57 protein-coding genes, 1 tRNA gene and 2 pseudogenes (2 of these 60 cut by a window edge) are annotated in these 56,042 nt (G+C 66.9%); 27 read left to right on the plus strand and 33 right to left on the minus strand.

Features of this window, described 5'->3' with window-relative positions; genetic code table 11:
* Positions 1-122, plus strand: partial view of a trehalose-phosphatase gene (otsB, locus tag AU192_RS20975; RefSeq protein ID WP_064399451.1) — the 3' portion only. 3,622 nt of this gene lie to the left of the window's left edge; only the last 122 of its 3,744 coding nucleotides appear in the window; its start codon lies beyond the left edge, outside the window; it ends in the stop codon at positions 120-122.
* 48 nt (positions 123-170) lie between these two features.
* Here the strand turns inward: otsB and AU192_RS20980 are convergent, their stop codons facing one another.
* Together AU192_RS20980 and AU192_RS20985 are read right to left on the minus strand one after the other, a co-directional pair.
* Positions 171-1,040, minus strand: coding sequence for a 3-oxoacyl-[acyl-carrier-protein] synthase III C-terminal domain-containing protein (locus tag AU192_RS20980; protein ID WP_064399452.1), 870 nt, complete (start codon positions 1,038-1,040; stop codon positions 171-173).
* Positions 1,024-2,130 carry a 3-oxoacyl-ACP synthase III family protein gene (locus AU192_RS20985; RefSeq protein ID WP_174523468.1) on the minus strand — a complete coding sequence of 369 codons (1,107 nt, stop codon included), beginning with the start codon at positions 2,128-2,130 and terminating at the stop codon, positions 1,024-1,026. Before AU192_RS20985 ends, AU192_RS20980 begins: the two co-directional genes overlap by 17 nt.
* 185 nt (positions 2,131-2,315) lie before the next feature.
* Here AU192_RS20985 and AU192_RS20990 point away from each other — a divergent pair, with 185 nt between their 5' ends.
* Positions 2,316-4,028: a GAF domain-containing sensor histidine kinase gene (locus tag AU192_RS20990; protein WP_207544972.1), complete on the plus strand. Its 1,713-nt coding sequence runs from the start codon at positions 2,316-2,318 to the stop codon at positions 4,026-4,028.
* A 36-nt stretch (positions 4,029-4,064) separates the two neighbouring features.
* Here AU192_RS20990 and AU192_RS20995 read toward each other — a convergent pair.
* Positions 4,065-4,137 (minus strand) — tRNA-Arg (locus tag AU192_RS20995).
* A 126-nt stretch (positions 4,138-4,263) separates the two neighbouring features.
* Here AU192_RS20995 and AU192_RS21000 point away from each other — a divergent pair.
* Positions 4,264-6,231: a flavin-containing monooxygenase gene (locus tag AU192_RS21000; RefSeq protein ID WP_064399453.1), complete on the plus strand. Its 1,968-nt coding sequence runs from the start codon at positions 4,264-4,266 to the stop codon at positions 6,229-6,231.
* Here the strand turns inward: AU192_RS21000 and AU192_RS21005 are convergent.
* Positions 6,228-7,046: an LLM class F420-dependent oxidoreductase gene (locus AU192_RS21005; protein WP_064399454.1), complete on the minus strand. Its 819-nt coding sequence runs from the start codon at positions 7,044-7,046 to the stop codon at positions 6,228-6,230. The two genes, AU192_RS21000 and AU192_RS21005, sit on opposite strands and share 4 nt — an antisense overlap.
* A 181-nt stretch (positions 7,047-7,227) precedes the next feature.
* Here AU192_RS21005 and AU192_RS21010 point away from each other — a divergent pair, with 181 nt between their 5' ends.
* Positions 7,228-8,328 carry a glutamate--cysteine ligase 2 gene (locus AU192_RS21010; RefSeq protein WP_064399455.1) on the plus strand — a complete coding sequence of 367 codons (1,101 nt, stop codon included), beginning with the start codon at positions 7,228-7,230 and terminating at the stop codon, positions 8,326-8,328.
* A gap of 88 nt (positions 8,329-8,416) precedes the next feature.
* Here AU192_RS21010 and AU192_RS21015 read toward each other — a convergent pair whose 3' ends face one another.
* From AU192_RS21015 to AU192_RS21080, 14 genes are all read right to left on the minus strand, one after another.
* Complete coding sequence (locus tag AU192_RS21015) at positions 8,417-9,139, minus strand: anti-sigma factor (RefSeq protein ID WP_064399456.1); 723 nt, start codon at positions 9,137-9,139, stop codon at positions 8,417-8,419.
* Entirely contained in the window at positions 9,136-9,717 is a 582-nt protein-coding gene (locus AU192_RS21020; RefSeq protein WP_064399457.1) for a sigma-70 family RNA polymerase sigma factor, read from the minus strand. Before AU192_RS21020 ends, AU192_RS21015 begins: the two co-directional genes overlap by 4 nt.
* Positions 9,714-10,487 (minus strand): DUF1365 domain-containing protein, encoded by a 774-nt coding sequence (locus AU192_RS21025; RefSeq protein WP_066807810.1) that lies wholly within the window; start codon positions 10,485-10,487, stop codon positions 9,714-9,716. The genes AU192_RS21020 and AU192_RS21025 overlap by 4 nt, the downstream gene beginning before the upstream one ends.
* A gap of 53 nt (positions 10,488-10,540) precedes the next feature.
* Positions 10,541-11,626, minus strand: a complete 1,086-nt coding sequence (locus tag AU192_RS21030; RefSeq protein WP_242656989.1) for a serine hydrolase domain-containing protein — start codon at positions 11,624-11,626, stop codon at positions 10,541-10,543.
* Positions 11,626-12,687, minus strand: coding sequence for a poly-gamma-glutamate hydrolase family protein (locus AU192_RS21035; protein ID WP_064399458.1), 1,062 nt, complete (start codon positions 12,685-12,687; stop codon positions 11,626-11,628). The genes AU192_RS21030 and AU192_RS21035 overlap by 1 nt, the downstream gene beginning before the upstream one ends.
* On the minus strand, positions 12,687-13,913 hold the full coding sequence (locus AU192_RS21040; protein ID WP_064399459.1) for an Nramp family divalent metal transporter: 1,227 nt from the start codon (positions 13,911-13,913) through the stop codon (positions 12,687-12,689). Before AU192_RS21040 ends, AU192_RS21035 begins: the two co-directional genes overlap by 1 nt.
* Positions 13,914-13,990: 77 nt before the next feature.
* Positions 13,991-14,224, minus strand: a complete 234-nt coding sequence (locus tag AU192_RS21045; protein ID WP_064399460.1) for a hypothetical protein — start codon at positions 14,222-14,224, stop codon at positions 13,991-13,993.
* A gap of 89 nt (positions 14,225-14,313) precedes the next feature.
* Positions 14,314-14,589, minus strand: coding sequence for a hypothetical protein (locus tag AU192_RS21050; RefSeq protein ID WP_064399461.1), 276 nt, complete (start codon positions 14,587-14,589; stop codon positions 14,314-14,316).
* Between the two features lie 33 nt (positions 14,590-14,622).
* Positions 14,623-15,699 (minus strand): NAD(P)H-dependent amine dehydrogenase family protein, encoded by a 1,077-nt coding sequence (locus AU192_RS21055; protein WP_064399462.1) that lies wholly within the window; start codon positions 15,697-15,699, stop codon positions 14,623-14,625.
* A gap of 10 nt (positions 15,700-15,709) precedes the next feature.
* A complete protein-coding gene (locus tag AU192_RS21060; protein ID WP_064399463.1) occupies positions 15,710-16,501 on the minus strand; it encodes an SDR family oxidoreductase in 792 nt (263 codons plus the stop codon).
* 184 nt (positions 16,502-16,685) lie between these two features.
* The gene (ku, locus tag AU192_RS21065) at positions 16,686-17,642 is read right to left on the minus strand and encodes a non-homologous end joining protein Ku (protein ID WP_064399464.1); all 957 of its coding nucleotides are present in this window, start codon (positions 17,640-17,642) and stop codon (positions 16,686-16,688) included.
* Positions 17,642-18,583, minus strand: a complete 942-nt coding sequence (locus AU192_RS21070) for a carbohydrate kinase family protein (protein ID WP_064399465.1) — start codon at positions 18,581-18,583, stop codon at positions 17,642-17,644. The genes ku and AU192_RS21070 overlap by 1 nt, the downstream gene beginning before the upstream one ends.
* The gene (locus AU192_RS21075) at positions 18,580-20,001 is read right to left on the minus strand and encodes a mannitol dehydrogenase family protein (protein WP_064399466.1); all 1,422 of its coding nucleotides are present in this window, start codon (positions 19,999-20,001) and stop codon (positions 18,580-18,582) included. Before AU192_RS21075 ends, AU192_RS21070 begins: the two co-directional genes overlap by 4 nt.
* Positions 19,998-20,999: an NAD(P)-dependent alcohol dehydrogenase gene (locus AU192_RS21080; protein WP_064399467.1), complete on the minus strand. Its 1,002-nt coding sequence runs from the start codon at positions 20,997-20,999 to the stop codon at positions 19,998-20,000. Before AU192_RS21080 ends, AU192_RS21075 begins: the two co-directional genes overlap by 4 nt.
* Before the next feature lie 106 nt (positions 21,000-21,105).
* On the opposite strand from AU192_RS21080, the gene AU192_RS21085 reads away from it, so the two are divergent.
* Genes AU192_RS21085 through AU192_RS21105 form a run of 5 tightly spaced genes read left to right on the plus strand, consistent with a single transcriptional unit; the run spans position 21,106 to position 26,450 of the window.
* Positions 21,106-22,110 (plus strand): sugar-binding transcriptional regulator, encoded by a 1,005-nt coding sequence (locus AU192_RS21085; RefSeq protein ID WP_064399468.1) that lies wholly within the window; start codon positions 21,106-21,108, stop codon positions 22,108-22,110.
* Between the two features lie 25 nt (positions 22,111-22,135).
* Positions 22,136-23,488: an ABC transporter substrate-binding protein gene (locus AU192_RS21090; RefSeq protein ID WP_082695094.1), complete on the plus strand. Its 1,353-nt coding sequence runs from the start codon at positions 22,136-22,138 to the stop codon at positions 23,486-23,488.
* On the plus strand, positions 23,488-24,462 hold the full coding sequence (locus AU192_RS21095; RefSeq protein WP_064399469.1) for a carbohydrate ABC transporter permease: 975 nt from the start codon (positions 23,488-23,490) through the stop codon (positions 24,460-24,462). The genes AU192_RS21090 and AU192_RS21095 overlap by 1 nt, the downstream gene beginning before the upstream one ends.
* Before the next feature lies 1 nt (position 24,463).
* Positions 24,464-25,333 (plus strand): carbohydrate ABC transporter permease, encoded by an 870-nt coding sequence (locus tag AU192_RS21100; RefSeq protein ID WP_064399470.1) that lies wholly within the window; start codon positions 24,464-24,466, stop codon positions 25,331-25,333.
* 37 nt (positions 25,334-25,370) lie between these two features.
* Positions 25,371-26,450: an ABC transporter ATP-binding protein gene (locus AU192_RS21105; RefSeq protein WP_064399471.1), complete on the plus strand. Its 1,080-nt coding sequence runs from the start codon at positions 25,371-25,373 to the stop codon at positions 26,448-26,450.
* Positions 26,451-26,500: 50 nt separating this feature from the next.
* Here AU192_RS21105 and AU192_RS21110 read toward each other — a convergent pair whose 3' ends face one another.
* Both AU192_RS21110 and AU192_RS21115 read right to left on the minus strand, forming a co-directional pair.
* Positions 26,501-27,367, minus strand: coding sequence for a type IV toxin-antitoxin system AbiEi family antitoxin (locus tag AU192_RS21110; RefSeq protein ID WP_064399472.1), 867 nt, complete (start codon positions 27,365-27,367; stop codon positions 26,501-26,503).
* A 138-nt stretch (positions 27,368-27,505) separates the two neighbouring features.
* On the minus strand, positions 27,506-27,733 hold the full coding sequence (locus AU192_RS21115; protein WP_064399473.1) for a hypothetical protein: 228 nt from the start codon (positions 27,731-27,733) through the stop codon (positions 27,506-27,508).
* A gap of 34 nt (positions 27,734-27,767) precedes the next feature.
* Between AU192_RS21115 and AU192_RS21120 the strand changes: the two genes are divergently transcribed.
* Positions 27,768-30,044: an ATP-dependent DNA ligase gene (locus tag AU192_RS21120; RefSeq protein WP_064399474.1), complete on the plus strand. Its 2,277-nt coding sequence runs from the start codon at positions 27,768-27,770 to the stop codon at positions 30,042-30,044.
* Here the strand turns inward: AU192_RS21120 and rnhA are convergent.
* Together rnhA and AU192_RS21130 are read right to left on the minus strand one after the other, a co-directional pair.
* Positions 30,031-30,489, minus strand: coding sequence for a ribonuclease HI (rnhA, locus tag AU192_RS21125; protein ID WP_064399475.1), 459 nt, complete (start codon positions 30,487-30,489; stop codon positions 30,031-30,033). The genes AU192_RS21120 and rnhA overlap by 14 nt on opposite strands.
* 35 nt (positions 30,490-30,524) lie before the next feature.
* Positions 30,525-31,172 (minus strand): VOC family protein, encoded by a 648-nt coding sequence (locus tag AU192_RS21130; protein WP_064399476.1) that lies wholly within the window; start codon positions 31,170-31,172, stop codon positions 30,525-30,527.
* A 196-nt stretch (positions 31,173-31,368) separates the two neighbouring features.
* Between AU192_RS21130 and AU192_RS21135 the strand changes: the two genes are divergently transcribed.
* On the plus strand, positions 31,369-34,368 hold the full coding sequence (locus AU192_RS21135) for a serine/threonine-protein kinase (protein WP_064399477.1): 3,000 nt from the start codon (positions 31,369-31,371) through the stop codon (positions 34,366-34,368).
* Here AU192_RS21135 and AU192_RS21140 read toward each other — a convergent pair.
* Both AU192_RS21140 and AU192_RS26170 read right to left on the minus strand, forming a co-directional pair.
* Positions 34,361-34,972, minus strand: coding sequence for an FHA domain-containing protein (locus AU192_RS21140; RefSeq protein WP_064399478.1), 612 nt, complete (start codon positions 34,970-34,972; stop codon positions 34,361-34,363). The two genes, AU192_RS21135 and AU192_RS21140, sit on opposite strands and share 8 nt — an antisense overlap.
* 57 nt (positions 34,973-35,029) lie before the next feature.
* On the minus strand, positions 35,030-35,155 hold the full coding sequence (locus AU192_RS26170; protein ID WP_278183973.1) for a hypothetical protein: 126 nt from the start codon (positions 35,153-35,155) through the stop codon (positions 35,030-35,032).
* Positions 35,156-35,396: 241 nt separating this feature from the next.
* Between AU192_RS26170 and AU192_RS21145 the strand changes: the two genes are divergently transcribed.
* Complete coding sequence (locus AU192_RS21145) at positions 35,397-36,398, plus strand: AraC family transcriptional regulator (protein ID WP_242656990.1); 1,002 nt, start codon at positions 35,397-35,399, stop codon at positions 36,396-36,398.
* Positions 36,399-36,459: 61 nt separating this feature from the next.
* Positions 36,460-36,861 (plus strand): hypothetical protein, encoded by a 402-nt coding sequence (locus AU192_RS21150; protein ID WP_064399479.1) that lies wholly within the window; start codon positions 36,460-36,462, stop codon positions 36,859-36,861.
* Here the strand turns inward: AU192_RS21150 and AU192_RS21155 are convergent.
* The 4 genes and pseudogenes from AU192_RS21155 to AU192_RS21170 form a co-directional block, all read right to left on the minus strand.
* Positions 36,858-38,657, minus strand: coding sequence for a CheR family methyltransferase (locus tag AU192_RS21155; protein WP_064399607.1), 1,800 nt, complete (start codon positions 38,655-38,657; stop codon positions 36,858-36,860). The two genes, AU192_RS21150 and AU192_RS21155, sit on opposite strands and share 4 nt — an antisense overlap.
* 89 nt (positions 38,658-38,746) lie before the next feature.
* Positions 38,747-39,466 (minus strand): annotated as a pseudogene (locus tag AU192_RS21160) (sulfate transporter).
* Positions 39,467-39,500: 34 nt separating this feature from the next.
* Positions 39,501-40,520, minus strand: coding sequence for a chemotaxis protein CheB (locus AU192_RS21165; protein WP_064399480.1), 1,020 nt, complete (start codon positions 40,518-40,520; stop codon positions 39,501-39,503).
* Positions 40,521-40,589: 69 nt separating this feature from the next.
* A complete protein-coding gene (locus AU192_RS21170) occupies positions 40,590-41,456 on the minus strand; it encodes an LLM class flavin-dependent oxidoreductase (protein ID WP_064399481.1) in 867 nt (288 codons plus the stop codon).
* Between the two features lie 66 nt (positions 41,457-41,522).
* Here AU192_RS21170 and AU192_RS21175 point away from each other — a divergent pair, with 66 nt between their 5' ends.
* The gene (locus tag AU192_RS21175; RefSeq protein WP_064399482.1) at positions 41,523-41,789 is read left to right on the plus strand and encodes a DUF4235 domain-containing protein; all 267 of its coding nucleotides are present in this window, start codon (positions 41,523-41,525) and stop codon (positions 41,787-41,789) included.
* Between the two features lie 52 nt (positions 41,790-41,841).
* Here the strand turns inward: AU192_RS21175 and AU192_RS21180 are convergent, their stop codons facing one another.
* On the minus strand, positions 41,842-42,114 hold the full coding sequence (locus tag AU192_RS21180) for a DUF4873 domain-containing protein (RefSeq protein WP_242656991.1): 273 nt from the start codon (positions 42,112-42,114) through the stop codon (positions 41,842-41,844).
* Complete coding sequence (locus AU192_RS21185; protein WP_064399484.1) at positions 42,111-43,019, minus strand: AurF N-oxygenase family protein; 909 nt, start codon at positions 43,017-43,019, stop codon at positions 42,111-42,113. The genes AU192_RS21180 and AU192_RS21185 overlap by 4 nt, the downstream gene beginning before the upstream one ends.
* A 103-nt stretch (positions 43,020-43,122) precedes the next feature.
* Here AU192_RS21185 and AU192_RS21190 point away from each other — a divergent pair, with 103 nt between their 5' ends.
* Together AU192_RS21190 and cobF are read left to right on the plus strand one after the other, a co-directional pair.
* Positions 43,123-44,175 carry a YihY/virulence factor BrkB family protein gene (locus AU192_RS21190; protein ID WP_064399485.1) on the plus strand — a complete coding sequence of 351 codons (1,053 nt, stop codon included), beginning with the start codon at positions 43,123-43,125 and terminating at the stop codon, positions 44,173-44,175.
* A gap of 16 nt (positions 44,176-44,191) precedes the next feature.
* On the plus strand, positions 44,192-44,953 hold the full coding sequence (gene cobF, locus AU192_RS21195; protein ID WP_064399486.1) for a precorrin-6A synthase (deacetylating): 762 nt from the start codon (positions 44,192-44,194) through the stop codon (positions 44,951-44,953).
* Between the two features lie 39 nt (positions 44,954-44,992).
* On the opposite strand, the gene AU192_RS21200 is transcribed toward cobF, so the two are convergent.
* The gene (locus AU192_RS21200; RefSeq protein WP_064399487.1) at positions 44,993-45,490 is read right to left on the minus strand and encodes a nucleoside deaminase; all 498 of its coding nucleotides are present in this window, start codon (positions 45,488-45,490) and stop codon (positions 44,993-44,995) included.
* Positions 45,491-45,530: 40 nt separating this feature from the next.
* On the opposite strand from AU192_RS21200, the gene AU192_RS21205 reads away from it, so the two are divergent.
* From AU192_RS21205 to AU192_RS26025, 3 genes and pseudogenes are all read left to right on the plus strand, one after another.
* On the plus strand, positions 45,531-45,923 hold the full coding sequence (locus AU192_RS21205) for a phage holin family protein (RefSeq protein WP_064399488.1): 393 nt from the start codon (positions 45,531-45,533) through the stop codon (positions 45,921-45,923).
* A 16-nt stretch (positions 45,924-45,939) separates the two neighbouring features.
* A pseudogene (locus AU192_RS26020) lies at positions 45,940-46,182 on the plus strand (DNA-formamidopyrimidine glycosylase family protein); the annotation flags it as partial.
* A 162-nt stretch (positions 46,183-46,344) separates the two neighbouring features.
* The gene (locus AU192_RS26025) at positions 46,345-46,803 is read left to right on the plus strand and encodes a zinc finger domain-containing protein (protein ID WP_231984675.1); all 459 of its coding nucleotides are present in this window, start codon (positions 46,345-46,347) and stop codon (positions 46,801-46,803) included.
* Here the strand turns inward: AU192_RS26025 and AU192_RS21215 are convergent.
* Complete coding sequence (locus AU192_RS21215; RefSeq protein ID WP_082695097.1) at positions 46,796-47,362, minus strand: chorismate mutase; 567 nt, start codon at positions 47,360-47,362, stop codon at positions 46,796-46,798. The genes AU192_RS26025 and AU192_RS21215 overlap by 8 nt on opposite strands.
* A 41-nt stretch (positions 47,363-47,403) precedes the next feature.
* Here AU192_RS21215 and AU192_RS21220 point away from each other — a divergent pair, with 41 nt between their 5' ends.
* From AU192_RS21220 to AU192_RS21240, 6 genes are all read left to right on the plus strand, one after another.
* The gene (locus tag AU192_RS21220; protein WP_064399489.1) at positions 47,404-48,153 is read left to right on the plus strand and encodes an SDR family oxidoreductase; all 750 of its coding nucleotides are present in this window, start codon (positions 47,404-47,406) and stop codon (positions 48,151-48,153) included.
* A 62-nt stretch (positions 48,154-48,215) separates the two neighbouring features.
* Positions 48,216-49,205: an NAD-dependent epimerase/dehydratase family protein gene (locus tag AU192_RS21225; RefSeq protein ID WP_064399490.1), complete on the plus strand. Its 990-nt coding sequence runs from the start codon at positions 48,216-48,218 to the stop codon at positions 49,203-49,205.
* A gap of 68 nt (positions 49,206-49,273) precedes the next feature.
* Positions 49,274-49,651 (plus strand): hypothetical protein, encoded by a 378-nt coding sequence (locus AU192_RS25530; protein ID WP_064412136.1) that lies wholly within the window; start codon positions 49,274-49,276, stop codon positions 49,649-49,651.
* A 211-nt stretch (positions 49,652-49,862) separates the two neighbouring features.
* A complete protein-coding gene (locus tag AU192_RS21230) occupies positions 49,863-50,174 on the plus strand; it encodes a helix-turn-helix transcriptional regulator (protein WP_064399491.1) in 312 nt (103 codons plus the stop codon).
* Positions 50,149-50,694 (plus strand): hypothetical protein, encoded by a 546-nt coding sequence (locus tag AU192_RS21235; RefSeq protein WP_064399492.1) that lies wholly within the window; start codon positions 50,149-50,151, stop codon positions 50,692-50,694. The genes AU192_RS21230 and AU192_RS21235 overlap by 26 nt, the downstream gene beginning before the upstream one ends.
* A gap of 60 nt (positions 50,695-50,754) precedes the next feature.
* Positions 50,755-51,120 (plus strand): hypothetical protein, encoded by a 366-nt coding sequence (locus AU192_RS21240; protein ID WP_064399493.1) that lies wholly within the window; start codon positions 50,755-50,757, stop codon positions 51,118-51,120.
* A 1-nt stretch (position 51,121) separates the two neighbouring features.
* On the opposite strand, the gene pgi is transcribed toward AU192_RS21240, so the two are convergent.
* Positions 51,122-52,789 (minus strand): glucose-6-phosphate isomerase, encoded by a 1,668-nt coding sequence (pgi, locus tag AU192_RS21245; RefSeq protein ID WP_064399610.1) that lies wholly within the window; start codon positions 52,787-52,789, stop codon positions 51,122-51,124.
* 48 nt (positions 52,790-52,837) lie between these two features.
* Between pgi and AU192_RS21250 the strand changes: the two genes are divergently transcribed.
* Positions 52,838-54,286, plus strand: a complete 1,449-nt coding sequence (locus AU192_RS21250; RefSeq protein ID WP_064399494.1) for an NAD-dependent succinate-semialdehyde dehydrogenase — start codon at positions 52,838-52,840, stop codon at positions 54,284-54,286.
* Between the two features lie 58 nt (positions 54,287-54,344).
* Positions 54,345-56,042, plus strand: the 5' portion of a protein-coding gene (locus AU192_RS21255) for an acyltransferase family protein (RefSeq protein ID WP_416171896.1). It continues 303 nt past the right edge of the window; the window shows 1,698 of its 2,001 coding nt (coding positions 1-1,698); its start codon is at positions 54,345-54,347; the stop codon falls past the right edge of the window.

Consider the following 56,042-nt stretch of genomic DNA (forward strand, 5'->3'; position numbering starts at 1 on the left):
CCGCACCCGTGCTGGTGGAATGCCACGGCGAGGCGCGCATCCTGCATGCCGGCGGCACTGTCGAATTCGGCGAGAGCTTGGCTGATGGACGGAACTCTGTGCCAGGGCCCGGTTGTGCGTGACGGGTACAGTCACCTCATGCCCGAAGAGCCCGATCGAACCGAGAAGGTTCACACTTGATAGAGGCTCGCGCCTGCAGAGACACCGGCGCCCGCTGCGACAAGCAACAACTGCGCGCCGGGCCGCACCACCCGTAGGGCGTCGGAAAGCGCGGCCACGAGCGACACGGTGTGCAGACGAGTGTCGCCGGAAACGGTTATCCGCTCGGGCTCGACGTTCAGCCTGGCCGCGAGGGCGGTCCGGTATGGAGCGTGCGCGGGAGCAGCGACGATCGCGTCGACGTCGTCGACCGTCATCGACGACGCGCTCAAGCAATGTTCGGCCGCCCTTGCGGCCGCGTCGGCCAACGCCTCGTCCGCCGTCTCCGATACATCGAAACGTAAGACGTTGCGCCGGTCGATCATTCCCACTGTGGCATTGAATGTTTCGCGCGCCTGTGGGAGATTCGCCCAGTGTATGCGACCGAATCCTCGATTGTCGCCAGTCCAGCTGCACAGCAGCGCCCCACCGGCCGGCGCGAACGGGAATCGTTCGCTCAGGCCGTGTCCTGGATCGGCATCACTGGCGACAACGAGCGCACGGTCGATGGCATGTGACCGCAGGAATCCGTCGACAACCTGTAACGCGGTGAGAACACCGCACGAGCCGTTCACGACGTCGAAGGAGAACGTCCCATGAGCGCCGGCGTGAGGAGCCTCCGGGTTGGCGCCGATATCCTGCTGGATCATGGCGGCCAAGGCCGGTTCACCGAGGTTCCGGTCGCGGTAGATCCCCGCGTTGACGAGAAGATCGACATCGTACGCTGGACATTCCGCGTGGTGAAGGCAGTCGCGAGATGCCTTGACCGCAAGGCGAAGTGCGCTGTGTCGATGCCGCCAGAGCCCCTCGGTCAACTCGACGCGGTCAATTACCGTGGCCATATCGACTCACCAGTTCCTCGTCCAAAGTCATCAATACGACGCCGATCTCCAGGCCCGACGCCAACGCGATGAGGGCGATCGTCTCGCCCGGCTCGATGTGCCGCGCCTCCAGCTCTTCGATCAGCGCAACCGTGTGAGTGGTCGATGCGGTATTGCCGTATCGGTCGACGGTGATCACCGCGTCGTGACGCGGGGAGTCTCCGAACACCTCCGACATGCGGGCCATCCCTTTACGGATCGCGCGGGCCGACGTCTGGTGGGTGATGACGTGGTCGATGTCGTGTAACGAGATGCCGGCCGTATCGAGTACTTCTTCTAACAGAATCGGGGTGTTGTCCATCGCCGCCCGATGAATACCCCTGGCATCAGTGAACATTCGCGCACCGGGATCGGCGCCTTTCGGGTAGCCGAGGCACAGTCGGCTGTAGTCCGCGACCGTGGTGAATCCCGCCAAGCTGATGCCGCCGCCTCCGGCAGGTGCCCGCTCCAACAGCAGCGCGGCGCCGGCGTCGCCGAGCGTCAGCGATGCCAGCTCCTTGCTCATGATGGTGCGGATGTGGCGGGCCGCGTTCTTGCCGAGTTGTGAGATGTATTCGCCGCTCACAACCAGCACGCGCTCGAACACTCCCTGGCGAATCCAGTTGTTGGCGACGGTGACTCCCGAGAGCATCCCCGCGCAGGCGTTTGACAGGTCGAAGCTCATCGCAGCATCGGCTCCGACCGCCCGGGCGACAGCACTACTCATCGTCGGCTCGACCCATTGCGTCAGGCCGCCGTGGAACTTGGTGATGCTGCAGCTGATCACCACATCGATCGAAGCGGGATCGCGGTGCGCTTTGCCGAGACAATCAAGTGCAGCGGCGGTCGCCAAACTGTAGGAGTCCTCGTCGCCGACCGACACCCGCCTTTCCCGAATCCCGGTGAGCCGTTCGAGGTTGATGTGGGTGCGGTGACGCGTGCTGGACATCAATGCATCAGTGGGGAGCCGCGTCTGGGGGAGGCGGCGGCCGGCGCCCGCCACGCGGGTGCGATACGGCGGAGCCGTTCCACCCGCCACGGGCTCCATGACCAACCACCGCTTGCGAGCCATACCGTCATCGTGGTTGCAGAGCGGGTGGCGGGGAAGGTGCTTTGGGATCGTTTCGGGGGGACTTTCGTCCCTTCGTCGACCGCTACGCAGTTCCAGCATGCCCGCCAAGTTTGCGTGCGGACCACGCCGGACGCGTAGCATCGGCCCCTGCGGGATGGTGATTGTCGAAGAGGGACGGCAGAGCGGTGACGGACAGAGCCCGATCCGGGGGAGACGCCGGCGAGCGTCCGCTTCGGGATACCTTGTCTCAGTTGCGGCTTCGCGAGTTGCTCTCGGAGGTCCAGGACCGCGTCGAAGAGATCGTCGAAGGACGCGATCGACTCGACGGACTACTTGACGCCATGCTCGTCGTGACATCCGGGTTGGAACTGGACCAGACTCTCAAGACGATCGTTCACACCGCAATCGAGCTGGTCGACGCACGTTATGGGGCGCTGGGCGTGCGGGGTCATGGCCACGACCTCGTCGAGTTCGTCTACGAAGGCATCGATGACGAAACGCGGGCGGCGATCGGCCACTTGCCGGAGGGGCGTGGCGTCCTCGGCCTGCTTCTCGACGATCCGAAGACGATTCGGCTCGACAACATCGCCCACCATTCCGTGTCCGTTGGTTTTCCGCCGAACCATCCGCCGATGGTCACTTTCCTCGGTGTGCCGATCCGCATCCGCGAGGAGGTCTTCGGCAACCTCTATCTGACCGAGAAGGCGGGTGGCCAGCCATTCAGCGAGGACGACGAGGTCCTCGTGCAGGCGCTCGCGGCGGCCGCGGGCATCGCGATCGAGAACGCCCGGCTCTACCAACAGGCCAGGCACCGGCAGTCGTGGATCGAGGCCACCCGCGACATCGGCACCGAACTGCTGTCAGGCACCGATCCGGTGAGGGTGTTCCGGTTGGTCGCCGAGAAGTCACGTCAACTCAGCGGAGCCGCTCTGACCGCGGTGTTCGTTCCGGAGGACGGCGATGCGCCGCCGATGGAAGCGACGGAGCTGGTCGTCACTGCAACCGCGGGGGAAGGAACCGCCCTGGATGTGGACGCGGTTCCCGTCGCGGATAGCCCGATTGGCCACGCGTTCACCCAACGCACGCCGATGCGGTTCGAGGGACTCGGGCTCGGCGTGGATGGGGTCCAGACGGGTCCCGCGCTGTTGCTACCGCTGCGCGTGGGCGACGCCGTCGCCGGTGTCCTGGTTGCGCTTCGGCCGGTCGGCGCGTCGCCGTTCACCGACGAGAACATGGACATGATGGCGGCCTTCGCCGACCAGGCGGCGTTGGCGTGGCAGTTGGCCAGCACCCAGCGCCGGATGCGAGAGCTCGACGTGTTGACCGATCGCGATCGCATCGCGCGCGACCTGCACGATCACGTCATCCAGCGGCTGTTCGCCGTCGGCCTGGCCTTGCAGGGGACGATCCCGCGGGCGCGCACGCCGGAGGTGCAGGAGCGGCTCACCGGATGCGTCGACGACCTTCAAGAGGTCATCCAGGAGATCCGCACCGCAATCTTTGACCTGCACCATGCGCAGCCGGGCGTCACGCTGAGGCAGCGGCTCGACGAGGCGATCGACCAGTTCGCCGATCCGGAAATGCGCACCACAACGAGATTCTCGGGTCCGCTGTCGGTCGTCAGCGACAAACTGGCCGAGCACGCGGAAGCGGTGGTGCGCGAGGCGGTCAGCAACGCCGTGCGGCACGCGAATGCCACCACTTTGCAGATCGGCGTGACCGTCGGGGACGATCTGCATATCGAGGTCGTCGACAACGGTTGTGGCATCGCCGCCGACGTGACGCCCAGCGGGTTGGCCAACCTGCGCGCCCGCGCCGAGGAGGTCGGTGGGCGGTTCATCGTCGAGGACGCCCCGGGCGGCGGAACCACCCTGACGTGGTCCGCCCCGCTGACCTGAGGTCTAATACACCGTCTGAGCTGCGAAAACACGTAGTGCCCCCGGCAGGATTCGAACCTGCGACACCGGCTTTAGGAGAGCCGTGCTCTATCCCCTGAGCTACGAGGGCGGACCGCTGGGAGCTTACCGGCTGGCCGGCCGCTGCGAATCAAACGTCACTGCCGGAGGCCCCGGTCGATTACGCTACTGTAAGTTCCGTAATTGGATGCGGCCGTCCTGGTCAGGAGGAGATGTCGTGCGCAGTCGCTACGCCGGCACGCCGTTCACAACGCCCACCGACGAAATCCAGCGGGCGCTCGAGGACGTCAGCGTCCCGACGCTGTTGCTCAGCCTCGTGCACATCACCGGCGACACCCGCTTCATCCGCGACTACGCCCAGGCCGGGTTGTTCCTCAACGAGGTGCAAGGCTTCATGTCCGAAGAGGACAAGGCTCGGGCGAGGGCCGAGGCGCTCGAGGTGATCACCGCTTACCGCGACCGCGGTTGTCCCGAACCCGCACCGCTGGACGCGTCCGTCGTCAAGCAGATGATGGATTGGGCCGCATGCGAACCCGTCGGCGAGGAGTACCTGCCGCTGCTGACCGAGGAACTCGACCTCGGGGGCGTCGACCCCCGCAAGCCCGAACCCATCGATCCAGACGCAGCGGCAACGCTTCCCGTGCTCGTCATCGGCTGCGGTGAGTCCGGGCTGCTCGCCGCCATCCGCCTCAAGCAGGCCGGGCTGCCATTCACCGTGGTGGAGAAGAACCCCGGACCCGGCGGAACCTGGTGGGAGAACAGCTATCCGGGTGCCCGCGTCGACGTGGCCAACCACTTCTACTGCTACAGCTTTGAACCCAGCAACAAGTGGAGCCACTACTTCGCCGAGCAGCCCGAGCTGCGCCAGTACTTCGTCGACGTGATGGACAAACACGGCATCGGCGAGCACGTGCGCTGGGAGACCGAGGTGGTGTCGGCCGAATGGGACGACGACTCGGGGACCTGGTCCGTCGCCGTCCGCGCGAAGAACGGCCGGGTGTCCAGAATCTCCGTGCGCGCGATCATCAGCGCGGTCGGCCAACTCAACCGCCCTCAGATCCCCGACATCGAAGGGGCTGACACGTTCGCCGGACCGGACTTTCACTCCGCGGCATGGAACCATGGCGTCGACGTCACCGGCCGCCGTGTCGCGCTGATCGGCGCGGGCGCGAGCGGTTTCCAGATCGCGCCCGCGATCGCCGACCGGGTCGAGCATCTCGACGTCTACCAGCGCACCGCCCAGTGGATGTTCCCGAACCCGATGTACCACAAAGAGGTTGGTGACGGCACCCGCTGGGCGATGGAACACCTGCCGTTCTACAGCCGCTGGTACCGGTTCCTGCTGCTGTGGCCGGGCGCCGACAAGGGCTTGGACGCCGCACGTGTGGATCCCGCTTACCAGCAAGGCGATTACGCGGTCAGCGACATGAACGCCGCCGCGCGGATGATGTTCACCGACTGGATCACCACCCAGGTCGAGGGCGACGAACAGTTGCTCGCCAAGGTTCTGCCGGACTATCCCGCGACGGGTAAGCGCACGCTGCAAGACGACGGCACCTGGTTGCGAACTCTTCGCCGGGACAACGTCGACTTGGTCCGCACGCCGATCGAGCGGATCACGCCGACGGGTGTGGTGACCGCCGACGGTCAGGAACGGCGTGCCGATATCATCGTGTACGCCACCGGTTTTCGCGCCACCGAGGTGCTGTGGCCGCTGCGGATCACCGGCCGCGACGGCGACGGTAATCCGATCGACTTGCGCGACGTCTGGGGTGACCGCCCCTACGCCTACCGAGGCATCATGGTTCCGGGCTTCCCGAACTTCTTCCTGACCTATGGCCCTGGCACACATTTGGCGCACGGCGGCAGCCTCATCTTCAACTCCGAGTTGCAGATGCGCTACATCGGCCAGTGTCTGCGCGCCCTGGCCGACGGGGTGCACTCGATCGAGCCGAAGGCCGACTCCACCGACGACTGGCGTCGCCGGTCACAGGAGGCGATCAAGATGACGGTCTGGTCGCACCCGTCGATCGAGCATTCCTACTTCAAGAACGCCCGCGGCGAGATCCACACCGTCAGCCCGTGGAAGCTCTACGAATACCACGACGCGGTGCGCGAACCGGAGTGGTCGGACTTCGTGGTGCGCTCGGTTGAATCCGTTGTCGCACAAGCGCGAAAATCTTAAAGCTCGGCGATCACCTTCGCGAACGGCTCGGCGTGCAGCTGCTGGACGGTGATGTAGCTGATGCCGTACGTCTCGCGGTAGCCGCGCAGCGTGTCGGCGATCTCGCTCGTCGACCCCGACAACACCGCGGGGGTAGCCAGCAGCTCCTCTTCTGACAAGTGGGGGAGGAACCGGCTCGTGATCGACAGGTCGGGCCTGCCGGAATCGTCGGTCGGCATGGCAGTGACGGCGATGTTGAGCTCGAGGTCGTCGAACCGGTCACCGGCCGCTTGGCGCACGAACGCGACGCGGTCTGCGAGCGGATCGGACGTCGCGGTGATCGGGGCGCCGCCGGTCAGCCCGATGATGTCGGCGCGCTGAGCGGCCAGCGTCAACAGCCTGTCGCCGTTGCCCGCGATGAGGATGGGCACATCGGGCGCGTGCTCGGTCATGTGCTCGGTCACGTGGCGCAGCCAGTCCACTCTCTGACCGGCCGAGGGATACGGCAGCTCAGCCTGTTCGAACTCCTCCTTGACATAGCCGGCGCCGAGCCCGAGGTCGAAGCGCCCGCCGCTCAGATCACGCAGCGTGGTCACCTCCCGCGCGAGCAGCGCGGGCCGGTAGAAGCCGGCATTGAGCACGAACGTGCCCACGCGGAGCCGTTCGGTTGCCATCGCCATTGCCGTCATCATCGGGAACGGCGCGGTCGTGTAGAGGTGGTCGGCGACGTGGACGATGTCGTAGCCCATGTCCTCGGCGCGGCGCGCCCAGTCCTGCACCGACTTCTGACGGCGCGCGGCCTGCAGCCCGACGCCGAACCGGAACGGTTTGGTCACGGATCGATCGTAGAAGGGTCGCAGGTCGACAAAAGATGTTTGGCGCCCAGAAGCTTCGGGCAATACATCTGCCGCCGACTTCGAATCACCGGAGTCCCCAGACCTGAAGGATTTGTTGCCCCGATCCGGCCCGTCGTGAATCATCCGACGGGCCGGATCAATATTTCGGCTACCCCAGACTATGGCCACGCATCCCACGATCGGCGTCGAAGAAGAGTTCCTGCTCGTTGACCCCGCGAGCGGGGAACCTGTCGCGCTCAACGAGGCCGTCGCCCGCGAGGCGGTAAAGCGCGGTGTGAAGCTGCAACTCGAACTGACCACCTGCCAGGTCGAAACCACCAGCGAGGTGGTCTCCTCTTCCCGCGAACTGCGCGACCAGCTGCTGCGGCTTCGCCGACTTTCCGCCGAAGCCGCGGGCGCCGCCGGGGCCCAACTGCTGGCCGTCGGGCTGCCGCCCACGCTTCCGCAGGAGTTCCCCATCACCGACACTCCGCGGTACCGGGAGATCGGCGAGAAGTTCGGCATGATCGCGCACGAGCAGGGCATCTGCGGCTGCCACGTGCACGTGGCGGTGCCCAGCCGCGAAGCCGCGATCCGGGTTAGCAACCGGCTGCGGCCCTGGTTGCCCAGCCTGCTGGCGCTGAGCGCGAACTCCGCGATCTACCGCAACTCCGACACCGGCTACGCCAGCTGGCGCAGTGTGCTGTGGGCGCGGTGGCCCAGCGCGGGCCCGCCGCCGCACTTCGACTCCGTCGACGAGTACGACGCCGTCGTGCAGATGATGCAACAGGCGGGCGCGATGCGCGACGACGGCATGGTCTATTGGGATGTGCGGCCGTCGAAGAACTTCCCGACGATCGAGGTGCGCGTCGCCGACGTGCCGGCGACGGCGGCCGAGACCGTCCTGCTGGCCGCGCTGACCCGGGCCGCGGTGATGACGGCGTTGGAGGATGAGCGGCGCGGCGAGCCGACACCGCCGCTCGCCGCGCATGCGCTCAAGGCCGCGTACTGGAAGTCCGCGCGCGACGGCCTCGACGGCGATGCGGTCGACCTGCTGGAAAGCCATCAGCGGGTGCCCGCGCGAGAGCTGCTGGACCGGCTCGTCGAGCACGTACGGCCCGCGCTCGAAGCCGTGGGCGACTACGACCTGGTGTTCGACGAGTTGCGCCGCGTCACCGAACAGGGCAACGGCGCCATCCGGCAGCGGCGGGCGTGGCAGCGCCGCCGGGACGTGGGCGACGTCGTGGCCGAGGCGGCCGAGGCGACGCTGGCGGGAGCGTAGGCCGACCAGCCTGGGGTACGCCGAGATCTGCACCAGGGCTGTGCTTCCGCGGAAATCACGACCGTCTCGCAGAAATCGGTGCAGACCACTAGGCCAGAGGCAGCTCGGCGAACGGTGCGCTGGTCGGCTCCGCCGAACCGCCGGGCGGTTCGATGGTGAAGGCCAGAGTGCTCGAGTCGCCGATGTCGGGCAGCACGGCCGTCGTCGACGGCGCCACCGACTGCGAGTCCATGGTGCCCGCAGGATGCGGACCCTCCGCGTCGACCAGCCACATCTGGTAGACGGTGCCGGGTTGCGGCGGGGTGACGTTGTTCATCACCAGCACCCCGGCATCCTTCTCGCGCGAGAACACCACCGTCGCGGTGCCGCCGCCCGGAATCTCCCCCGAGACGGTGCGCACGTCGGGCGCGGCGAACACCTGCTCGGCGGTCGAGGGTTTGTCGGCCGGTCGCAGCGCCAGACCGACGCCCAGGGCGCCCGCGCCGACCACGACCACGGCGGCAGCGGCCAGCGCGGTCTTCTGCCAACGCGTCGGACGCGGCCGCAACTGGCGTACCGGTTCCGCTCGTCCGTCGCCGATCTCGGCCAGTAGGCGCTCGCGCAGATGCGGAGGCGGTTCGGCGGCGGTGGCGGCCGACACGACCGCCATGGCCTCCCGGACATTGCGCACTTCCTCGGCGAAGGCCTGCGCGACGGCGGGGGGCGCGGCCGCGACGCGGCGGTCGACTTCCTCACGTTCGGAATCGGAGATCGCGTTCAGGGCGTAGGGCGCCGCGAGGGCGCCGAGGTCGCTATCCATGGGCTCGGTCATGCCATCCCCAAGCACTTGCGGAGACCGCGGAGGCCGTCGCGCATCCGCGATTTGATGGTGGCGAGGTTCGCCGACAGCCGTTCGGAGACCTGGGCGTAGGTCAGCCCCTCGTAGTAGGCCAGCTGGATGCACTCACGCTGCACATCCGTCAGCGATCCCAAGCAGTTGGCGACCTGGCGGCGCTCGTCGCGCATGATCACCGAGTCGGCGACGTGATCGGAGGGCAGTTCGACGGTGGCCGCGCCGTAGCGGTCCTCCCGCTGCGTCGCGGCCTGCTCGGACCGCACCCGGTCGACCGCCCGGCGGTGCGCGAGCGTCATCAGCCACGCCAGCGGGGAACCCGCCGAAGGGTCGTAGCTTCCCGCGGTACGCCATACCTGCAGGTAGACATCCTGCGTGGTCTCCTCGCTGTACCCGGGATCGCGCAGCACCCGGGTCACCAGGCCGAACACCCGCGCACGGGTGCGGTCGTAGAAGGTGGCGAAGGCCTCGACATTCTCCTCGGCAACCTGGCGAAGCAACTCGTCGAGGTCCGTGGTCACCAGCGGTAGCCTAGCCACCCGCGTGGACATCGTCATGAATATCGCGATCTGGCGGTATTGCCGACGAAAGCCGCTGTCGGAGCGACGGTTTCGCCGACCGCTTCGGCGCCGCGCACCAGAGGGACACGCCGCAGCCACAGCGTGAGGTGCTGGAGCCGGTACTCCAGCGCCGTCATCAACGGCGCCAGCGGGGCCTTCGCCTGCATCAGCAGCACCTCGGCGACACCCGCGCGCCTGCGTGCGCCACGCACCGTGGCGATGAACGCCGGGCCGTTGCCGCGGTGCAGCGATACGGTCACGTTCACCTCGTCGCCAGGGTGCGGCGCGCGCACCAGATAGTGACCGTCGGTGCCGTTGAACGGCGACACCCGCAGCCTCTTCGGCGCCATCGACGTCCCATCCGGGCTCGGCGGCAGCAGATACGCATGCCGTTCACCGCGGTGGTTGTGCATCTCCATGACGATGTGGCGCACGACGCCCGCCGTGTCATGGCACCAGTACAGCGTCACCGGGTTGAACGCGTAGCCGGCCACCCGCGCCTGCAGCAACGCGGTGACGCGCCCGCCGCCCAGGTCGACACCGCGATCCCACAGGAACGCGTCGATGCGCTGGCGCAGCGAGTCGCCCGGGGCGCCATGAAGGTGGTCGCGGGCGTCGAAGCGCGCGAAGGGGCGCAGCCACCATGGGACCCGCGGTAGCCGGTCGACGTCGACCAGCCAGCTGTATCCATGATGTTCGAAATGGTGGTACACCGGCGCACGACGCAAATGCGCCGTCCGGGTGCGGTACAGGTAGGAACCATCCACATGAGGTATTCGGAGCCGCACGCGCGGCGGATGGGTGCTCAGGTCGGACGGTCTCAGGCGGGACAGTAGAGCGCGGTCAGGACATCTCCGCGCGGATCCTCGGCGGGCGCCGTCGACTCCGGCGACTGCGTCAGCATCACCGAGATGGCAGGCCCGTCGAAGGTCTTGACCGCGAAGCTGTGATACCCGGCGATGTCGCCGCCGTGGCCCCACGCGGTGACGCCGCATGGCAACGACACCCGCCCGAGACCCAGCCCATAGTCGAGCAGACCGTCGGCGTCCGGCATGGGGACGGTCCGCATCATCTCGTCGAGCTGAGGCCGGGGAACCACGCGCCCGTCGAGCAGTGCCGTGATGAACGCCGTGGTGTCCTCGTCCGTCGACACCAACCCGCCCGCCGTCCACGCCGCAGAGGCGTTGAAGTCGGTGACGTCGGTGCGTCTGCCGTCGACCAGTTCGTAGCCGTGGGCGAAGGGCACCCGGAGCCCGCGCTCGCCCGGCCCGGGGAAGTACGTGTCGAACAGGCCCAGTGGTGCGATGATTCGCGCGGTGATCTCGTCGGCCGCGGGCCTGCCGGTCAGGTTCTCGATCAGCAGGCCGGCGACGATGTAGTTGGTGTTGGTGTACTTCATCGTCGCGCCGGGGGCGAACTGCGAGGGCCGGGCCAGTGCCATATCGAGTAGCTGGTCGCCGTTCACGGGCTGGTTCGGGAGTTCGGTCAAGTCGTCGAAGTACTCCGGAAGGCCGCTCTGGTGACGCAACAACTGGCGGACGGTGATCGTCGTGGGGTCGATGTTCTCGCCACGGATGCGGCCGGGCAGGTAGGTCTCGATCGGTGTGTCGAGCCCGACCCGGCCCTCGGCCACCAGCTGTAAAACCGTCGCGGCCACAAAGGTTTTCGTGATGCTGCCGACACGCACGTGGGTGTTCGGTGCGAATGCGGCTTGGGTGTCGAGGTCGGAATACCCGGCGGAGTACCGGGTCAGGTGTGCTCCGTCGCGGATCACGACGATCCCGCCGGCGAGACCTTCCTCCGCGACGGCACGCTCGAGGGTCGCGTCGACGGCGGCGGGCTGGGCATGAACCGGTGCGGCGGCCAGCACAAGGAGAAGCAGGGCCGCGATGGTTGCGATACGCACTAGGCCGAGCGTAGTTCCCACGAATGCGCGGTGGCGACGAGCCCTTGGACCAACGCGGAGGTCGCCGGTGTGAGCCCGTCGTCGCCGGGTAGTTGGCTGCGCGGGCTGATACCGCGCACCCGCGGTGTGAGCTCGAGTTGCGCGCCACCCTCGCGGACGCGGTTGACGGGGTTGTCGTGGTGCAGCCCGCGCAGTTCGCGCGGGATCGCGTCGAGATCGGTGATGACTTGGTAGCCAGGCACTTCGACGTGTTCGGCGAGGTGCTCGGCCAGTGCGCGGTTGCGCCCGCCCGCGAGCAACTGGGTGCTGCGACCGACGCGGCCGTACCCGTGCAGTGACACCGCGACGTCGACGTGGTCGAGGAACTCCGCGAGACGTTCGGACTCTCGCGCCAGGTACAGCGCCGAGGACAGATGGTGTGGATAGTGGTCGGGATGGCGCACCGTGTACAGCGAGGCGCCCGCGGCGTCGGCGGCGCGTTCGGCGATCACGTCGGTCATCTGCTCGAGGCCGCCGCCGTGGATGGCCAGAAAACCGAAGCGGGACCGCAGGATTCGCTCCTCGACGATGCCCGGCTGCGCCAGGAGTTCCGAAAGCGACTGTGGGGCAGGGATATCGGATCGGCCGCAGCGGCCGGGCCAATGCGCCGGATCCCACCGCTTGAGAAAGTCGATCCAGCGGGATGGCAGGCCGTGGTGCAGGGCTCCGTCGATGATGCGCTCGAGGTAGCCCGGTCGTGGCGGACCCGGTTCGACGCGGTGGTCGATGTACACCCACGCCTCTGCGGGTCCGTCGTCGGTGTGCACGGTGAGCCGGTCGCGGCGGTAACGCACCGGAACGCCTTCGGCGCTGTCGAGCACCGCCAGATCGCGGTCGTTGAGCTGCCACAGCACACCGTGCACTTCGGACCCGTGGAACGGTTCGACCGTGGCGACGCCGCGCTCGTTGATCAGCCAGTCATGGTCGGACAGCATCGCCCGCCGGGGGTGCGCCGCGTCGGGGCACCGCAGCGCCATCTGGTGGACGTTGAGGTTCGAGCCGTAGGCGAAGTAGGTGTGCATCAACCCGTCAGCGTCAAATAGATCAACACCACGTTCAAAAGAGTAATCAGGCCCGCGATGACCCACCCGATCGCCGTCGTTACCCGGTGGTTGACGTCGGCGCCCATCAGGGCCCGGTCGCTGGTCAGTCGCACGAGCGGAATCAGCGCGAACGGTATCCCGAACGACAGCACCACCTGCGACAAAACCAGCGCCCGGCTGGGATCCAGGCCAATCGCCAACACTGCCAGCGCGGGCAACAGGGTGATGAGGCGGCGCAACACCAGCGGAATGGAGCGGTGCAGCAGGCCCTGCATGATCATCGCGCCGGCGTACGCGCCGACCGACGACGACGCCAACCCCGAGGCAAGCAGGCCGATTGCGAACAACAGCGCGATCGTCGGCCCCAGGGTCTCGCCGACCGCGGCGTGCGCACCCTCGATCGAGTCGGTGTTTTCCTGACCCCGCAGGTTCGTCGCGGCAACCAACACCATCGACAGGTTGACCGCGCCGGCGATCACCATCGCGATGCCGACATCCCAGCGCGTGATTCGCAGCAGCATCCGCCGCATCGGCCCGGGCTCGGGATGGCCGTGCCGGTCCCGGGCCAGTCCTGAGTGCAGGTACACCGCGTGCGGCATCACGGTCGCGCCCAGCATCGCCGCCGCGATCAACACGCTCTCGGTGCCCGCGAATTTCGGCACCAACCCCGCCGCCGCCTCGTCGAGCGGTGGGGGAGCGACGAACAGGCTGGCCAAGAAGCCGACCGCGATGACCGCCAGCAGTCCGGTGATGACCCGTTCGAACGAGTTCTGGCCGTGGCGGTCCTTGACCATCAGCAACACCAGCGAGACGACGCCGGTGATGATGCCGCCCGTGAGCAACGGTAGGTCGAAGAGCAGATACAGCGCGATAGCGCCGCCCACGACCTCGGCGAGATCGGTTGCCATCGCGACTAATTCGGCCTGCATCCAGTAGGTCAGCCGGGTGCGGCGGCGCATCCGGTTACCGACCGCCTCCGGCAGCGACATGCCGGTCACCAAGCCGAGCTTGGCCGAAAGGTACTGCACGATGCAGGCCATCGCGTTGGCCGCCACGATCACCCAGATCAGCAGGAAACCGAACTGGGCGCCCGCGCTGACGTTGGCGGCGACGTTGCCGGGGTCGACGTAGGCGATGGCCGCGACGAACGCCGGTCCGAGCAGCAGCCAGCTCGGGCGCGCCTTGACGTCGGTGCTCTGGGCCACCCCACCCTCTTTCTATCCGGGGTTGCGAATAGAAAAGTTAGGGTAGCCGAAACCGCCGCCGTCGGGGGTGGGCGGGGTTATTTGTGCCCGCCGCCGAGCCCGATGATGAGGCCGCCGCCCCACGGCCAACCCCAGTAGGGGCTGGTCTGCACCGACGGTGACGTGACGATCTGTGAACTTCCGTTGGTCTGGCACTGCGTGGTGTTGGGGGCGATGTTGGTGCACTGGGGCGCGGCGCCGGCGACGGGTGCTAACGCGCCGATGACGCCGAGCGCGAGAGTCGCTGTGAGATAACGAAATCGGGCCTTCATGGTTGGCCTCCTCGGCCAGGGGCACTTCTGGTCAGCGACCGCGTATACGGCGAGCGCTGCGAATAACGTTGAGCGTCAATCCCGAACGGTCACGGGAAGAAGAAGCCGTCGCCCTCCCACATGCTTCCCCATGGGCCGACGTACTCCTGCTGAGCGGGCGTGGCGTCGATCGAAACGTTGCCCGGCGACGCGCATTCGGTGGTGGACCCGCCGATGGCCTGGGCACCGCCGGTGTCGACGCACTGCGGCAGGGTGGGGTTCGGAGCCGGAGCCGGTTCGGCGGCGGCAGGTGAGGCCGCCGCGAGTGCCGCGGCGATGCCGCCGACGGCGATCAGCGGTGCGAGATAACGAAGGGTGGTCCGCATAGGCACGTCCTCGATTCTGATCGACCCCCGGCTTCAACGCACAGCGTACAACCCTTTTCCGGTGATCAGCGGCAAGTCGAGTGTGGTGCGGATGCCCGGCGGCGCGGCCACGACCGCGGGGATCGCGTTGACGACACGGGCGGCCGTCGCGACGAGTCCGGCGTGGTTGTGGTCACCGTTCGGGCTGCTCAGGCAGAGGTCGACGGTGTACGACGGTTCGCCGGTGATCTCTATGCGGTACGAGCCACCCTCCTGAGCGGGCTGCGGCCAGTCCGGGTGCAGGTCATCGCGCAACCGGGTGACGTGTTCGAGCACGACGGCGACTTTGCCGTCCTTGATGCCCTGGACCTCGAAGCGCAACGCCGCCGCGGTGCCCTTGGCGATGTGGCCCGCTGCGATGTCGAAATCCTCGGGAGCCGGTTCGCGCACATAGGTTTCGGACACCTTGTCGAGTTCGATGCCGAGTCCTGCGGCCAGCTGTCTCACCACCGATCCCCAGGCCAAGCTCAGGACGCCGGGCTGCAACAGCATCGGGATCTCGTCGAGCGGCTTGCCGAAGCCCATCACGTCGAACATCACCGTGGCGCTGTCGTAGGTGTCGTAGTTGATGATCTCCATGCACCGGATCTGCTCGACGCTCTGACAGGTTCCGGCGAGCGCGAGCGGAAGCAGGTCGTTGGCGAAGCCCGGATCGATACCGTTGACGAAGACGCTCGATCCGCCCGTCTGGGTGGCTTCCTCGATCGGCTTGACGAGTTCGTCGGGCAGTACCTCCCACGGGTACTGCAGGAAGACCGCGCTGCTGCCGACGACGTTGACGCCTGCGGCCAGGATGCGGCGGTAGTCCTCGAGCGCCTCGGGCAGCCGGTTGTCGGCCATCGCGGTGTAGACCACGCACTCGGGTCGGGTCACCAGCACCGCGTCGAGGTCCGTCGTGGCGGTGATGCCTGTCGAGACCTGCAGTCCGGCAAGCTCACCCGCATCCTTGCCGGCCTTGGCGTCCGACGACACCAAGACAGCGGTGAGCTCGTACTGCGGATCGTTGATGAGCTGGGTCAGCGCGTGCCTGCCGACGTTGCCGGTGCCGACCGCGGCCACTTTGATCGTCATGGAAGTCCTCTCACAGATCCGGGATGGGCATGTCGAGATTGGGCACCGTCAGACCGCCGTCGACCTCCAGCGTCTTACCGGTCAGATAACTGCCTGCAGGCGAGGCCAGGTACACCGCGGCGGCGGCGATGTCCTGCGGATCGCCGAGCCGGCGCATCGGGGTGGCCTTCTCCATCGGCTTACGCAGCTCGTCGTTGGAGGCCACGATGTCGAGCGCCGACGTGAGGATCGACCCCGGCGCGATCGCGTTGACCCGGATCCGCGGGCACAGGTCGAGCGCGGCCAGGCGGGTGTAGTGGGCGAGTGCGGCCTTGGCCGTTCCGTAGGCCGCGAAACCCCGGCCGGCCAGTCGGCCCATCGTGGAGGTGATGTTGATGATGCTGCCGCCCCCGGAGTGCTCGAGCATCAGCGGAACCGCCGCGGTGGTGAGCGCGTGCGCGGTGGTCACGTTGAAGGTGAACGCGTCGCGCAGGTCCTTGTTGGAGGTGTTCAGTAGCGCGTTCGGCATGGTGCCGCCGACGTTGTTGACGACGACGTCTAGTTTTCCGAACGCCTCGATCGCGGCACCGGCCAACGTGGCGGTGTCGGCGGGGTGGGCCAGGTCGGCGACCACGACGTGCGCCCTGCGGCCGACGCCCTTGATCTGCTCGGCGACTTCCTCGAGTTGCGACTGTGTGCGTGACGCGATCACCACGTCCGCACCGGCTTCCGCGAATGCCAGCGCCATCGCGGCGCCCAGGCCGCGACCGGCGCCCGTGACCACCGCGACCTGATCGTCGAGCCGGAATCTGTCAAGAATCACGTTTCGAGTCCTTCCCTCGCCGGGCGAACCGTAGCAGGGCGCGACGATGCGTGTGAGGGCTTTCTGAAACACGTTCTAATTTTCGCGAGACGTACACCAGGGTCGTGCTTGGACCGGATAGCACGGCCCTGGTGTACGTCTCGCGAACCAGTGGTTCTACGACGCCCCGAGTCCTGGCGGGCGGCTACTTCTTGGCGGCGGTCTTCTTCGCCGTCGACTTCTTGGCCGGCGACTTCTTCGCGGCCTTCTTGGCGGGCGTCTTCTTCGCGGCCTTCTTCGCGGCGCTCTTCTTCGCGGGCGCCTTCTTGGCCGGCTTGTCGTCGTCGGAATCCTTTGCCCCGCCGCGGCCTTCGCGTCGCGCCTTCACGCTGGCTTCGAGTTTGGCCAACAGATCGGAGACATCCTCGGTCTCGTCGAGTTCCTGTGGCTGCTCCTCCGTGGTGAATGCTTCGCCGCCTTCGAGTTTCGCTGCGATCAGCTCGCGCAGCTGTTCCTGGTACTCGTCGTGGTAGCGGTCGGGGTTGAAGTCGTCGGTCATGGAGTCGACGACCTGGGTGGCCATCTTCAGCTCGGCCGGTTTGATGTCGACTTCCTTGTCCAGCACCGGGAAGTCGGGATCGCGGATCTCGTCGGGCCACAACAGCGTCTGGATCACCATGACGTCGCGCTTGCTGAAGTCCTGAACCCGAAGCGCCGCGAGCCGCGTCTTGTTGCGCAATGCGAAGTGCACGATCGCGACCCGGTCGGTTTCCTTGAGCGTCTTGGTCAACAGCACATACGACTTCGACGACTTGCCCTCGGGCTCGAGGAAGTAGCTGCGGTCATACATCATCGGGTCGATGTCGGAGGCGGGAACGAATTCCAGCAACTCGATCTCGCGGCTGCGTTCCTCGGGCAGCGTGGCGATGTCCTCGTCGGTGATGATCACCGTCTGCCCGTCGTCGGATTCGTAAGCCCGGGCGATGTCGCGATACTCGACTTCCTCACCGTCGATCTCGCAGACGCGTCTGTACCGGATGCGCCCGTTGTCCTTCGCGTGCACCTGGTGGAACTTCACGTCGTGGTCCTGCTGCGCGCTGTAGACCTTGACCGGCACGTTCACCAGGCCGAACGCGATCGAACCCTTCCATATAGAACGCATCAACCCAGTATGGCTGATTCCAGCGCCGCATCGCGGCTACCGCGATCGGGCAGGTCGGCGCCGGCGCGGGCGACCGTCAGCGCCGACGACATCGCGGCCGTGCGCAGGACACGCGTCAGGTCGGCCGCGCTGATTCGCGCCAGGTCACGCCGCCGCTGAGCGCCCAGCAGCCCCAACGTCCACAGCGCGTCGATCAGACCGCTCATGTACGCATCACCGGCGCCCACGGTGTCGACGACGTCGACCTCGAACGCCGGCACTCGCACCAGGCCCTGCGCGCACAGCGCGAACGACCCCTGCCCGCCCATCGTCACCGCGACGATCGACGGGCCCAGCGACAACCACGTCTCCGCGATCTGCTCGGGGGTGCGGCCCGGGTCGAGCCACCGCATGTCCTCGTCGCTGGCCTTCACCACGTCGCAGCGCTCGATGAGCCGGTCGATGCGGGTGCGCGCGGCATCGGCGTCCTCGATCAGGGCGGGCCGCACATTTGGATCGAACGTCACGGTGGCCGACGGGTGATACGTGTCGACCAGTGCGGCGGTGGCACGGCAGCCCGGCTCGAGCATCGCCGCGATCGAACCGGTGTGCACGACCGTCGGCGGCCCGACCTCCGGTGTGCCGGTCAGTTGCCATTCGATGTCGAACGCGTACTGCGCCGAACCCTGCTCGTCGAGCGTGGCCAACGCGGTCGGGGTTTTCGCCGCATCCGTACTTCCCGAGACGAGTTGCACCCCGGATGCTTCGGCATGGTCGACGATGCGCCGTCCGCGTTCGTCGTCGCCGATGTGTGTCAGGAAGTCGACGCCGCGGCCCAGCCGGCCCAGCCCGACCGCCACATTGAGTGGGCTGCCGCCGACGTGTTCACCGGTGACCTCCCCGCCACGCTCGACGATGTCGATCAACGCCTCGCCGATCACCAGCGCACGGTCCGCGCTCATGGTTCGTTCCTGTGCATCAACGCTTCCAGCGTTGTGCGCGCGCCGTCGCGGTGCAGCGAGTTCAGCGCCCAGACGTATGCGTCGACGAATCGCTGGTCGGAGGCGAGATCGCCGAAGAGATCGGTGTTTTCGATGAATGCGGTCGGATTGTCGCGCTGAGCCCTGGCCAGCGGCACCAGGACGTCGGCGAGCTGGTCCTGCACGTCGATCGGCTGCCCCTGCTCGTCGACCCCTTCGGCGTAGCGCGCCCAACTGGCGACCGTCGCGGCCGACAACCGGATCGGCGCGCCCGTTCGGAGGTTCTCGCGGACGACGGGCAGCAGCCACTTCGGAATGCGGTCCGATGAGCCGTAACACAGCCGGGCGATGGTGTCCTTGACGCCCGGGTTGGCGAACCGCTCGATCAGCGTGCGCTTGTAGTCGGGCAGGTCGATGCCGGCCACCGGCTTGAGCGTCGGTGTGGCCTCGTCGTCCATGTACGCCAATAAAAAGTCGGCGAACAGCGGGTCGCCCGCGGCGTCGTGCACCAACCGGTAGCCCGCGAGATACGCGAAGTAACAGAGGCTTTGGTGCCCGGCGTTGAGCAACCGCAGCTTCATCAGCTCGTACGGGGTGACGTCGTCGACCATCAGCACGTCCACGTCTTCCAACGGTGGTCGCCCGTCGGTGAAGTCGTCCTCGAGCACCCACGCCGTGAAGGGTTCGGCCACCACCGGCCATTGGTCATCGATACCGAATTCGGTTGCCACGACATCGATCACGTCGGGTGTGGTGACCGGTGTGATGCGGTCCACCATCGAGTTGGGGAACATGGTGTGCGCGCCGATCCACTCGCCGAGCCCGGGATGCACCCGCTCGGCGTAGGTGGTGAACGCGTGGCGGGCGACGTCGCCGTTGCCCTCGATGTTGTCGCACGACACGATCGTCGGGGAGGTGATGCCGCGGTCGCGCCTGCGCGCCAGCGCCGCGGCCACCAGGCCGAAGACGTTCACGCCGTCACCGAGGTTGTCGATGTTGTAGCCGCCCTCGGTGATGGTCAGCGAGACGATCCGCGTGCTCGGCGCGGCCAACAGTTCGATCACCGCTTCCGGGTCATCGGGCGCGTAGCGATAGTCGACGATCGAACCGATCACCCGCGCCTCGCGGGTACCGTCGGGCTTCTCCAGCAGCAGGGTGTACAGGCCGTCCTGGGCGGCCATCACGTCGGCCATCCTGCGGTCGGCAGGCATCACGCCGACGCCGGCGATGCCCCACTCCTTGGCCAGCCCCTTCTCCAGGAGTCGGTCGACGTACATCGCTTGATGCGCCCGGTGAAAGCCGCCGACTCCGAAATGCACTATGCCGACCGATATCTGGGATCGGTCGTAGGTCGGCTTGTCGGTGGAAAGCTGTGCGAGCGTGGAGTTGTCGAGTTTCATGACACCGTCACCACCGACTTCACGCTACCCGGCGTGCGGTCGGAGTCGAGGGCTTCGGCGGTGCGCTCCAAGGGGAAGCGGGCGGTCACCATCGCGTCGAGATCGACCTGGCCAGACTCGACGAGCGCGATCGCCGTCGGCCAGGTGTTGGCGTAGCGGAAGACGCCCGTCAGCACCAGCTCACGGTTCTGGATCAGCTGCGTGGGCAGCTCCATCGACTCCGCACCCGAGCCGACCAACACCACCCGGCCGGCGGGTCGCACCGCGCGAATGCCGTCGGCCACGGCCGTCGGCGCGCCGGAGGCGTCGATATATCCGTCCACCCCGAAATCGCCTATCGGCTGGGTCGTCGGGTCCAGAACCTCGGTGGCCCCGAACGAGATCGCCCGTTGCCGACGGGCCTCGTCGGGATCGCTGACGATGATGTCCGTCGCGCCGTAGGCCCGCGCGAGTTGGATCACCACGATGCCGATCGGGCCCGCGCCGGTGACCAACACCCGCGACCGTCCGTCGACACCCGCCTTGCGGACGGCGGCGATGCCGACGGAAAGGGGCTCGCACAACGCCGCCGCTTCATCGGAGATCGAGTCCGGCACGCGGTGGGCGAATTCCGCGCCGATCGTCACGTACTCACACAGCGCCCCGTCGACCGGCGGGGTCGCGAAGAACCGCATGTGCGGACACAGGTTGTAGTGCCCGCGGCGGGTTTCGTCGCTGTCGGGGTCGGGGCGCTGCGGTTCGATCGACACCCGTTCGCCGATGCGCGATGGGTCGACGTTGTCGCCGACGGCGACGATCGTGCCCGCGGCCTCGTGGCCGAGGATCAACGGCGCCTCGACGACGAATCCGCCCACTCGCCCGTGCCGGTAGTAGTGCGTGTCCGATCCGCAGACTCCCACCGACGAGACCCGTATCAGCGCGTCACCGGGGTCTGGCCGGGGCACAGGGCGTTCCTGCATTTCGATCCGCCCGGGTTCGACGAGCACGGCCGCCCGCATCCGGCTGTCCGGCGAGAGTGTTGTGTGCGTCACACCACCATGTTAACGTGGTGAGCATCTAATCGCACCCCTGAGCAAATGCTCACAGTCCGAGGAGGGCAGGGCGGTGACCGCACCAGCGTCGACCGGTGACCTCGCCGGGGGTGCGGTGCCGACGCAGGACGTCCGCCTGGCCCTGCGCGCGGCGACGATGTACTACCTCGACGGATTGACCCAGGCCGAGATCGCCGCCCGCCTGGGTGTCTCGCGCCCGACTGCGGGTCGACTGATCGCCCGCGCAAAGGCCCGGGGACTGGTGCGCATCGAGATCGCCGTGCCCGCCGGGCTGAGTGAGGACCTGCACGCCGAGGATGAGCGAGAACTCGAGCGGCGCTACGGGCTGACGGAGGTGGTGGTCGCCGGCCACGGCGTCGACATCGGCGCAACCGGACGGCCCGTCGCATACGCCAGCGTTGGCCGGGCCGCGGCGGCGCTGCTGATGCGGCGTCTCACGCCCGGCGACGTCCTCGGGTTCACCTGGGGGCCTGAGCAGGTCGCGGTGGCCAACGCGTTGGTTCCCGGGGTGGCGAGCTGCCGCGCGGTGGTGCAACTCGACGGCGCCATGTCGACCGCGGCCTATCAGACCGGTACCGAGTTTATCTTGAGCCGCTGCGGGGAAACGTTGCGCGCGAGCACGTTACGACTGCCCGCACCCCTGTATGCCGACCCGTCGACGGTGGCGTCGATGCGCAGCGATTCGGTGATCTCCCGCACGTTGGAGGCGGGACGGCACGCGGACATGATGCTCTTCGGTGTCGGCGCCGTATCGACGTCGACCACCCTGTTCGAGGGCAGCTTTCTCGACACCCGCATGCTCGACGAGTTGGAGTCGCTCGGCGCGGTGGGTGAGATCGGCGGCCGGTTCTTCGACGCGGCCGGCGTCCCCGTCGACACCGAACTCCAGCAGCGCGCGGTGTCGGTGCCGCTCGAGGACATCCGCAACTGCGAGAAGACGCTGCTGATCTCCAGCGGCGCCGCGAAATACGACGCCACTCTGGCCGTCCTGCGGGGGAGGCTGGCCCGGCTATTGGTGTGTGACATCGATTGTGCGCGTTGGTTGTTGGCGCAGTGAGGAGACGACGCAGGTGAGACCGACAATGATGAAGCGGTTCGCGGCGGTGGCCGCGGCGTCCGGGGTCGTGCTGGCCTCCGGGTGTTCGGGAGCGGGCAGCTTGGGCGCCTCGGACAACCAGGTCACCATCGCCATGGTGTCGAACTCGCAGATGACCGACGCCAGGGATCTGTCGTCGGAGTTCGAGGCGGCCAACCCCGGCACGAAGCTGAAGTTCGTCACGCTCTCGGAGAACCAGGCCCGCGCCAAGATCACCATGTCGACCGCGATGGGCGGAAGCGAGTTCGACGTCGTGATGATCAGTAACTTCGAGACCCCGCAGTGGGCGAAGGACGGCTGGCTGCAGAACCTCTCCGAATACGCCTCGCAGACGGCGGGGTACGACGAGGAGGACTTCATCTCGTCGCTGCGCGAGTCGCTGTCGTACGAAGGCGACATGTACGCCGTCCCGTTCTACGGCGAGTCGTCGTTTCTGATGTACCGCAAGGACCTGTTCGAACAGGCCGGGATCGAGGTCGACCAGTCACCGGATTACCAGCCGACCTGGCAGGAGGTCGCGCAGTGGGCCGACACCCTGAAATCCGGTGACCGCGCGGGAATCTGCCTTCGCGGAAAGCCGGGATGGGGTGAGGTGCTCGCGCCTCTGAACACCGTGATCAACACGTTCGGCGGGCGGTGGTTCGACGAGCAGTGGAACGCACAGCTCAACAGCCCCGAGGTGCGCAAGGCGGTCAACTTCTACGTCGACCTGGTCAAGCGCTCCGGAGAACTGGGCGCCGCCTCCACCGGTTTCCAGGAATGCGCGAACCTGTTCGGCCAGGGCCAGACCGCCATGTGGTACGACGCCACGTCGGCGGTGTCGGTCCTCGAAGATCCGCAGGAATACCCGGAACTGGTCGGCAAGATCGGATATCTGCCCGCGCCCATCGCCGAGAAGCCGAACTCCGGGTGGCTCTACACCTGGGCGCTGGGTATCCCGAAGTCAGCGAAGAACCCCGACGGCGCATGGAAGTTCATCTCATGGATGACGAGCAAGGACTACATGAAGCTGGTGGGGGAGAAGCTCGGCTGGGCGAGGGTCCCACCGGGCAGCCGAACATCCACCTACACCGAACTGCCGGAGTACGAGAAGATCTCGCGGTCCTACGGACCGCTGACGTTGCGTTCGATCCAGAACGCCAACCCGAACAAGCCCACCGTGCAACCGGTTCCGTACACCGGAATCCAGTTCGTGGCGATACCTGAGTTCCAGGACCTGGGCACCAGGGTCAGCCAACAGATCAGCGCCGCGATCGCCGGTCAGAAGACGGTCAACGAGGCGCTCGACCAAGCGCAGCAGTACGCCGAGGTCGTCGGCAAGACATATCAGGAGAAGTGATGACCGTAACCGCCGATACCACGGCCGGCGCCAGCGAAACGGCGGTGGCAGAACGGGTTCGCAGGATCCGGGAGGCGAAGGAAACCGGGGTGAGCCGCGCCGAAGCCTGGCGCAGGCGGGGTCCGCTGTTGCCGGCGCTGATCTTCATGATCGTCGTGACGCAGGTTCCGTTTCTGTTCACCCTCTACTACTCGACGCTGTCGTGGAACCTGGTTCGCCCCGGCTCCCGTGAGTTCATCGGGTTGCAGAACTACGTCACGGTGGCCAAGGACAGTCAGTTCTGGACCGTCGCGCTCAACACCGTGGTGCTGATCGTCGGGGTGGTGCTGATCTCCGCGTTCTTCGGTCTGCTCCTGGCCTTGCTGCTCGACCGGGCGTTCCTGGGCCGCGGGGTCGTGCGGACGTTGCTGATCACGCCGTTCCTCGTCACACCCGTTGCGGCCGCGCTGATCTGGAAGACGACGATCCTCGACCCGAACAACGGCATCCTGAACTGGTTGCTGTCGCTGGTCGGGATCGAGCGGATGGACTGGATCGGGCAGTTCCCGCTGGCGATGGTGATGGTGATGCTGATCTGGCAGTGGACGCCGTTCATGATGCTGCTGATCCTCGCCGGTCTCCAGTCGATGCCGCGCGACATTCTGGAGGCCGGCCGAGTCGACGGTGCGAACGCCTTTCAGCTTTTCCGGGAGTTGACGCTGCCGCACCTTCGGCGATTCATCGAGTTGGGAGTCGTCCTCGGGGCGATCTTTCTGGTCAACACGTTCGATGCCATCTACATGATGACGCAGGGCGGACCGGGCATCGCGAGCGCGAACCTGCCGTTCTACATCTATCAGCGCGCGTTCCTCGGCTTCGACATCGGCCAGGCGGCGGCCATGGGAGTGGTGGTGGTCGTCTTCACGATCGTCATCGCCAGCTTCGCGCTGCGGTTGATCTTCAAGTCGTTCACCGGGAAGGAAGAGGTGGCCTGACATGACTACCACGGTCGAGAAATCTGCAGCCACACCGCAACCCGTGGCCAAGAAAAAGAAGAAGTCCCGCACGTTCAGTCCGTGGGGGCTGGTGGCGTGGCTCGTCGGGATCGGGTTCTTCTTCCCGGTCTTCTGGATGGTGTTGACGTCGTTCAAGCAGGAGGCCGACGCCGCCACCAGCCCGCCGAAGCTGTTCTTCTCCCCGACGCTCGATCAGTATTCTGCCGTCTTCGACCAGGGCATCGGGCCCGCGATGCTGAATTCGCTGTTCGCAACCGGGATTTCGACGCTGCTCGTGCTCGTGCTTGGGGTCCCCGCCGCATTCGCGTTGTCGCTGCGACCGGTCCGCAAGACCCAGGATGCGCTGTTCTTCTTCATGAGCACCAAGATGCTGCCCGTCGTCGCGGTGATCCTGCCGCTGTATGTGATCGTGTCCAACATCGGGCTGTTGGACAACATCTGGGCGTTGATCGTGCTCTACACGGCGATGAACCTGCCGATCGCGGTGTGGATGATGCGGTCGTTCTTCCTCGAGGTGCCCGGCGAACTGCTGGAGGCGGCCAGCCTGGACGGCGCCAGCCTGTGGCGGTCGGTGCGCGAGGTGATCCTGCCCCTGGTGTCGCCGGGTATCGCTGCGACGGCGTTGATCTGCGTGATCTTCGCCTGGAACGAGTTCTTCTTCGCGGTGAACCTGACCGCGGTGAACGCCCAGACCATGCCCGTGTACCTCGTCGGCTTCATCGCCGGTGAGGGTCAGTACTGGGCCGTGTTGTCGGCGGCCGCGACCATGGCCGCCCTGCCGGTGATCCTGTGCGGGTGGATCGCCCAGAACAAGCTGGTGCGCGGACTGTCGTTCGGCGCGATCAAGTAATCCGTCCGGCCCGATCACGAGAGACACGGAGATACCAATGGCAACAATCACTTACCGCAACGCCTCCTGCGTCTACGAAGGCTCGGACAAGCTCGCGGTCGATTCGCTCGACCTCGACATCTCCGACGGCGAATTCGTTGTGCTGGTCGGGCCGTCCGGGTCGGGCAAGAGCACCGCCCTGCGCATGCTGGCCGGACTGGAGGACATCGACGAGGGCACCATCGAGATCGGCGGCAGGGACATGACCGGTGTGCCGTCCAAGGACCGCGACATCGCGATGGTGTTCCAGAACTACGCGCTGTACCCGAACAAGACCGTCGCGGAGAACATGGGTTTCGCGCTGAAACTGCGTGGGGTCTCGCGCGACGAGCGGCGCAAGAAGGTCGAAGAGGCGGCCAAGATCCTGGACCTCACGGAGTTCCTCGACCGCAAGCCCGCCAAGCTGTCCGGTGGACAGCGGCAGCGCGTCGCGATGGGCCGCGCCATCGTGCGCGAGCCGCAGGTGTTCTGCATGGACGAGCCGCTGTCGAACCTCGACGCGAAGCTGCGCGTGCAGACCCGCACCCAGATCGCCGCGCTGCAGCGACGGCTCGGCACCACGACGGTCTACGTCACCCACGACCAGATCGAGGCGATGACGATGGGGGACAGGGTCGCGGTCCTGCGGTTCGGCAAGCTGCAGCAGTTCGCCGCCCCGAACGAGCTCTACGACAGGCCGGCCAATGCGTTCGTGGCCGGTTTCATCGGCTCACCCGCCATGAATCTGGTGACGCTGCCGATCGCACCCGACGGTGTCCGCATCGGCGACACGACGCTGCCGCTCGAGCGCGAGCGACTTTCGAAGTTGAGCGACGCGGGCCTCTCGGAGGTCACGCTCGGCATCCGGCCCGAACAACTGGAGCTCACCGACTCCGGCGGGGTGGAAGTCGTCGTCGACCTGGTCGAGGACCTCGGCAGCGAGGCCTACCTCTACACGCACGCGGGTTCGGGAGTCGAGCTGGTCGCGCGCTGCAATCCGCGCACGGCGCCCAAACTCGCCGAGACGGTGCGGCTGCGCAGGCATCTGGAAGGGTCCGTGCACCTGTTCCACCCGGAGACCGGCGAACGCATCGACTGATTTAGGCTTTCAGCGCCGCCGAATTCTGCACCAGGGTTGCGATTTTCGCCTCACCGCGACCCTCTTGCAGATTTCGGCGGGGTCCAACCGCGGCGGGAGAACGCGTCGAAGACGCGATGCAAGATGTATCGCCGGCTGTGTTCCTTGAGCACATGGATGTCGATCCAGCCTTGGCGATCGACGAACGCGGCACGACCCACGTCATACACGTATTGCCGTCGGTTCTCGCTGTGGTGAACTCCGTCGTAGTCCAGGCCGACCATCGGATCGTCGTACCCCATGTCGAGAAACGCCTCCTGGTAGCCGTCGCTGAGCCTGATCTGCGTCCGCGGGGTGGGCAATCCGGCGTCGATGAGCAAAAGACGAAGGCGGGTTTCTTCGGGCGATTGCGCGCCTGCATCCATCAAGCGGAGCGCCGTCCGGGCACGACGAACTCCGCGTGCGCCCCGGTATCGATCGCTCAGCGCCAAGGCATCATCGGCGGACACCCCCGTGGCGGCGGCCAGGGCGTCCAGATGCGCGACGGCCTTGTCGCGCGGAAGGTGGCGAGCCAGATCCCACGCGGTCCGAGCGGGGGTCGTCACGGGGATCTCCCCGAAGTAGGTGATCTCATCGGGTGCCAACCGTTCTTCGTGGACGATGACGCCTTCGCGCGGGCGGGTGTGGGCGGTGATCACCTCGATCGGGGTCGACGCATCCACCCACTTTGCGCCGTGGAACGCAGCCGCGGCCCGCCCCGCGATCACGCCTCTGCGACCGGTCCACAGCCACGCAGCGACGGCGTTGGAGTGGATATTGCGTTCAGCGTCGTTTGGGCGGTAGACCCGCGGCAGGACGGCGGAGTGGTTCCAGCGCAGTTGCCCTCGCGTGAGTCGGCCATCGCTGATCGCCTCGCTGCCCAGAAACGGTTGCCACATGTCCGGATCGTGGACGGGACGGCCGACAGAACGCGTACCCCGTCGTCCATTTCTGCGGCAGGGCTGTGGATAACGCGAAATCGCAGCCCTGGCGCAGAAATCGGCGGCGTTAGCAGCCGTGGCACTCGGGGCTAGCCGCTAGTCGACGACCGCCGCGTTCCCTGGGTCAAGGCCGCTGGGCAGATTCGGGTCGAGGCCGCTGGGCGAGTGGGTGAACTCCTGGTGGGCCGGCGGGCGGCAGTTGTCGTCCATCGGCGTCTGGTCACCCGAGCAGTACGGGACGAGATCCTGCGGATCTGCCGCGGCGTGCGGTGCCGCCAACAGGGCAGCCACCGCGACCAGCACCGCCGCGAAGATTCTCGCCACGGATCCAACGTAGCAGCGGGTATACGTTCACACTGTGGATCGATTCGGCCGGGTGAAGCTCACCAACCCGGACAAGGTGCTGTACCCGGCGACGGGCACCACCAAAGCGGAGGTGTTCGACTATTACGTCGGCGTCGCCGAGGCGATGATCCCGCATATCGCGGGCCGCGCCGTGACCCGCAAGCGCTGGCCCAACGGTGTCGAGGAGCCGTCGTTCTTCGAGAAGCAACTCGCCTCGTCGGCGCCGGACTGGTTGGACCGCGCGTCGGTCACGCACCGCTCGGGGATGACGACCTATCCGCTGATCGACACGGCCGAGGGTCTGGCCTGGATCGCGCAGCAGGCCGCGCTCGAAGTGCACGTCCCGCAGTGGCGGTTCGTCAGCAAGGACGACGGGCCACCGACGCCCGGCCCCGCGACCCGCATCGTGTTCGACCTCGACCCCGGCGAGGGGGTGTCCTTTCGCCAGCTCTGCGAGGTCGCCCACGAGGTGCGCGACCTCATCACCGACATCGGGTTGACCACCTTCCCGCTCACCAGCGGTAGCAAGGGGGTGCACCTGTACGTCCCGCTCGAGGAACCGATCAGCTCGCAGGGTGCATCGGTTCTCGCGCGGCGGGTCGCACAACAGCTCGAGAAGACGATGCCCAAACGCGTGACCGCGACCATGACCAAGAGCGTGCGCACCGGCAAGGTCTTCGTCGACTGGAGCCAGAACAACGGCGCCAAGACCACGATCGCGCCGTATTCGCTTCGCGGACGCGAACATCCGACGGTCGCCGCACCACGCACCTGGGACGAGATCGAGGATCCGAAGTTGCGGCACCTCAACTTCGACGAGGTGCTCGACCGGGTGCAGGAGATGGGCGACCTGCTCGCACCGCTCGACGAGGCGGTACCGGTACCGGACCGCCTGACGACGTATCGCAGCATGCGCGACGCATCGAAGACCCCTGAGCCGGTGCCGAACAAGCCGCCGAAGACGGGGAACAACGACAAGTTCGTCATCCAGGAACACCACGCCCGACGGCTGCACTACGACTTGAGGCTCGAACGCGACGGCGTGCTGGTCAGCTGGGCGGTGCCGAAGAACCTGCCCGACACCCCGTCGGTCAACCACCTCGCCGTGCACACCGAGGACCACCCGTTGGAGTACCTCACCTTCCACGGCGAGATCCCCAAGGGCGAGTACGGCGGCGGCAAGATGATCATCTGGGACACCGGCACTTATGAGGCCGAGAAGTTCAACGACGTACCACCCGACAGCGCCGCGGAGGGCGGCGAGGTCATCATCAACCTGCGCGGCAAGAAGGTCGACGGCCGCTATGCGCTGATCCAGACCGACGGCAAGAACTGGCTCGCGCACCGCATGAAGGACCAGAAGCGCCCGCAAGCAGGTGATCTCGCGCCGATGCTGTCGACGGAGGGCTCGGTCGCCAAGCTCAAGGCGAACCAGTGGGCGTTCGAGGGTAAGTGGGACGGCTACCGCGTGATCATCGACGCGGATCGCGGCAGGCTCACAGTGCGCTCCCGGCGTGGCCGAGACGTCACCGCCGAGTTCCCCCAATTCGAGGCGGTGGCAGCCGATCTCGCCGATCACCACGTCATCATCGACGGTGAGGCCGTCGCGCTCGACGAGTCCGGCGTGCCGAGCTTCTCCGAGATGCAGAACCGTGCCCGATCGACCCGCGTGGAGTTCTGGGCGTTCGACATCCTGCACCTCGACGGCCGCTCCCTGTTGCGCGCCAAGTACTCCGACCGTCGCAAGATACTCGAGGCGCTGGCCGAGGGCGGCGGCCTGATCGTGCCGGATCCGTTGCCCGGCGACGGCCCCGAGGCGATGGAGTACGCCCGCAAGAAGCGGTGGGAGGGCGTGGTCGCGAAGAAACGTGACTCGACCTACCAGCCGGGCCGGCGGTCGAAGGCGTGGATCAAGGACAAGGTCTGGAACACACAGGAAGTCGTGATCGCCGGCTGGCGACAGGGGGAGGGTGGACGTTCGAGCGGGATCGGCTCGCTGATGCTCGGGATTCCGGCCGACGGAGGTCTGGAGTTCGTGGGTCGCGTCGGAACCGGTTTCACGGACAAGGCGTTGGCCGAACTCAAGAAGACCCTCAAACCGCTGGAGACCGACGAGAGTCCGTTCAACGAACGACTGCCGCGCCAGGACGCCAAGGGTGTGACGTTCGTGCGGCCCGAACTCGTCGGCGAGGTCCGCTACAGCGAACGCACCTCGGATAACCGTCTGCGCCAACCGAGTTGGCGTGGGTTACGACCCGACAAGGAGCCCGGCGAGGTCACCTGGGAGTAGGCGCCCGCAGCGCTTCCTGCATTCCCCGCGTCGCCAACTGGTCGGCCAACTCGTTGTCGGCGACCCCTGAATGGCCCTTCACCCAGAACCACTCGACTTGATGTGGCGCGCAAGCCAATTGCAGCCTCGTCCAGAGGTCGACGTTCTTCACCGGCTGCTTCGCGGCAGTCAGCCAGCCGTTGCGCTCCCAGCCGAGCACCCACTTGGTGATGCCGTTACGGACATAGGTGCTGTCGGTGTACAGGTGCACCACCACGGGCCGCGTCAACGCCTCCAACGCCATGATCGGCGCGGTGAGCTCCATCCGGTTGTTGCTCGTCTGCGCCTCGCCGCCGCACATCTCCCGCACGTGCGAACGCTGACGCAGCACCGCGCCCCAACCGCCGGGACCCGGATTGGGCCTGCAGCCGCCGTCGGTGTGTATGACGACTGGGTCCTGGCTCACCCGACGAGGATAAGCGTCGAGCCCGAGACGTCGACTCAGCGACGCGCGGACGCCGAGATCAACGCCGTCCGGACCGACATCCCGAACTCCTGATGGCGCAGCGTGGTGATCCGGCGCCCGGGCTGTACCGCGTCCTTGACCGGCCCCGTGCGCCCCCCGAAGAACGCCCCGGTCGCGTCGATGTCGGCAACGACGTAGGTGATCCCCCACAGAGTCGACGGCGCTTCGCTTGTGGTGCCCGGTGAGCCGACGGCCTCGACGATCACCTCGCCGAACCGGAAGAAGATCTGGCGGATCGGCCGGCCGCCCAGTTCACCGTCGCGTTCTCTTCGCGGGGCCACACCGATCGCGGTGAGCGCCTGAACGGTCCGATCCAGATCGGGTGACAGCAGCACGACGTGGTCGATCGCGGTGACGCCGTTCGAGTGCTCAGCGGGCGTCGCACCGGCGGCGCTGGACCTCGACGTCGGGATACCGTCGACGTCGGAGAGCACGGCGTCCGGGGGTAAGCCGCACAACGACCACCCGACGATGCCGCGACCGCGCTCGGGGCCGACAAATCCGACGCGGACGCCGCCGACCCGGCAGACCATCTCGTCGTCGATCGTGAAACCGGCCCGACGCCATGCGTCTGCAGGATCGGCGACCTCGATCTCGTCGATTCTGACGGCGGGTGATGTCACCGCTCGAGTATGGCCTTCGTCCCGGCCGCGGAGCGACGCCACGCGACGAAGCCCACCCACCGCAATCCGAGGGGTATTTGCCGCCCGTACCCCGCAGTATGGACGTCCTTCGGAACCGTGGAATCGCGCGTCCAACGCGCGCTTGCTCGGTACGTTGAGAGCGAACGATCCGCAGTTCACCGGAGGGCGGTGGCACATGGCCGGTGGAATAGCGACTGAATTGGCGGCGGCCGGTTTCACCGACGCCGTCGAGATCGGCCGGGGTGGCGGCGGCGTCGTCTACCGCTGTTATCAACAGTCGCTGGCGCGGAGCGTCGCGATCAAGGTGCTCGCGTCCGATCTCGACGACGACGACCGGGAACGGTTCCTGCGCGAGGGCTACGCCATGGGTGCGCTCTCCGGGCACCCGAACATCGTGAACATCCTGCAAGTCGGCGTGACGGAGAGCAACCGGCCGTTCATCGTGATGCCGTACCACCGCGAGGGATCGCTCGCGGAGCGGTTGCGGCGCGAGGGCCGCATCGCCTGGCCCGAGGCGCTGCGCATCGGCGTGAAGCTCTGCGGCGCACTGGAAACCGCGCACCGTACCGGAACCCTGCACCGCGACATCAAACCCGCCAACGTGCTCTTCAATGACTACGGCGAACCACAGCTGAGCGACTTCGGGACCGCCCGCATCGCCGGCGGGTACAAGACGGTCACCGGCTTCTTCACCGGCACCCTGTCTTACACCGCCCCAGAGGTTCTCGAGGGCAACCCACCGACCGTCGAGGCCGACGTGTACTCGCTTGGCGCCTCGATCTACGCGCTGATCGCGGGCAAGCCGCCGCACGAGCGCAAGAACGACGAGGATCTCATCGCGCACTACCTGCGCATCACCTCGACGCCCATACCGGATCTGCGTCCCCAGGGCATCCCCGCCGATGTGTGTGCGGTGGTGGAGAAGGCGATGGCCCGCGAGCCCGCCGACCGCTACGCCTCTGCTGCCGACTTCGGTCATGAACTGCAGTTGGCGCAGCGGAACAACGGGTTGACCGCCGACGTGATGGCGCTCGGCGAGCCCAGCGCCCCACCGGAGCAGCCGGAGGGCACGCAGGCGGTGCCGATCTCGGAGCTCGTCGAGCCGTCCGTATCCGCGCAACCCGAGCCGCTGGCCCCGCCGCGGCGGCCCGCCGGGTCCGGCGAACCCGCCGGGCCCCTGCCCGAGCCGGGGATGTTCGCCCACACCGCGTCCATCAGTCAGACGAGCCTGCCCTGGCAGACGCCGCCCGGGGTGCGGCCCGAGTCATCCGAGGCCGCGCCGCCAAGACGGCGGAACCGTAAACGGGTCCTGATCGTCTCGGGCGCGATCGTTGGGGTACTGCTGCTGGTGGTCAGCGGAGTCTTCGTGATCGCCTGGACGCGCGACTCCGGTGGCGACCAAACCGCTGCTCCCACACCGCAGGCCGCCGAGGCACAACCGGCCTGGCGGCCGATCGCCGACGCGCGCGCCGCCCGCGACGCGGTGGCCGCCACCGAGGCCGACGGCACCATCTGGGTCTTCGGCGGCCTCGGCGCCGATGGCCGCGTCAGCGGCAGGCACGAGGGCTACGACCCCGCAATCGACAGCTGGAAAAGTGGCGAGGACCTGCCCGTCCCCGTGCAGCGCGCGATGGCGGTGACATGGCGGGAGAACCCGGTCGTGCTCGGCGGATGGCGCACGGAAGGGGCCGACGCGAAGATCGCGACCGATCGGGTGTGGCGCCTCGTCAACAGTCGCTGGACGGAACTGCCGACGCTGCTACAACCGCGGGCCGCCGCGGCCGCCGCCGTGGTCGGTGACCGGATCGTCGTCACCGGCGGAGTGGACGCAGCGGGCAAGCTGCTGAACACCACGGAGGTTTTTGACGGCACCTCCTGGAAGCTCGGGGCACCCATCCGGACCCCGCGTCAGATGTTGAGCGCGGCGTCCGACGACAAACTGGTGTACGCGATCGGCGGCACCACGGGAAGCGCGGACGTGGCGACCGTCGAAGCGTACGACCCCGCCGCCGAAACCTGGACGGCCCTGCCCGAACTTCCCGAAGCGCGAAGCGATTTCGACATCGCGGCCACCGACGACCGGTTGGTCGTGGTGGGCGGCATGTCCGGAGGGCAAGCGCTCAAGAGCGTGCTCGCGTTCGATCTGTCGACGACGACCTGGTCCGGTCTGCCCGACATGGGCACCGCGCGCCACGGTATGGCGGTGGCCGCGGTGGGCAGTCGCGTGTACGCGATCGGCGGCTCGACGGGCGCCGGCGACGGCAAGATCACCTCGTCGGCGGAGTCGCTGAAACTTCCTGCACGCCAACCGCAGCCGGCAGCGCAGTGGCGGGCGCTCCCGGATGCTCCGACGGCGCGGTTGATGATGGCGTGGACGGTGCTCGACGACAAGATCTGGATTGCAGGCGGTATCCGTGAGGGCGAGACCCTCGACACCGTCGAGACTTTCGACGCGCAGACGGAGGATTGGCAGCCCGCCCCGTCGCTGCCGATCGGGCTGCACCACGCGACAGCCGCCACCTACAAGGGGGAGGTCGTCGTCCTCGGAGGCGCCACCGACAACATCGGGGAGCCATCGGACAAGGTGTTCGCACTGCGCGACGGCAAGTGGACCGAACTTCCCGCTCTGCAGCACGGCCGTGCCGGCGCGGCGGCTGCCGTCGTCGGCGACAAGCTGGTGGTCGTCGGCGGGCAGAGCGACAAAGAGCTCGTCGTGCCGACGGAAGTGTTCGACGGTGAATCCTGGACTCAGGCCGCCGACATGCCCACCGCGCGTGAGCATCTGGCCGCGGTATCCGACGACCGCTATGTCTACGCCGTGGGCGGGCGGTCACTGAGCGCTGACGAGAACACCGCCGCCTTCGAGCGGTTCGATCCGTCGTCGGGAGAGTGGGAGAAGCTGACGGACATGCCGTCTGCCCGCGGAAGCTTCGGCGCCGCCTACATCGACGGCCGGATCGTCGCGGTGGGCGGAGAGGAGCCGACGCGCGTGCTGGCGACGGTCGAGATGTACGACATCGCCAACGGCAAGTGGACGACGGTGGCGCCCATCGGGACTCCGGTGCACGGCCAGGTGGTGGCCGCCGTCGGTTCGACGGTGTACTGCATCGGCGGTGCCGACCGGCCGACCCACGAGGGACCCGTCGCCACCGTGGAGGCCCTCGACTTCACGTAGCGCGCAGTTGTGCGAGGGTGACGGCGCCGCGCCGAAGCGCCTCGTTGGCCAGCCGGACCCGACGATCGCCTTCGGCGGGGATGGCGAACTTGTCGTAGAGATTCTGCAGATGCTGTTTGACCGCGGCCTCGGTGACGAACAGTTCGCCCGCCATCCGGCGCACCGACGCGGGTTCGGGGAACGGGTCGTCGGAAACCAGCGGCCGGCACAACACGACGAGCACGTCGAGTTCGCGGCGGGTCAGCCGCGGCGGGGGCTCGACGGCCTGGGCGGTCACCGTCTCCTCGTCGAGCTTGCCGTCCCCGCTGTCCCTCACCTCCCAGAACACCAAACGCGACTTGCCGAGACGCACCTCGTCACCGGACCGCAGCACGCGTTCGGCGCTGATTCGCTCGCCGTTGAGGTAGGTTCCGTTGCGGCTTCCGAGATCCCTTATGGACCAGGCGAATCCGAGGTTCTCGAGGACGGCGTGCAACCGTGAGACGGTCTCGTCGTGCTCGAGTGACACCGCGTTGGTGGAGGCCTTGCCGAGCGTCACGCGCTGACCACTCAGCGGCACCAGCTCCCGCCCCGAGGGTCTCGAGATTTCCAGGTGAGACGACATGGGACCTCCTATCCAGGCAATTCTGGCCCAGACAGGAAGTCCCCGGTCGACGAACGCTCACGGCCGATTCGTGAACTTCTTGTAGGCGCGGATGACCCGCTTGGCCTGGGCCGACTCGAACAGCGGCGGCCAGGGCCATTCGCTGCGTTGGCGTCCCCGCGGCGCCGGCGCGACCGGTGCCATCAGCCTCGCCCACGTCCGCTTTGGGGGGTGGTCGCACCTCTCGGATCGCTGTGACCACTGCGGATCGATGGTCGAGATCGCGTCGACGCAGGAGAATGGCCGCCACGCCAGATCTCGGCCGTCCCAAGACAGATCTTGTCCTGAAGGCAAGCGTGCCGAGGTGTCGAACGCGCAGCCAGTGGGTAGCCTCGGAGCAATGGGGGCTGAGCAGGCAGCTCTTTCCAAACTCACCTTGGACGAGGTGAGCACGATCAGCACTCAAACCGTTCAACTACACCGACCCGAACGAACACAGGTCGAGATCGACGACGCCGCGGATGCCGGCGAGTTCTTGGAGGATGCCTACGGCGTCTGCCTGCGGCTGACCAACAAGCCGACCGTGCACCGGGAAGTGCCGCTGCTGACCCATCGTCGTACCACCGTCGGCCCACTGACAATCGACAAGCTGTCCATCGCGGGTCATGTCGAATTCGGGCCGGACCCCCTGAACAAGGTGGCCGTGATCTGGCCGGACAGCGGGCGCGTCGCGACGACGTCCGACGGATTGGTCAGCGAGGCCGGAGCCGGCGACGTGGCGGTGCTGAGTCAACCCCACCTGCCCTTCCGCGCAAGTGGGGACGGGCTTCGGGGGACTGCGGTGTTGCTGGACCCGGCGACGGTGTCGGGGGTGGCGACCGGTCTGCCTGCCAGCCAGGCTCCGCTGCCGATCCGCTTCCGGAGTTTCGCGCCGCTCGATGCCGCCGCCGCCGAACTGTGGAAGAACACCGTCACCTACATCAGCGACGGAGTGCTCGCCCACGACAGTACGGCCACTCCTTTGGTTCTCGGATCTGTCAGCCGGCTGCTGGCGTCGATCACACTCGCGACGTTTCCCAACAGCGCGGTGGCCGACCCGGAACCCGACGACGACACGGCGCACAAGCCGGTCATGCTGCGTCGCGCGATGGAGTACATGGACGCCCACGTCTCCCACGACATCGCGCTGGCCGATATCGCTGAGGCCGTTCACCTCACCCCGCGCGCCGTGCAGTACATGTTCCGCAAGCATCTAGAGACCACGCCGCTGCAGTACCTACGCCGCCTACGGCTGCACTACGCGCACCAGGAACTGGTCGCCGGCGACCGGTCGCACTCCACGGTCACCGAGATCGCCGCCCGCTGGGGCTTCGCCCACACCGGGCGGTTCGCGGTGCTGTACCGCCAAACCTACGGCCAGAGCCCGCACACGACCTTGCGCGGCTGAGTGCCTCATCGACCCGGCGACGTATCGTTGTTAGCGACGTTGACCTGCTGCGGGAGGGGCGATGAGCACCACGAATCCGAACGAATCGGTCCCCTACTCGGCCGAGGAACGTGCCGGTTTGGCCCGTACCCGCGCGGAGGAGCTGCGACGGCGCCGTGCCGACCTGGAGCACGGCGTCTCCGTCGACTCACAGGCGGTTGCGCAGGCCCGTAAGCGGGCGGAGCAGTCCCTCGACCGGGCCCGACGCGCCCATCGTGCCGCCGCCGATCGGCACCGGGAGGCCGAACGCGCCCACATGCGCGCCGCCGCCGCCCACGAGCAGGCGGCTCTGCTGGCCGGGGACGGCAACGGGGAGGCCCATCAGGACGCCGCCGAACACCACCGCGAGGAAGCCCGCCGCCATGAAGCCGCTCGTCTGTCCGAACTCGAACGCGAAGAAGAGGATTTCCGAAGGGAGTCCTAGCGCTGTTGTGGTTCCATCAACAGCAAGGCGCCGTTCACCGCGTCCTCATCGGACCGAAAGGCCGCGCAGGAAAGGCGAATCCGCGTGGCCCGGCCGCGACGGTTGACGGCATCCACCACGGCATCGGCGGTGACGTCGGCGTCGACGAACGCCTTCCCGATCAGTGGCTTGATCTCCTCGGTGGGCAGGCCGATGTCCAGCGATCCCAGCAGCTTTCCCTTCGTCTCGTCCGCTCGCAGGCCCCAGAGCTCCTCACAACCGCGGTTCCACACCAGCACCCGCATCTCGCGATCCACCACCACCATGCCGAGATGGATGGAGTTGATCAGCGCGTCGAGGAACGCCTTGGCGTCGTTGAGCTCGACGCCGCGCTCGCGCAGCGTGTCGTTGATCGTGTGCAGTTCGTCATTGGTCGACTGCAGCTCCTCGTTCATGGTCTCGAGTTCTTCGTTGGTGGACTGGAGTTCCTCGTTGGTGGTCTCCAGTTCCTCGACCGTCGACTGCAGTTCCTCGTTGGTGGTCTCCAACTCTTCGTTGGTCGACTGCAGCTCCTCGTACGCAGACTCGAGCTGGCGGTTGGTCTGCATCAATTTGTCGAACAACCCTTTGGTCGTGGTCACGTCGAAAAACACGATCGACACGCCGAGCAACCCGTTCTCGCCATCGACCAGCGGGTTGACATGGATCTCGAACCAGACGGTCTCTGCCCCTGGACGCTGCCACTGCACGTCGGGTATGCGCGCCGATCGCCGTTCGACCTTGGCCTGCTCGAGGTAAGCCCGAAGTTCGACGGGCCGATAGGACACCTCGAGGTCGCGCAGAAGACGGCCGATGTCGCGTGCCGACAGACCGAACGTCGTCTCGGCCTGCTGGTTGATCATGGCGACGGTGTCGTCGCCAGTGACGACGATCTGGGCGACGGGGCTTGCGCGGAACGCCAGTTCGCGGACCGGATCCAGGCCGGGAAGCTCACCGTGTCGGTCGTACATCGCCCCACCGTTGTCATAGCGGTCGTTGCCGACGTGTGAGCCGGCGGCCTTGCGGAAGATCCGGTACTTCAGGTCGACCGGTGTGAAGCGATCACTGTGGGTCAGCAGCATCTCGGCGTGCCCGAGGAACATCGTGCCCTGCGGCGCGAGCGCATAGTGCAAGCGGCTCAACACGTTTCGCTGGGTTTCGGCGTTGAGGTACATCAGCGTGTTGCGACACACCAGCAGATCGATCCGCGAGATCGGCGCATCCTTGACCAGATCGTTGCGGCCGAAGATCACCGCCCTACGCAGGTCCTTGCGGAAGACGTAGCGCCCATTGACCGACTCGAAGTAGCGATCCAGCAGTTCCGGAGGCACGGACTCGACGGCTTTGGCGTCGTAAGTGCCCGCACGGGCTTCGGTCAGCGCCTGCTCGTCGATGTCGGTGGCGTAGATCTTGACCCGCTGCCGGAAGTTGTCTGGGCCCATGGCTTCCGACAAGACCATCGCCAGCGTGTACGCCTCCTGCCCCGATGCGCAACCGGCGCTCCACACCCGCACCGGATCGCTGGGACCCCGCTCGGCCAGAATCGAGGGCACGACTTCGGCTTGCAGGAACTCCCACGCGGGGGGATCGCGGAAGAAGGCGGTCACGTTGATCAGGATCGTGTTGAAAAGCGCGGCGAATTCGTCGGAGCTGGCCTGCAGGAAGTCCAGATACTCCTCGAACGTCTGAAAGCCGGTTTGATCCATTCGGTGGCGGACGCGCCGCATCAGCGACGCCCGCTTGTACCCGGTGAAGTCGAACCCTCGGGCATCGCGCATGTGGCGAAGAAGCGATTCGAAGGCCTCTTCTGACTTCTCGTTCAACCGAATCCCGTCCGCCGAGTGTCAACCGCTTCCGAACATACCCACTACAGGACGTTCTCCGGACCGATCACCGCCCACACAGTTTTCCCCGATGTCGTCGGCGCGTTACCCCAGGCCCGGCAGAGCGAGGTGAGGATTCGCAGACCGGAAGGCGGCCCCTGGGCCGCCGGGCGTTCGCGCACCCCGGCGGGACGGTTGCTGGCGTCCTCGACGGCGACGGTGACTTTGGCGCCGTCGAACTCCATCCGCAGGCCGGGTTCGCTCTCGGTGTGGCGTAACACGTTCTCGACGAGCGCGGTGACGACCACTTTCGCCACCGGGATCATCTCGGGGTGCGACCACGCCGACAGCCATTCGCCGACCAGTTGGCGCGAGCGCTGCAAACTGGCCGACGAGGCGGGTAACTGCGCGCGGGCGCGGCGTCGCAGAGTGGGTGGACCGGACCGCGCCAGGTCTCCCAGCGCCGCCTAGACCGTGGGGTAGACGGAGACGTAGCGTGTCACGCCGTTGCGGGCGATCACTGAGCGGCCTGCGAGGTGTTCGCAGACCAACATGATCGGCACCGACGGCCAGCGGTCGACGTGCCACCGTGCGCTGGTGAACACCACCCACGCCGATTCGGCCGGCACCTGAAGATCGGTGACGTCGACGATGACCGCGCGAGGTTCGTCCACGGCCGCCTTGATGATCCGGTCGCGTAGCGGCCGATAGGTGCTGCTGTCGAGGACGCCGCGCGGCGTCAGTACCGCCGCAGCACGCACCATGCTCGTCGAGACGCTCAGAACGTCGGAGTGGTCATCATGCACCGGGTCCACCCGTGGAGGTTCTCGCCTCTGAAAGCCGCTTGCCGAGCACCTCCATCGCGTGCTCGGCCTCGTCGGCCCATTCGTTGTAACGGTCGGCGATCATGCCCGGCCCGGCGTTGTCGGCCATCCGGCGTGACAGCTTCGCCTTCTCCTGCAGGCTTCGCAGGGCGACCCACAGCGCGCCGTCGATCTCCTCGTCGCGCGCGCTGAGCAGGGCGTCGGCGGTCCAGGCGTGGCCGACCTGGCACCGGAAACTCTGCTCGCCCATCGCGGACAGCGAGCCGTTGCAGTCGGGGCACGTGTAGCCCGACGGGGGGCCGAGCGCCTCGGAATCAAAGGATGTGGAGAACTTGGTACCCATGGCGATTCGGTTCTCCAGTTCCATAGAAGAATCGGGTTCCATATCCCGCTCCTGGATATCTCTTTCGGACAGTCGGGAGAGCAAGGCGCCGATTTCCCTGGCTGGGGCGCGGTGGTCGACTGCGCCCGCCCGCAACGCGTTGTGCGGCATACCCGGAAACAGCGCGTCGTCGGGGTCCTGCACGACGGTGATGCCGCCGCGGGAGCGGATCGCCGCCGCGCCGAGCACCCCGTCGTCCAGTACACCGGACAGCACGACGCCGATCGAACGCGGTCCGTAGTGCAGGGCCGCCGAGCGGAACAACGCGTTGATCGCGGGACGGTGACCGTTCTCGGTCGGTCCCTCCGAGAGCATCACGCGGTGGTCGTAGACCAAAAGATGCCTGTCGGGGACGGCGACGTGGATTTGGCCCGGCTTGAGCGCTTCGCCGTCGGTGGCGGTCATTGCCGACAGCGGCCCGGCGCGGTCGATGATCCTGGCGAGGACGCTGGGCGCTGACGCGGGCATGTGCAACGTGACGAGGACGGCGTACGGAAGGTCTTCAGGCAGGTTGGCGGCGAGCTGGGTCAGCGCTTCGACGCCGCCGGCCGATGCGCCGACCACCACCACACCGTGGGGTGCGCCGTTGAGCTGATCGACTTCGGAGGGCATTGATTGAGGGTTACCCCAGGTGCCGCTCGGTAACCCCTTTCGCGCCTCGCGAGCTGCAGTGCGTGCTCGTCAAAGCTTGCCGATGACCTTCTCGGCGAACTTCTCCAGGTGTCGGATCTTGGTGTCGAGCGGTTCCGCGTCGGGTCCAATGATGTAGGGCATCCGGAACCCGACGATGACGTCGGTGACGCCTTTGTCTTCGAGTCGTTTGATGCCGTCGGGCGTGTACGCGTCGGCGGAGATCACGTGAATCTCGAACGGCCCGATACGGCCTTCGTCTTCGCGAAACTGCCTGAGCTGCTTGAGGAGTCGGTCCAGCTCCTCGGCGTCGCCACCGCCGTGCATCCAGCCGTCGTTGCGCGCGGCCCGCTTGAGCGCTGCGTCGGCGTGCCCGCCGATGAGAATCGGGATCGGTTCGGTGGGCGCCGGTGTCATCTTCGTTTTGGGGATGTCGTAGAACTCGCCGTGGAACTCGAAGTACTCGCCGGTGGTCAGGCCCCTGATGATCTCGATGCACTCGTCCATGCGCTTGCCGCGCCTGGCGAACGGCACGTCCATCAGCTCGTAATCCTCGGGCCACGGGCTGGTGCCGACCCCCAGGCCGAGACGGTTCCCGAACAGCGCCGCCAGCGAGCCGGCCTGTTTGGCGACCAGCGCCGGCGGCCGGATCGGGAGCTTGAGGACGAAGAAGTTGAACCGCAGCGTGCTGGTGACCGCGCTCAGCGCGCCTGCGAGCACGAACGCCTCGATGAACGACTTCCCGTCGAGGAACTCTCGGCTTCCGTCCGGGGTATAGGGGTATCTGGAGTCCGACTCGAACGGGTAGGCGAGGCTGTCGGCGATCGTCATCGCGTGATAGCCCGCCGCCTCCGCGGCCTGCGCCAGTGGAATGTAGAACGTCGGATCGGTCATCGCTTCGGCATAGGTGAACCGCACACGGAAAATACTAGAACGTGTTCTAGTTTCTGGTTTAGGTATTGGCGCATCGGGAATCTGGACGCCGTGAGTGCGGCCAAAGCTATGTACAAGCCCCTGTCGATGATGAGCGCCGTCGCGGGCGGTCTGATCGCCGGCAAGATCTTCACCGAGATCTGGCAACGGATGCACCCGGACGACGAAGAGCCGGATCCAGAGGACCTCAGCCGCTCGACGCGAGAGGTCTTCATCGCCGCCGCGATACAGGGCCTGCTCGTCGGCGTGGTGCGTGCGGCGCTGGCGCGCGGCCAGGCGAAGAGCTTCCAGGCGCTGACCAACGAGAACCCCGAGTAATCGTCAGTGACCGGGCTCGTCGCGGACGCGATGGTGGCACGGTTGCGCCGGCCTAGCCGTTCAACGGGTACGGCGGCGTGCCTACGCCCGTAACGGAGTGCGTGCCCCACGGCGTCACCTCGGTCAGCTGCCCCTCGGCAGTGCGGTCATGGATCGAGATGCGCACAGCCTGGGGCAGCCGCATATCGGATGGCAGGTCGAAAACCGTTCCGCGCCAGTGGTATCGGCCGTCGATCGGATCGAGGTGACCGGTCAGGCGCACCCGTACGTCATGATCCGTGTCGTGCATGCGTACGGCCGCAACCCCGTCGTACAGCTCGGTCACCGCGGCAAAAACCCGCTGCGCCGCCACATCCGGCGCGCGATCGGTCCCATCAAGCCGACGTCTTCGAAGAACGCTGCCAGCGGTGCGAAGCCGGCGACCTTGGCATCGCGATGGTGCTTGTTGGCCCGTGCGACCCGCCGCGCGGCACGGGGGTCGAGCCCGACGCGCCGGTACGGGACGGGAATGGTCAGCAGGTAGCGGTAGAACGGCCCGCCGACCCCGTGCAGGTTGCTCATGACGAACCGCTGGACAACACCCATGTGCGGTCTGGTCCGGCGCAATCCGTCGCGCGCGTACTGGATGTGGCGCGCCTCCTCGGTCACGTGAATGCGCATGAGGCGCAGGACGATTGGCTGCAGGTCGGGGTCCTCCAGAATCTGGCGTTGCAACGCGTCGAAAATCTCCTCGCCGACCAACGCTGCACCCCACAGGATCGGTCCACGGAACAGCAGTGGCAGCGCGTTGATGATCATCCGCTGGTACCGGCGGGGCTGTACCGGCTCTGCGCCGATCCGTTCGATCACCTTGCCGAACATGACCATGTGGCGCGTTTCGTCGCCCAGTTCGGTGAGGGAGTAGTGCGTCGACGACGCTGTCACATCCTTGTGCATCAGATCGCGCAACAGCGCCTGATTCAGGATGTTCTCGAACCAGATTCCCGCCGAGAGAATGTTCACCAATTCCTGACGGGACAGCTCGATCTGCTGCTCGCGGGTCATGGCGTCCCAGATCGGCGTGCCGAAGAGGGTCACGGTGTGCGGCGGCAGGAAGAATTTGTCGGGGTCCATGGGCGCGTCCCAGTCGATGTCGACGGCGGGGGCATAGGACTTCTTGGCCGAGCCCTTGAGCAGGCGTTCGGCGAAGTTTTCGCGCGTCGGGCGGGAGCTGCTGACCGGAGTCGTCATGGATTCAAGGTAGGCAGCCCGGGCCGAGCAGTCAATACCTGCGGTACCGGATACTTGCGGTAACGGTTGCGTTTGCCGGGAGCGGGCCGGGGTATCGGGTGGTATGCGCACCGACGAGGACGACAGGACCGCTCAGGCACCTGACCCGGACGATCCCCGCAAACCCGAGTCGCCGACCGATCTCACCCGGCCGTCCCTGCTGTATTCGATGCGCAAGGCGGTACGCGAGTTCCAAAAAGACGAGTGCACGGACCTGGCCGCGGCGCTGACCTACTACGCAGTGCTGTCGATCTTCCCCGCGCTGGTGGTCATGGTGTCGTTGCTGGGCGTGTTCGGGCAGGGCAGGCGCACGGTGGACGCGCTGCTCGACATCGCCTCGGATGTGGCGCCCGCGTCGGCGTTGGACACCCTGCGGCCGACGATCGAACAACTCGTCAATGCGCCTACGGCCGGATTCGCGTTGGTGGCGGGCATCGTGGGTGCGTTGTGGACCGCGTCGGGTTACGTCGGTGCGTTCGGTCGCGCGATGAACCGCATCTACGAAATCGACGAGGGCCGACCGGTGTGGAAGCTGCGACCGCTGCAGCTGCTACTGACGCTGATCGGCCTGGTGATGGCGGCCGCCGTGGTTTTCATGCTCGCGGTCAGCGGACCGGTGGCCCAGGCGCTCGGCGATGCGATCGGGTTGGGCGATGCGGCGGTCACGGCGTGGAACGTGGTTCGGTGGCCGCTGATCCTGCTCTTCGTCGTGCTTGGGGTCGCGATCCTGTATTACGTCACCCCCAACGTCCAGCAGCCGAGATTCCGATGGATCAGCGGGGGCGCGGCGCTTGCGATCGTCGTGTGGCTCCTCGCGTCGCTGGGGTTCGGGCTCTACGTGGCCAACTTCGGCAGCTACAACAAGACGTACGGCGCGTTGGCCGGTGTCATCGTGTTCCTTCTGTGGTTGTGGATCACGAACCTGGCGCTGCTGTTCGGCGCGGAGGTGGACGCCGAGGTCGAGCGAGGCCGTCAACTGCAGGCCGGTCTGCCCGCAGAGCACGAGCTGCAGCTACCACCGAAGGACGACCACAACATACGCAAGGAGGAGGCCGCCGAGAAGAAGGATGCCAAGCGGGCGAGGCGGCTACGTCTGTCCCGCGGCCGCAAACACTGAAGGCATACTCGCGGGCGTGACCCGTCGAATTCACGTCATCGGCATCGGCGCGGGCGACCCCGACCACGTCACGGCCCAAGCGGTGGCCGCGCTCAACGACACTCAGGTGTTCTTCGCCATGGACAAGGGATCAACGAAGGAGGACCTGGTGGCGCTGCGGCGGCACATCTGCCAACGCTTCATCCGCGAGCCGGGATACCGCTTCGTCGAGCTGTCCGACCCGCCGCGGGTCAGAGACGTCCCGGACGGCCCGGCGTACCGGCAAGCGGTGGCCGACTGGCACGCCGCGCGAGCGCGGCTATGGGCCGACGCGATCGAGAACGAACTCGCGCCCGACGGCGTTGGCGGCTTCCTCGCGTGGGGGGATCCCTCGCTCTACGACAGCACACTGCGCATCCTGGACACCGTCGCGACGCATGTCGACATCGACTACGACGTCATCCCGGGTATCACCGCGATCCAGGCGCTCACCGCGCGACATCGCATCCCGCTCAACGACGTCGGCGAACCGGTGCTGGTCACCACCGGCAGACAACTGCGCGACCACGGCCTGACCGGGAGCGCGGTGGTGATGCTCGACGCCGACTGTTCGTTTCTGACGTGCCCGCCCGAAACCCGCATCTGGTGGGGCGCCTATCTCGGTACACCCGACGAGTTGCTGATGGCGGGCACCGTCGGCGATGTCGGCGACGAGATCGCTCGGATGCGCGCCGACGCGCGGCAGCGTCACGGCTGGATCATGGACACCTACCTGCTGCGGTCGGAGAGTTCCGCTTAACCGGTTACTTGCACGCATCCACTGCGTGCGATCAACCGGTTAAGAGCCGCCGGAGCCGGGTGCGAACCGCTCGGGGGCGTTGCGCTGCATCCACAACCGGTAGACGTCGATCGCGGCGTCTTCGGGCTGGTAGCGCATCGGCAGCCGCCGTTCGTCCCAGTCCTTGGCGAATTCGTCGTAGAAGGTGTTGAGCTCGAAGTACTTTCGATCGTCGACGTAGTAGCGGGCGTAGTCGTCGCGGGTGGTCAGAAACACGACTTCGTCGGGGGAGCAGTAGTACAACGAGCCCAGGCACATCGGGCACGGGTGGGCGAGAACGTAGATGGTCGCGCCGGTCAGGTGCTCGGTGCCGAGCTTCGTGCACGCCTTCCGGATCGCCAGGATCTCGGCGTGTGCGGTCGGATCATGCGTCTGGGCAACCTGATTGGCGCTCTCGGCCAGCACCTCGCCGTCCCTGGCGATGACGGTCGCGAACGGCCGACCGCCCTCCTCGACGTTTCGTCGTGCCAGATCCACGGTCCGCTGTACGAAATCCACGGCTGCCCCTTCGGTTCGTCGACTGGTTTAGGCTAATGCGATGTCGTTCCTGTTGCGGGCCGCTTTGACCGGCATCGCGCTGTGGGTGGTGACGCTGCTCGTTCCAGGAATCAGGTTCGTGGGGGCCGAATCGCAACTGCAGGAAATCGGCATCATCTTCGTCGTCGCGGTGGTCTTCGGTCTGGTCAACGCGATCATCAAGCCGATCGTGCAGATCATCTCCATCCCGCTCTACATCCTGACGCTCGGCCTGATCCACATCGTCATCAACGCGTTGATGTTGTGGATCACGTCGTGGATCACCGAGCACACGACGCACTGGGGCCTCTACATCGACGACTTCTGGTGGACGGCGATCTGGGCCGCGATCGTGCTGTCGATCGTGAGCTGGCTGCTGTCGCTGGTCACCGGCGGTGCCGTGCGACGCGATTGACCGGCACACTGGAACCATGCCCGAACTTCCCGAAGTCGAAGCACTCGCCGACCACCTGCGCCGCCACGCCGTCGGCCAGACGGTGGGGCGCATCGACGTATCGGCGTTCTCGGTGCTCAAGACCTTCGACCCGCCGATCACCGCGCTGCACGGCCAGACCGTCACAGACGCCAACCGGTGGGGTAAATACCTCGGGCTCCAAGCCGGCGAGCTGCACCTGATCACCCACCTGTCGCGCGCCGGGTGGTTGCGGTGGTCGGACAAGCTGGCGGCCGCGCCGCTGAAGCCGGGCAAGGGTCCGATCGCCTTGCGCGTACACCTAGGGACTCCGGGCGCCGGTGCGGGCTTCGACCTCACCGAGGCCGGCACGCAGAAACGGCTCGCGGTGTGGGTGGTCGACGATCCGGCCAAGGTTCCCGGCATCGCCACGCTGGGTCCCGACGCGCTGTCGCTGGGGCCCGACGACCTCGCCGGGTTGCTCGCGGGCAACAGCGGTCGGATCAAGACGGTGATCACCGACCAGAAGGTCATCGCGGGTATCGGCAACGCCTACAGCGACGAGATCCTGCACGTTGCGCGTATCTCCCCGTTCGCGACGGCGGCCAAGCTGACCGACGCACAGCTGTCGGCGTTGCACGACGCGATGATCGGTGTGCTCTCCGATGCGGTGACCCGCTCGGTGGGCCAGCAGGCCGCGACGCTCAAGGGCGAGAAGCGGTCCGGCCTGCGGGTGCACGCCAGAACCGGTCTGCCCTGTCCGGTCTGCGGCGACACCGTCCGCGAAGTGTCGTTCGCCGACAAGTCTTTTCAGTACTGTCCGACGTGCCAGACGGGCGGCAAGGTGCTCGCCGATCGACGGTTGTCGCGGCTGCTCAAGTGAGCTTGCAGTACGACCGGGTGGCCGCCGACAACGCGTGCCGGTAGAGCGGGTCGAGCTGGCGGGCGTCGGCGACGGCGTCGATCGCGTTGTTGAGCTCGAACGTGCAGTTCGGTGCGTGCAGCGAATTCCACCGCTGCGCAATCTCATCGACCATGACCTTGTTGAACTCGTCGATCTGCGAACGTGTCTCGTTCAGGTCGGGTGCGGTGCCAGGGGCGGAGGCGGGGTCGAACTTCCACTGACCGAAGCGGGTGTACTCCACACCCTCGGTGGCGTCGATCTGGTTGGTGAAGACTGCGCGCACATACCCCTGGTCGATGCCGCGCGCGGAGGCGTCGGCGGCGACGGCATCCAGGACAGCATCGGCGCGCTGCCGGTCCGTGATCGGCCCGCCGTTGATCCACTTGGCGGCCGCGACATCGTCGGCCGTCGCCAGGCGCTGCGCAGCGGTGTCGACCAGCCGGTAGAGCCCCGAAGCGGGTTGGCCGGCGGCGACCCCCTGAGAGAGTGCGACGAACAGGGCCACGAGCAGGAATGTAGCGCTCCGCAGAAGAATCATGCGGTCATTCTGACGGCGATTCCCTCGCTTAGTCTGTCGGGGTGACTCGGCAGAAGATATTGATCACCGGTGCGAGCTCGGGGCTGGGCGCCGGGATGGCCCGCGCATTCGCCGCGAAGGGTCGTGACCTGGCGTTGTGTGCCCGGCGCATCGATCGACTCGATGCGCTCAAAGCCGAGCTGCTCGAGCGGCATCGCGGGATCAACGTCGCGGTCGCCGCCCTCGACGTCAACGATCACGAGCAGGTGCCCAAGGTGTTCGCCGAGCTCAGCGACGAACTCGGCGGCATCGACCGCGTCATCGTCAATGCCGGCGTGGGCAAGGGTGCGCCGCTGGGCTCGGGCAAATTGTGGGCGAACAAGGCCACCATCGAAACGAATCTCGTTGCGGCACTTGTTCAGATCGAGACCGCGCTCGAGATCTTCAAGAAAGCCGGCGGTGGACACCTGGTACTGGTTTCGTCGGTTCTCGGAAACAAGGGCGTGCCCGGCGTCAAGGCCGCCTACGCCGCCAGCAAGGCCGGCGTGTCGTCGCTCGGGGAATCCCTGCGCGCGGAGTACGCGCGCGGGCCCATCAAGGTCACGGTGCTCGAACCCGGTTACATCGAGTCGGAGATGACGGCGAAATCGCAGTCGACGACGTTGATGGTGGACAACGAAACCGGCGTGCGGGCAATGGTCGCTGCGATCGAACGCGAAAGTGGACGCGCGGCGGTTCCGTGGTGGCCGTGGGCCCCGCTGGTCAAAGTCCTGCGGGTACTGCCGCCGCAACTGACAAAGCCGTTCGCCTGAGCCTCCGTGTAGAGGCTGGCGCTTGGGGGAACCCGCAGCGCTAGTTCCTAGAGGAGGTATCTATGAGGGTGCTGTTGACCGGGGGTACCGGGTTTGTCGGGGCGTGGACGGCGAAAGCGGTGGCCGATGCGGGTCACCAGGTGAGGTTTCTGGTCCGCGATCCGGCCCGGCTCAAGACGAGCGCCGCGGAGATCGGCGTCGCGACCGACGACTACGCCGTCGGCGACATCGCCGATGCCGAGTCGACCGCTGCGGCGATGGATGGTTGCGACGCCGTAATCCACTCGGCGGCAATGGTTTCAGTGGACCCTCGGCAGGCCGACAAGATGCTGCGGACCAACCTCGACGGTGCACACAACGTGCTCGGTGTGGCTGCGGAACGCGGCCTCGACCCGATCATTCACGTCTCCAGCTTCACGGCGTTGTTCGACCCCAACTGCAGCGTCCTTCACGCCGACCTCCCGGTGGTGGGCGGGTCCGACGGCTACGGGAAGTCGAAAGCGGAGGTCGAGAAGTACGCGCGAGGCCTCCAGGATGCGGGTGCGCCGGTGAGCATCACGTACCCGGGCATGGTGCTGGGGCCGCCGGCGGGCAACCAGTTCGGTGAAGCGGCAGAAGGTGTTCAAGCCGCGGTCCAGATGCGTGGGGTGCCGGGCCGCGGTGCCGCGTGGATCGTGGTCGACGTTCGAGACCTGGCCGTGTTGCATGCGGCGTTACTCGAGCCGGGCAAGGGACCACGCCGATACATGGCCGGCGGCAAGCGAGTTCCGATCGCCGACCTGGCGACGATGATCGGGAAGGCGGCGAACACGTCGCTGCGGGTGTACCCGGTACCGGATACGTTGTTGCGCAACCTCGGAAAGGTGGTCGACGTCGTAGGCCCGCTTCTGCCCTTCGACGCGCCGGTCACCGCGGCGGCGATGCAGTACTACACGCAGATGCCGTCGTCTGACGATTCGCCCAGTGAGACCGAATTGGGAATCTCGTACCGCGACCCGCAGGAAACGCTGTCGGACACCGTTTCCGGGTTGAAGCAAGTCGGAAGGCTGTGACGGGGCACTCATCCGGAGGAGAAAGTTTGAAGGTTTCAGTAAGTCCGTGACGTGGTAGCCCCCAGGACATGAACGTGAAACTGACGAAGATGATGCCCCTGTTGTTCTCGGGCGCCGCGGCAGTTGCGATCGCCGTCGCGCCGGTGGCCGGCGCGCAGCCGGCGCCCCCTCCATGTCTGAATGCCGACGGCACCCCGTGCGCCGTAACCGGCAACATCGACGCCTCTCCCGGTGGCGGTGCGGACGTGAACGTCCCCGGTGGCCCCCAAGGCACCGCTGACGGTGGCGGCGCTTCCGGTGTAATCCCTGGTGGCCCTGGCGGTACGGCCGGACCCGGTGGCGCAAGCGGGTCGCTCGCTCCGAACGGACCCGGCGGGACTGCCGGCCCCGGTGGCGCGAGCGGATGCCTGCCGAACGTCGGCTGCATCAACATCCCTGCCCCGTAACCACTAGTTAGCTCCATCCAGCGCCAGCCACGCGGCGCACGCTCCTCGCTGAGCGTGCGCCGCGTTGCTTTTCTGTAGGGATCCGGGCTACAACGCCGACCGTGCGGATTCGTCCGCCGCCGAGGGCGTGTCACGTATGAATTCGCACTCCCGCGACTAGTCACGTTTCGAAGGCTTGACATTTTGTTAGGTTTTCCCAACACTGCGTTGTGTGAGTCCGGTGAAAAGGGGCAAAACGCTCCCCATCCACAACCGCATCGGTGTCCTGCGCGCAGAGCGTCGGATGACCCGAGCCGAGCTCGCGGAGCTGATCGACGTGAACCCACAGACGGTCGGCGCGCTCGAACGTGGCGACCACTATCCGAGCCTGGACCTGGCATTCCGGATCTGCGATGTCTTCGGTCTCCCCGTCGAGGCGGTGTTCTCCCGAACGGAGTTCACCCCGTTGTCCACCGAGCTCTACCGCACGAACACGCGATCGCAAGGAGGAGACCGAGATGTCCCCGTCGACCCCGCAGGCTGACCACACGTTGCTCGACCGCTACCAGGAGTCCCGCACCCGGCGGTTCCTCAAAAGAGAGCGCACCTACGCGAATCTGCTTCCCGGCTGGCGCACGCAGTCCCGGCGGCGGCTTCTCGTCGTGGGTTTGGCCATCACGTTCGCGTCCCTGTTGGCGGTGAGCGTCCTGAGCGCATTCGGGCTGCGGTGGGCGCCCCTGCTCTGGCTGTCGGTGTGCATCGTCTTCCTCCCGCTGTGGACGATGCTTCAGATCGTGTCCGGCAGGCAGGGCGACGCCCCGGAGGCCGCACTCGACGAGTACGAGGTGCAGCAGCGCAACAGCGCCCGCTCGATCGGTCTGACGATCACCCAGTACCTGATGCTGATCCCGATCGGCTACCTGCTCGTCGCGTCGATCTATCTGCAGGACACCGACACCGACGTGGCCTACTCTGGCGCGCTGATGTCGTTGGCCGTCCTGGTGTTCGGCGGTTGCGCGCCGGCGATGATCCTGGGCTGGTCCCGGCCCGACCCCGACGCCTGAACCGCGTTGAGAATCCCTGCGTCGGTAGAGTCGTCGGCGACAGCCGTAGAAAGGATCCCGATGCTCGCCCTGACCACCTGGACCGGAGGACTGCTCGTCGCGACAGGGGTGATCGCGTACTTCGCCAGCGGGGCGGTCAGCGTCACCGCGCTGATACCGGCTTTCGTCGGCATCCTCCTGCTCATCGCCGCCCTGATCGGGCGTCGCTCCGATCAAGCCCGCAAGATCGCCATGCACGCCGCCCTGGTGATCGCGCTGCTCGCCGCGCTCGGGGCGCTACGCAACGTGTTCGGTCTTGGCGAGGTGTTCGCGGGCACGGCCGAGCGACCCGCAGCCGTCATCACGAGCACCATCATGTTCGTTCTGCTGCTGGTGTACTTGATCGCCGGTGTGCGCTCCTTCGTGAAGGCCCGCGCGGCACGCTGAGTCAGGCGGATCGGCCGCGTTCGCTGCGGTACCGGCGCACCAGCGCGTCGGTCGAGGAGTCCGACTGTTCGGTGGGGGAGCCGTCGGCGGTGATGACCGGGAGCAGCGCCTTGGCTTGAGTCTTGCCGAGTTCGACACCCCACTGATCGAACGAGTCGATACCCCAGACGACTCCCTCGGTGAACACCTGGTGCTCGTAGAGTGCGATCAACTGTCCGAGCACCGACGGGGTCAACTGGGTTGCGAGGATCGACGTGCTGGGCCGGTTACCCGGCATCACCTTGTGCGGCACCACATCCGGCGGAGTGCCTTCGGCGGCGATCTCCTTGGCGGTCTTACCGAATGCGAGGACCTGCGTCTGGGCGAAGAAGTTGCTCATCAACAGGTCGTGCATGCTCCCCTTGCCATCGGCGGTCGGCAGGTCGTCTGTGGGCTGTGAGAAGCCGATGAAGTCGGAAGGCACCAGACGCGTGCCCTGATGCAGCAGTTGATAGAACGCGTGCTGGCCGTTCGTGCCCGGTTCGCCCCAGAAGATCTCACCGGTGTTCGTGGTCACCGGCGTACCGTCGGCGCGCACCGACTTGCCGTTCGACTCCATCGTCAGCTGCTGCAGATAGGCGGCGAAGCGGGCCAGGTCATTTGAATATGGCAGCACCGCACGGGTTTCGGCGCTGAAGAACTCGTTGTACCAGAGCCCGATCAGTCCGAGCAGCGCCGGTACATTGGACTCCAGCGGTGCGGTGCGAAAATGCTCGTCGACAATGTGGAACCCGGACAAGAACTCGGCGAACCGCTCGCGGCCGATCACCGCCATCACGCTCAAGCCGATCGCGCTGTCGACCGAATACCGGCCGCCGACCCAGTCCCAGAATCCGAACATGTTCTCGGTGTTGATACCGAAATCGTCGACCAGCTTCTTGTTCGTCGACACCGCCACGAAATGCCGTGACACCGCCGCGTTTCCGAGCGCATCGGTCAGCCAGCGGCGCGCCGCGGTCGCGTTGGTCAGCGTCTCGAGCGTCGAGAACGTCTTCGACGCGACGATGAAAAGCGTTGTCGCAGGGTCGAGCCCGTCGAGGGTGGCGACCAGATCAGCAGGATCGACGTTGGAGACGAACCGCGCCGAGATGCCGGCGTCGGCGTAGTGCCGTAACGCGAGGGTGGCCATCGCCGGTCCGAGGTCCGACCCGCCGATGCCGATGTTGACGACGGTCTTGATCGCCTCGCCCGTCGCGCCGGTCCACTCGCCGCTGCGCAACCGGTCGGTGAAGTCACCCATCTTGTCGAGCACCTCGTGCACGTCGGCGACGACGTTGCGCCCATCGACGACCAGTTGGGCGCCGCGCGGCAATCGCAAGGCGGTATGCAGGACGGCGCGGTCCTCGGAGGTGTTGATGTGCACGCCGGAGAACATCGCGTCACGCTTCTGCTCCAGGCGCGCCGCGCGGGCCAAATCCACCAGCAGGCTCAGCGTCTCGCGCGTGACCCGATGCTTGCTGTAGTCGATGTAGAGGTCGCCGACCGTCGTGGCGAGCTCAGTGCCGCGGGCCGGATCCTCGGCGAACAACTCGCGCAGGTGTTTCGCGCCGATCTCACCGTGATGCCGCTGCAACGCCTGCCACGCCGGAGTCGCGGTGATATCGGGTATCTGGTCGGAGTCGGCACTCATGAACATGACCCTAGTGCGGCGAAATGGCCAAGGGTGTACAGAAGAGTTATGGATACCGCGAAGCTGTTGTCGTCAGTGCCCACCGGACTGTGGATCGGTGGTGAGGAACGCGAGAGCGCGTCCACCTTCGATGTGCTCGACCCGTCCGACGACTCGGTGATCGCCTCCGTCGCCAACGCGACCGCCGACGATGCGATCGCCGCGCTCGACGCCGCGTGCGCCGTGCAGGCCGAGTGGGCGGCCACCGCCCCGCGCGAGCGCGGCGAGATCCTGCGCGCGGTGTTCGAGAAGATCACCGAACGCGCCGAGGACATCGCGACGCTGATGACTCTCGAGATGGGCAAGGTGCTGCGCGAGAGCATGGGCGAGGTCACCTACGGCGCCGAGTTCTTCCGCTGGTTCTCCGAGGAAGCGGTGCGCGTCGCGGGCCGTTACACCCAGAGCCCCGCGGGCAGCGGACGTGTCCTTGTCACCAAACAACCGGTCGGGCCCTGCTATGCGATCACGCCGTGGAACTTCCCGCTGGCGATGGGCACCCGCAAGATCGGCCCGGCGTTCGCGGCCGGGTGCACGATGATCGTCAAGCCCGCGCAGGACACGCCGCTGACGATGCTGTTGCTGGCAAAGCTGATGGACGAGGCGGGTCTGCCCAAGGGTGTGCTGTCGGTGCTTCCGACGAAGAACGCCGGCGACGTCACCGCCGCGTTGATCGACGATGGCCGGTTGCGCAAGCTGACCTTCACCGGTTCGACCGGGGTGGGCAAAACGCTGGTCAAACAGTCGGCCGACAAACTTCTGCGCACGTCGATGGAACTGGGCGGCAACGCCCCGTTCGTGGTGTTCGACGACGCCGACGTCGATGCCGCCGTCGAGGGCGCCATCCTGGCCAAGATGCGCAACGGTGGCGAGGCGTGCACGGCGGCCAACCGTTTCCACGTCGCGAACTCGGTGCGCGCGGAGTTCACCGACAAGCTGGTCAAGCGGATGAGCGAGTTCACCCTCGGCAAGGGCATCGACGAGTCGGCCACACTCGGGCCGCTGATCAACGCCAAGCAGGTCGCCACCGTCGAGGATCTGGTGTCCGACGCGGTGTCGCGGGGCGCGACCGTCGCGGTCGGCGGCGTCGCCCCCGACGGTCCCGGCAGCTTCTACCCGGCCACGGTGCTGGCCGACGTGCCCGCCGGCGCCCGCATCCTGTCCGAGGAGGTTTTCGGCCCCGTCGCGCCGATCACCGGTTTCGACACCGAGGAGGAGGGCGTCGCCGCGGCCAACGACACCGAGTACGGGCTGGCCGCCTACATCTACACCCAGTCGCTGGACCGCGCGCTGCGCGTCGCCGAAAGCCTCGAGTCCGGCATCGTCGGCATCAACCGCGGCGTGGTCTCCGACCCCGCCGCGCCGTTCGGCGGCGTCAAGGAGTCAGGCTTCGGGCGCGAGGGCGGGTTCGAGGGCATCGAGGAGTACCTCGAGGTGAAATACATCGCGCTGACGAAGTAGTTCGACACGCCGCCGCGCCTGCCGCGGCACGTCGGCTCGCACGGGCAAGATTTCGCAAGTGAATGCGCGTCGCTCCGTCGCGCCCGCTGATCGCCGCCCGCTGTCAGTACATCCCTCCTCGCGTGCGCATCGGCGTGGCGAGATCCCCGCCCTCGACGGCATCCGCGCCATCGCCGTCGCACTCGTGCTCGCCGACCACGGCGGCATTCCCGGCGTCGACGGCGGCTTCCTCGGCGTCGACGTGTTCTTCGTGCTCAGCGGCTTTTTGATCACCTCGCTGCTGCTCGACGAGCACGCACGCACCGGTCGAATCCGGCTGCGCGACTTCTGGATACGTCGCGCCCGGCGGCTGCTGCCCGCCCTGCTGGTGATGGTGCTCGCGGTGGTGGCGGCGCGGGAGTTCTTCTCGACCGAGGCGATCGCCAACCTGCGGGACGACGCCGTCGCGTCGTTCTTCTGGGTGGCCAACTGGGCGTTCGTCGCCCAGCGCACCGACTACTTCTCCCAGGGCGCACCACCTTCGCCGCTGCAGCACACCTGGTCGTTGGGCGTCGAGGAGCAGTACTACCTGTTCTGGCCGCTGGTGCTGATCGCCGTCGCGTTCGTCTTCTGTCGTCGGGACCCGACCCATCTGCGGTGGGCCGTTCTGGGTGTCGCCGGCGCGGGGGCGATTGCCTCGGCGGCGGCGGCGATTCTGTTGATCGACGACGGGACGCTGAACCGGATCTACTTCGGCACCGACACCCGCGCGCAGGCACTGCTCGTCGGCGCTGCGGCGGCCGCCCTGCTGGTTCGGGACTGGACCACCGTGACGCTGGCCGGGCCGGTGATCAGGACCCGATGGCTGCGGGGGGTCGCCCGCGCGGTGTCCGTCGTCGGTGTCGTCGTCCTGGGGTTCGCGGTGCACATGGCGACCGGCAGCGCCGGCGACTTCCGTAACGGCCTGCTGATCATCGTCGCGCTCGCCGCCGCCTGCGTGATCGGTGCGGTGGCGATGGATCAGGAAGGGCCGGTCGCGCGGGTCCTGGCGTGGCGGCCGCTGGTGTGGCTGGGCGCGATCTCCTACGGGGTCTATCTGTGGCACTGGCCGATCTTCCTGGCGATCAACGGTGAGCGCACCGGGTGGTCCGGCTGGTCGCTGTTCGCGGTGCGGTGTACGGCGACGCTGGCGGTCGCTGCGCTGTCGTGGTGGTTGCTCGAACAGCCCATCCGGCGCTGGCGGCCGGTGATCGTGCCGATGCTGCCGTTGGCCGGTGCGACGGCCGCCACCGCCGCGGTGATCACGATGACCGTGCTGCCGGTCGGCGTGCCGTCAGGCCCGCCGATTCAGGATTCGAGCATCGACTCCGCGGCGCTGGTGGCGCCGGAGGTGCCGATCCCGGTGGAGCGGAGCGCCGCCCGCGATCCGAACACCAGGACCGTCGCGGTGTTCGGCGACTCGGTGGCGTGGACGTTGATGCGCTACCTGCCGGAGACACCGGGTCTGAGGTTCACCGACTACACGACGATCGGGTGCGGCATCGCGCGCGGCGGACCGTACCGCTACGTCGGCCAGACGCTGAACCAGAAGCCCGCCTGCGACACGTGGCCGAGCAGGTGGTCGGAGCGGGTCAAGCACGACCGGCCCGACGTGGTGCTGCTGATCGTGGGCCGGTGGGAAGTCGTCGACCGGATGAACGAGGGCCGGTGGACCCACATCGGCGAGCCGACATACGACGCCTATCTCCGCGCCGAACTCAACCGCGCGCTCGACATC

The organism is Mycobacterium lehmannii, from assembly GCF_001499925.1.
Classification (GTDB): domain Bacteria; phylum Actinomycetota; class Actinomycetes; order Mycobacteriales; family Mycobacteriaceae; genus Mycobacterium; species Mycobacterium lehmannii.

What these genes read in the sequence shown, in the direction of transcription:
- AU192_RS20980 (WP_064399452.1), bottom strand. Translation starts at nt 1,040, where the DNA reads ATGGCCACGGTAATTGACCGCGTCGAGTTGACCGAGGGGCTCTGGCGG.
- AU192_RS20985 (WP_174523468.1), bottom strand. Translation starts at nt 2,130, where the DNA reads ATGGCTCGCAAGCGGTGGTTGGTCATGGAGCCCGTGGCGGGTGGAACG.
- AU192_RS21010 (WP_064399455.1), top strand. Translation starts at nt 7,228, where the DNA reads ATGGCCACGCATCCCACGATCGGCGTCGAAGAAGAGTTCCTGCTCGTT.
- AU192_RS21015 (WP_064399456.1), bottom strand. Translation starts at nt 9,139, where the DNA reads ATGACCGAGCCCATGGATAGCGACCTCGGCGCCCTCGCGGCGCCCTAC.
- AU192_RS21020 (WP_064399457.1), bottom strand. Translation starts at nt 9,717, where the DNA reads ATGACGATGTCCACGCGGGTGGCTAGGCTACCGCTGGTGACCACGGAC.
- AU192_RS21035 (WP_064399458.1), bottom strand. Translation starts at nt 12,687, where the DNA reads ATGCACACCTACTTCGCCTACGGCTCGAACCTCAACGTCCACCAGATG.
- AU192_RS21045 (WP_064399460.1), bottom strand. Translation starts at nt 14,224, where the DNA reads ATGAAGGCCCGATTTCGTTATCTCACAGCGACTCTCGCGCTCGGCGTC.
- AU192_RS21050 (WP_064399461.1), bottom strand. Translation starts at nt 14,589, where the DNA reads ATGCGGACCACCCTTCGTTATCTCGCACCGCTGATCGCCGTCGGCGGC.
- AU192_RS21055 (WP_064399462.1), bottom strand. Translation starts at nt 15,699, where the DNA reads ATGACGATCAAAGTGGCCGCGGTCGGCACCGGCAACGTCGGCAGGCAC.
- ku (WP_064399464.1), bottom strand. Translation starts at nt 17,642, where the DNA reads ATGCGTTCTATATGGAAGGGTTCGATCGCGTTCGGCCTGGTGAACGTG.
- AU192_RS21070 (WP_064399465.1), bottom strand. Translation starts at nt 18,583, where the DNA reads ATGAGCGCGGACCGTGCGCTGGTGATCGGCGAGGCGTTGATCGACATC.
- AU192_RS21075 (WP_064399466.1), bottom strand. Translation starts at nt 20,001, where the DNA reads ATGAAACTCGACAACTCCACGCTCGCACAGCTTTCCACCGACAAGCCG.
- AU192_RS21080 (WP_064399467.1), bottom strand. Translation starts at nt 20,999, where the DNA reads ATGCGGGCGGCCGTGCTCGTCGAACCCGGGCGGATCGAAATGCAGGAA.
- AU192_RS21090 (WP_082695094.1), top strand. Translation starts at nt 22,136, where the DNA reads ATGATGAAGCGGTTCGCGGCGGTGGCCGCGGCGTCCGGGGTCGTGCTG.
- AU192_RS21095 (WP_064399469.1), top strand. Translation starts at nt 23,488, where the DNA reads ATGACCGTAACCGCCGATACCACGGCCGGCGCCAGCGAAACGGCGGTG.
- AU192_RS21100 (WP_064399470.1), top strand. Translation starts at nt 24,464, where the DNA reads ATGACTACCACGGTCGAGAAATCTGCAGCCACACCGCAACCCGTGGCC.
- AU192_RS21105 (WP_064399471.1), top strand. Translation starts at nt 25,371, where the DNA reads ATGGCAACAATCACTTACCGCAACGCCTCCTGCGTCTACGAAGGCTCG.
- AU192_RS21110 (WP_064399472.1), bottom strand. Translation starts at nt 27,367, where the DNA reads ATGTGGCAACCGTTTCTGGGCAGCGAGGCGATCAGCGATGGCCGACTC.
- AU192_RS21135 (WP_064399477.1), top strand. Translation starts at nt 31,369, where the DNA reads ATGGCCGGTGGAATAGCGACTGAATTGGCGGCGGCCGGTTTCACCGAC.
- AU192_RS21140 (WP_064399478.1), bottom strand. Translation starts at nt 34,972, where the DNA reads ATGTCGTCTCACCTGGAAATCTCGAGACCCTCGGGGCGGGAGCTGGTG.
- AU192_RS26170 (WP_278183973.1), bottom strand. Translation starts at nt 35,155, where the DNA reads ATGGCACCGGTCGCGCCGGCGCCGCGGGGACGCCAACGCAGCGAATGG.
- AU192_RS21150 (WP_064399479.1), top strand. Translation starts at nt 36,460, where the DNA reads ATGAGCACCACGAATCCGAACGAATCGGTCCCCTACTCGGCCGAGGAA.
- AU192_RS21155 (WP_064399607.1), bottom strand. Translation starts at nt 38,657, where the DNA reads ATGCGCGATGCCCGAGGGTTCGACTTCACCGGGTACAAGCGGGCGTCG.
- AU192_RS21165 (WP_064399480.1), bottom strand. Translation starts at nt 40,520, where the DNA reads ATGCCCTCCGAAGTCGATCAGCTCAACGGCGCACCCCACGGTGTGGTG.
- AU192_RS21185 (WP_064399484.1), bottom strand. Translation starts at nt 43,019, where the DNA reads ATGACGACTCCGGTCAGCAGCTCCCGCCCGACGCGCGAAAACTTCGCC.
- AU192_RS21190 (WP_064399485.1), top strand. Translation starts at nt 43,123, where the DNA reads ATGCGCACCGACGAGGACGACAGGACCGCTCAGGCACCTGACCCGGAC.
- AU192_RS21205 (WP_064399488.1), top strand. Translation starts at nt 45,531, where the DNA reads ATGTCGTTCCTGTTGCGGGCCGCTTTGACCGGCATCGCGCTGTGGGTG.
- AU192_RS21215 (WP_082695097.1), bottom strand. Translation starts at nt 47,362, where the DNA reads ATGATTCTTCTGCGGAGCGCTACATTCCTGCTCGTGGCCCTGTTCGTC.
- AU192_RS21225 (WP_064399490.1), top strand. Translation starts at nt 48,216, where the DNA reads ATGAGGGTGCTGTTGACCGGGGGTACCGGGTTTGTCGGGGCGTGGACG.
- AU192_RS25530 (WP_064412136.1), top strand. Translation starts at nt 49,274, where the DNA reads ATGAACGTGAAACTGACGAAGATGATGCCCCTGTTGTTCTCGGGCGCC.
- AU192_RS21235 (WP_064399492.1), top strand. Translation starts at nt 50,149, where the DNA reads ATGTCCCCGTCGACCCCGCAGGCTGACCACACGTTGCTCGACCGCTAC.
- AU192_RS21240 (WP_064399493.1), top strand. Translation starts at nt 50,755, where the DNA reads ATGCTCGCCCTGACCACCTGGACCGGAGGACTGCTCGTCGCGACAGGG.
- pgi (WP_064399610.1), bottom strand. Translation starts at nt 52,789, where the DNA reads ATGAGTGCCGACTCCGACCAGATACCCGATATCACCGCGACTCCGGCG.
- AU192_RS21250 (WP_064399494.1), top strand. Translation starts at nt 52,838, where the DNA reads ATGGATACCGCGAAGCTGTTGTCGTCAGTGCCCACCGGACTGTGGATC.